The following is a 55523-nucleotide window of genomic DNA, read 5'->3' as shown; positions in this document are numbered from 1 at the left end:
GATACCGATGCAGGGGATCGCCAGTTCTTCGCTAAGGCGACGGGCCAGCGGCTCGCCTACGCCTTCGATGACCACCGCGAAGGCGCCGCCGCGCTGCATGGCGAGGCCGTCGCGGCGTACCCGTTCTGCGCTTTCCGGGTCACGCCCCTGGGCCTTGAAGCCGCCCATGGCGTTGACCTGCTGCGGCATCAGGCCGATATGGGCGAGCACCGGTATGCCACGGCGTACCAGGAAGTCCACGGTTTCTTCCATTTCCTCACCGCCTTCCAGCTTCACCGCCTGGGCGCCGCTGTCGGCCAGCAGGCGTGCGGCGTTGCGGAACGCCTGTCGGGGCGATTCCTGGTAGCTGGCGAACGGCAAGTCGGCCACCACGCAGGCGCGCCGACTGCCGCGCATCACCGCCAGGGTGTGGGCGACCATCATCTCCAGGCTCACTCCCAGGGTGCTGGGCATGCCATAGAGCACCATGCCCAGCGAATCGCCGACCAGCAGCAGGTCGGCATGCGGATCGAGGAGGCGGGCCATGGGCGTGCTGTAGGCGGTCAGCGCCACCAGGCTGCCGGCACCCTTGCGGCGCCGGATATCGGGAACGGACAGGCGATGTTGCGGGCGATGACTGCTCATGGCGTGGCTCCGGTTTGTCTATGGGGAGCCACACGCTACCATCGGCCGCGCACCGCTCACTCGACGGATGGGGACAACCGATGCCGCAAACGGGACAAGAACGCGACCTGCCGCGATTCCGCAGCCTGCCCTGCGCGGTGTACCTGCGCGCCTTCGAGATGCCCGCCGGGCACCGGGTGGAGATGCACGAGCACCCCTGGGGCCAACTGATGTACGCCGCCAGCGGCACCTTGCGCGCCAGCACCGAGCGGCACAGCTATCTGGTGCCGGCGCAGCGGGCGCTGTGGATTCCGCCGGGCGTCCGGCACGCCGCGGAGGCTTGCAACCCTGTGCTGTTCCGCAGTCTCTACCTGGATCGTTCGCTGCCCGGCGGTTGCCGGGTACTGGAGGTGTCCGGCCTGCTGCGCGAACTGTTGCTGCGGGCGGCGGAGTTTCCCCGTGAATATCCGCCGGGTGGCGAGGCCGAGCGTCTCATGCAGGTGGTCGCCGATGAGGTCGGGCGCCTTCGCGAGGCGCCGCTGAACCTGCCGTTGCCTGGCGACCCGCGCTTGCGCCGGATCACCGACGCGCTACAGGCGGATCCCGCCGATCCGCGCGGCATCTCGGATTGGGCGGGACTGGTGGGGGCGTCCCGACGGACCCTGGCGCGGTTGTTCCGCGAGCAGACCCAGTTGTCGTTTCGCGAGTGGCGCCAGCGCCTGCGTCTGCTCAACGCGGTCGCCGCGCTGGAGGAGGGCGCCAGCGTGACGCGGGTGGCCAGCGACCTTGGCTACGACTCCACCTCGGCGTTCATCAGCCTGTTCCAGCGTCATTTCGGCCAGACCCCCGGTTGCTTCGCCCGCTCCCTGCGCTTGCCCAACTGAGCCGCATGCTTCAGGGCGCCGCCTGTTGGCGCAGGCTTGCCGCCTTGGCCGCGAGGTCCGGCCAGGCGGGCTTGCCGGCGAAACGCTCGCGCAGGTAGTTGGCCAGGGCGGCGACTTGCCGGTCGTCGAGGCTATGGCGGAAGCCGGGCATATAGCCGAGGTCGCCGGTGGCCGGGCTGTGGATGCCGTCGAGGATGATCCGCAGCAGGTTGTCCGGGCTGTCCGCATGCACATTGCTGTTCAGCGCCAGGGATGGACGCACGCCGAAGAAGCGCGGTCCGTCGCCGTCATGGTGGCAGGCCAGGCAGGCCCCGGCGAACAGGCGCGCGCCGCTGCCGCTGGGCGGTTGCACGCGGCCGTAGCCCTGCCGGTCGAGGCGTTGCGCCTGTTGCTGATCGGTTTCCCCGGCCGGGGCAGCGGCGTAGGACGCAAGGTAATGGGCCAGGGCCCGCAGGTCCTCGTCCGACTGCTTGGCCAGGCCTTCGCCGACCACTGGCGCCATCGGCCCGCTGGCGACCCCGTGGTAGGCCGAATAGCCGTGGCGGAGGTAGGCGTAGAGGGCCTCCTCGCTCCAGGCGATGGGCGCCGGCGAACTGGCGTTCAAGGCTGGCGCGGTCCAGCCCTCCGCCTCGCCGCCGGCGAAGTGCGCGCTGCCGGACTTTTCCGCGCCGAGCGCATTGCGCGGCGAGTGGCAGGCGCTGCAATGGCCGAGGCCTTCGGCGAGATAGGCGCCGCGGTTCCATTGCTGGTTGCGCGTCGGCTCGTCGCGGTAGGCGCCGGGCTCCAGGAACAGCAGGTTCCAGCCGGCCATCAGCTGGCGTTGGTCGAAGGGGAACGGCAGCTGGTTGGCAGGCGTTTCGCTGTGCACCGCCGGCTGGCTCATCAGGTAGGCGTACAGGGCCTTCAGGTCTTCGTCGCGAGTCCTGGTGAAGGCGGTGTAAGGGAACGCCGGATACAGGTAGCTGCCGTCGCGGGCCACGCCATGCCGCATGGCCCGCTCGAAGGCGGGGTAGGACCAGCCACCGATGCCGCTCGCGCGATCCGGCGTGAGGTTGCTGCTGTAGATCGTCCCGAACGGCGTCGGCAAGGCCCGTCCGCCGGCGTTGCGCGGGCCGCCTTCGCGAGTGTGGCAGACCGCGCAGTCGCCGAGGGCGGCGAGGCGTTCGCCGCGGGCGATCTGCTCGGTGCTGAAGGGACCGGGTGTGCCTTCCAGTGGCCCGATGGCCGGTTGCCAGGCGTAGCCGAGGGCGATGGCGGCGAGCGCGACGAGGCTGCCGGAGGCCCAGAGGCCGATGCGTGTTGCCTTCTTCATCTGTCAGTCATCCACTGCGCGGGGCGCCGCGGCGCCCCGGGGAAAAGGATCAGGCCTGCGCGCTGCGCAGCGCCGCGAGTACGCGTTCCGGAGTGAACGGCACCTGTCGCAGGCGCGCTCCGGTAGCGTCGAAGATCGCATTGACGATGGCCGCGGCGCTGGGCACCGAGGCTGACTCGCCAGCGCCCATCGGTGGCTGCTCGGGGCGGTCGAGCAGCAGTACGTCGATCTCCGGCAGTTCGGGGAAGCCGAGGATCGGGTAGCCGCCCCATTCCAGGCTGGTGACGCCACGGCGGTCGAAGGTGGCGAACTCCTTGAGTACCCGGCTGGTGGACTGGATGACGTTGCCGTGGACCTGGTGCCTGACCCCATCGGGATTGACCATCTGCCCGCAGTCATGGGCGACCCAGACCTTGGCGACGCGCACCGCGCCGTTCTCCGGGTTCACCTCGACGTCGACGATCCAGGCGGCCCAGGCGGCGCCGAAACCGGGAAACTTGCTGTGGAAGTAGCGCGCATAGGCGAAGCCGCGTCCCTTCAGCACGCCGTCCCGGCGCGCCTCTGGGTTGGGGGAGGTGCGTGGCTGCCAGCCGGCGCGGGCGACCAGGGCGTCGATCAGCGCCAGGGCGCGCTGGTCGTCCAGGTAGCGGCGGCGGAAGGCGATGGGGTCGATGCCGGCCAGGTGCGCCAGTTCGTCGGCGTAGGACTCATGGGCGAACACGTTCGGCAGCGCCGAGACGCCGCGCATCCAGGACGCGCGGACGATGGGGGCGGCGTCGTTGGCCACCACCCGCATCCGCGGGTAGCGGTATTGCGGGATCGCGGTGCGGTCGCCCATGTCGGCCACCTGCGGGGTGGCCTGGATCCGCCCGGTGAGGAGCAGGGCCAGGGTCGGCGCACCGTTGGAGGGGTAGCAGGTGGCGAAGTCGTAGGCCGCCACCCGGCCTTGCTCGTCGAGGCCGCCGCGGACCTCGATCAGTTGCGCGGTGCCTTTCGGTTCCCAGCCATGTTCCTGTTCGCGCATCAGTTGTACCCGTACCGGTCGGCCCACTGCCTGCGCCAGGAGCACGGCGTCGGCGCTGACGTCGTCGGCGCCGTTGCGTCCGTAGCAGCCGGCGGCTTCCATGCGGATCACCTCGATGTCCCCGGTCTCGCGCTGCAGCAGCCTGGCCAGGTCGTTGCGCAGGTCGTGCGGGTTCTGCGTGCCGGACCAGACGCGAGCGCGCTGCGCATCGACCTCGGCGAGGGCGCAGGAAGGGCCGATGGAGGCGTGCAACTGGTAGGGCCAGACATAGGTGGCCGACAGCGGCCGGGCGATGCCCGCGAGGTGCTGCTCGAGACCGGGCGAGTCGTGCAGCGTGCGTGGCTTCTTCGGATGCCGGCGAAGCGTGTCCTCGAGCCGGTCGGGTTCCAGCGGCGGCAGGCCCTGCCAGTCCTTCCAGCGCACCTTGAGCTGGCGCGCGGCGCGGATCGCCTGCTCCTCGCGTTCGCAGACCACGCCGACGAAGTCGCCGATCACGACCACCTTGACCAGCCCCGGCAGCCCGGCGACCGAGCTTTCGTCCACCGCCAGCAGGCCGCTGCCGAGCGGGGCGCTGACATCCGCGCCGGTATAGGGCGGGCGTACCACTCGCCCATGCAGCATGCCGGGCAGGCGCATGTCATGGACATAGGTCAGTTGACCGGTCAGCTTCGCCGGGATGTCCACCCGACGCACCGGCTTGCCGACCAGACGGTACTCGCTGCGCGGCTTGAGCGGCGCCTTGCCGTCGATGTTCAGGTTGAAGCGCTGGCCTCGCAGCAACTCGCCGTAGCCGACCCGTCGCTGCGGATTGGCGGCGGCGAAGACCTGGCCGTTTTCGCTGCGCAGGCTGTCCGGATGCACCGGGAAATGGCTTCCGGCCTGGCGCAGGAGGAAGCGCCGGGCTTCGGCGGCGGCCTGGCGCAGCGGCACGGCGCTGACCTGGATGCTGGCGCTGGCGATGGTCGGCCCCTGGTCCGGTGTGCGACGGGTGTCGCCGAGGATCATCTCGACCTGCTCGAACGCGACGTCCAACTCTTCGGCGACGATCTGCGCCAGTGCCGTGCGGATGCCGGTACCAAGGTCGACGTGACCGCAGAAGGCGGTGACCTTGCCGTCCGCGGCGATGGCGATGAACGAGTCGACCTGGTCCAGCGGCAGGTCGGTGGCGCCCTGCTCGGCGAGGGCGAGTAGCGGGGCGGGCAGGTTGACGGTGACCAGCAGCAGGCCGCCGGCCTTGAGGAAGCCGCGTCGCGAGGGATTGGCCAGGCTCATGCCGGGTGCTCCTCCTGACGCTCCTTCAGGCTCTCGGCGGCACGCCGCACGGCCTTGAGAATCTCCACATGGGTGCCGCAGCGACACAGGTTGTAGGCCAATTCCTGGCGGATCTCGCCGTCGCTGGGGTTCGGGTTGCGATCCAGCAACGCCTTGGCGGTCATCACCATGCCGTTGATGCAGTAGCCGCATTGGGCGGCCTGTTCGTCGATGAAGGCCTGTTGCAGCGGATGGGGATGGGCGGCATCGCCGAGTCCTTCGAGGGTAACCACCTGGCGGCCCACGGCAGCCTCCACCGGGGTGATGCAGGAGCGGGTGGCGACGCCATCCATCAGCACGGTGCAGGCCCCGCACTCGCCGAGGCCGCAGCCGAACTTGGGACCGTTCAGTTGCAGGTCGTTGCGCAGGACATAGAGCAGGGGGGTATCGGGGGTGACATCGAGGCGCAGGGACTGACCGTTGACGGTCAGGGCAAGGGCATCGCTCATGGCGGTTTCTCCCCATGCCGGGGGCATGGCTGTTCATCAGGCGGATGTCCCGTCGGCCGTGCCTGGTAGCGTGCGGCTCTGCGGGAATTTGTTTGTATACAAACATGTTATGGATGCCTGCGGCGAACTGTCAATGGCAGGCCGCTACGACGAAAGGCGCAGCTCCGGACGACGTAACGCGGAAAAAAAGGATAGACCGCAATGGCCTCAGGTCAGGCGAGCGAGCAACCCGCGCAGGGTTTCCTGTTCTTGCGGGGAGAGGGGAGCCAAGGCCTGCCGGTTGATCTCGCGGGCGGCCGCCAGGCCGGCCTCGAGTTCGGCGCGTCCGGCAGGACTGAGGCTGACCAGCAGGCGCCGGCCGTCGTCCGGATCGGCGCTGCGCTGGATCAGTCCCCGTTTGTCCAGGCGCTCGACGACGCCCTTGATGGTCGCGGCGTCCATGGCGGTGAGCCGGCCGAGCTGGTTCTGCGGGCAGGGTCCGGTCTCGCCGAGGCGGACCAGGGCGGCCCACTGGGTGGGTGTCAGGCCGTTGCCGATGCCATTGGCGAACAACGCTGCATAGCGCTGGTTGGCCTGGCGCAGGATGAAGCCGATCTGGTCGTCGAGGCGGTACGGGGTGGTACGGGACATGCTGGGCATCGGTGGTGGCGTGAAGGCCTCATTCTAGCTCACGGCCGGTACCAGAGCGCCTCGCGCTGAAAAGGAGTTTTTCCTGGAAGATAGGGGTTTTTCAGCTCGATTATTCTCCGCTGCCGAAGGGCAAGCTTGCCCAGCCGCGTCTTGAAATGTCGCTCGAACAGCCGTTCGAAGCTACCGTCGGCAATCGCCTTCTCCAGGCCCTGGCGAATGGCCTCGGCCAGTTCCGGGCGTTGACGCGAAACGAAGAAATAGAAGGCCGCGGGGTAGTGCAGGGCCACGTGCTGGTCGATCGCCAGGTGCAGCCCGGCGCGGGAGGCGTCCTCCAGTTCTCCGTCGATCACTACGACCTCGCGGGGGAAGACCTCGAAGCGGCCGGCATCGAGCATGCGGAACAGGCTCTCGTAGTTCTGGCTGGTCTTCACCTCCAGGCCGTTGGCGCGCAGGATCGGTGTGTCGGCCCAGTCCTGGCGCTGGCCGAAGCGCAGGCGGCGGAGATCGTCGAGGGTCCGCGCCGAGGCCAGGATATCCTTGTTGGCGGCGCTGACCAGGGGAATGCGCCAGCCGATCAGGCCGCGATAGATCGGAATGCGGATCGGCAGCAGGGTCTCTTCCAGGTCGTCGCGGGACTGCGCCCACATCACCTGCAGGCCCGGATCGTCCTGCTCCAGGCGCAGTTGCGCACGGGACTGCGGCATGGGCTGCGCGCTGGGCTCCAGGCGGTAGTCGCCGCCGCTCCTGGCCAGCGCCAGTTGCAGCAGCTCGACGACGTAGGGTTCGGGGTTGCGCCCTTCGGAATGGCGCGGATAGATCACCCGTTCGCCAGCCCCGGCATGCCAGGCCAGCAGGCCGAACAGCAGGGCCAGCCAGCGGAGCGGCGAACCCTGGCCGAGCGGCAGCGGTCTATGTTCACTCAGGCCTATCAGGAGGAATGCCATGGCTGGCCCCCGTACGCGTGCCCTGTTTTCGACATTGTTCGCCCTGTCCCTGGTGACATCCTTGACCCATGCCAGGGATTATCGCTACAGCGACGCTCACGTGCACTATGTGGATTTCTTCCAGGAAAGCGAAGGCATGCCGCGGCTGCTGGAGGCGATGGACAAAGGCCGGGTCGACCATTTGATGCTCAGCGGCGTCGCGGTCGCCAAGAAATGGCACGAGGACGAGCCGAAGCGGCCGCGCTACTACGCTGGCGACGATGCCGGAGCCTATTGGTACAGCGCCACCGACGTGATCGTGGCGGCGGCGGTGAAATCCCTGCCAGCCGAGCAGCGGCGGCGCGTGCATCCGTTCCTGACCGGTTTCAACCCGACCGACAAGAACGCCGACGCGCACATCCGTCGCATGCTGGAGCTGGACCCGGGACTCTGGCAGGGCATCGGCGAGATCTTTACCCGGCACGACGACCTCACCGCGCTGACCTACGGCGACGTGCCGAGGGCCAACAACGAGGCGCTGGCGCGGGTCTATCACCTGGCCGCCGAATTCGACCTGCCGGTGTTGCTGCACGCCAACGTCACTTCCAAGCGCGAACGTAACCCGCTGTACCTGGCGGAAATCGAGGAGCCCCTGCGCAATCACCCGCATGTGCGGTTCATCTGGGCCCATGCCGGGACCAGCATGGAGATCCATCGCCACCAGAAGAAACTGGACTTCCTCCTGCCGACCCTTGGGCGTCTGCTGCAGCGTTACCCGAACCTCTACATCGACCTGTCCTGGTCGGTGTTGCGCCCGTACCTGCTGGACGAGCAGGGCAAGCCCGACCCGCAGTGGCTGGCACTGGTCGAGCGGTTTCCGCAACGCTTCATGCTCGGTTCCGATGTGGTCGGCCAGTTCGACAGCCTGCCCGAGTTGATGGCGAGCTTCGATCCGTTCCTCGACGCCTTGCCCGAGCAGGTCGCTCGCCAGGTGGCGCGGGACAACTTCCTGGCGGTGCTGCCGCGCCAGCCCGCCGATCCGCGAGGCGAATAACCCGGATTCGTCATCAGTCTGTCATGCCGGCGTCATAGGCTCGCGCCAGTCCCATCCAGGAGTGAGTCATGTCCTTCATCCGTTCTTGCATCAGTCGTTCCGTCTTCCTGCTCGGCGCCGGCGTCGCCGTGGCGGCGCAGGCCGAGGTGCGTATCGACGGCCCCATCGAATATGGCGTGTTCGAAAGCCGCTACCAGGATTTCCAGCCCGGCGAACGGGTATTGACCCGTAGCGAGCAGAACATCCAGCAGACCACCGAAGTCCCGGCCAAGCTCGGCACCAAGTTCGGCATGCGTTATCAACTCAGCGGCAAGCAGGAAGGCGATACGCCTTTGACGCTGCTCTACCTCACCCCGGGCGTGGTCACTCCGGATGGCCAGCGGCATGACAAGTTCGAAGTGGTGCAGAAGCTGGTGCCGGGCGCGCCGACCGATGTCATGGCCTACGAATTCACCGAGCCGCACGAAGTGGTGAAGGGCGAATGGCGGTTGATGGTGTTCCAGGGCGATCGCCTGCTGGCGGAGAAATCCTTCGACGTGCGCTGAGCGCGAGCCATGCAGAGCGCTGGTTTTCTTGTGTCGCGTGGATAACGCGGGGGCGCCATTCGCTCTACCGGGCAAGGGTTGCCTGCGTGCGGCAGGGCGAATAACCGCCCGCGGTTATCCGCCGTTTTGGCGGCGTACGCGCGGATGCCGATGGTAGCCTGTTCGTCCTTCGATCAGTCCCTGCTGACCCGGGTATCTTCCGCGGCGAGCGGACTGCCGTCGCCGGCGCGTACCTGCAGGCGCGGCACCGGCTGGCCGCTGTCGCGCTCGACCAGGCGGACATGGGATTCGTCCGGGGCGAAGAAATAGTCCTCGCCCCACTGCCGAATCGCCACCAGCAGGGGGAAGAGCGCGCGTCCCTTGTCAGTCAGGCGGTATTCCTGGTGACTGCCGCTTTCGGCCGGGACCGCCACCATCACGCCGTGCTCCACCAGGTTGCGCAGGCGCGCCGCCAGGATGTTCTTGGCCAGGCCGAGGCTCTTCTGGAATTCGCCGAAGCGCGTCAGTCCTTCGAAGGCATCGCGCACGATGAGCATCGACCAGCCGTCGCCGATCACGTCCAGCGGGCGGGCGACTGGACAACTGGCTTGCTTGTGGCTGGTGCGCTTGACCATCTGGGCGGCTCCGGAGGGGGAGAGGATCGGGTTTCATGGTAAAACCCGGGCTTCACGCTGGGCAACCGGAGGAAGTGCGCCGCCGTGAGACGGCGCACGGCATGGTCAGACGACGAAGCGGGTGACCATGTTGTTCAGGTCGATGGCCAGTTGCGACAGTTCCTGGCTGGCGGCGGCGGTCTGGTTGGAGCCGGCGGACGTCTGCAGCGAGATGTCGCGGATGTTCACCAGGTTGCGGTCGACCTCGCGGGCCACCTGGGCCTGCTGCTCGGAGGCGCTGGCGATCACCAGGGTACGCTCGTTGATCTGGCCGACCCGCTCCGCGATCTCGTTGAGCGCCAGGCCGGCGGCTTCGGCGATCTCCAGCATGTTGCGGGCGCGTACGCTGCTGCTGTCCATGGCGCCGACCGCGGCGCCGGTGCCTTCCTGGATGTTGGCGATCATCTGCTCGATCTCGCGGGTGGATTCCTGGGTGCGATGGGCGAGGGCGCGAACCTCGTCGGCGACCACGGCGAAACCGCGGCCCTGCTCGCCGGCGCGAGCCGCCTCGATGGCCGCGTTGAGCGCCAGGAGATTGGTCTGTTCGGCGATACCGCGGATCACGTCGAGGACCTTGGAAATGTCCTGGGCCTTTTCCGCCAGGCCGCCGACCAGCGCCGAGGTATTGTCCACTTCTTCGCTCATCAGGCGGATCGCCTGGACCGTCTCCAGTACCCGCTGGCGTCCGTTCTGCGCCGATTGCTCGGAGGCGGACGAGGCGTCCGAGGTGGAGCTGGCGTTGCGCGCCACTTCCTCGACGGCGGCGGTCATCTCGTTGACCGCGGTGGCGGCCATCTGGATTTCGTCGTTCTGCTGGGTCAGCGAGCGGTTGCCCTGCTCGGTGACGGCGCTGAGTTCCTCCGCGGCGGAGGCCAGTTGGGTCGCCGAGCTGCCGATCTGCTGGATGGTCTGGCGCAGTTGTGCCTGCATGCCCTGGAGGGCGACCAGCAGCTTGGCCGGTTCGTCGCGGCCAGAGGTGTCGATGCGGCTGGTGAGGTCGCCGGAAGCGATCACCTCGGCCACTCGCAGCGCCTCGCCGATCGGTTGGGTGATGCTGCGGGTGAACAGCCAGGCCAGTACCACGGTAGCGAGGCCGGCGACCAGCAGTACGCCGATCACTGCGGCGAAGGCGCTGTCATAGACCTCATCGGCCGTGTGGCTGGCCTGGCTGGCGCCCTTGACGTTGAAGTCGATCAGCGCCTGCAGTTGCTGCTGGGTGGCGCGGTACTGGTCGAGCAAGGTGCTTTCGGTGTACTGGCGGGTCTCTTCCAGCGGCTTGCTGCGCGACATCTGCACCAGGGTCTGCTGGCTTTGCAGGAGCGTCTGCCGGGTAGCCAGGTAGCGCTCGTAGATCGAGCGCTCGTCGGCACCACTGATCAGCCGTTGGTAGGCGCCCTCGCGATCGGTCAGTTCCTTGCCGATTTCTGTCATGCGGCTTTCCAGGAAGCGCTTGCTGCTATCGTCCGCCGCCAGCACATGGGCCAGTTGCACCTGCCGCAGTTCGGCGAGCAGAACGTTCAACTCGGCGCTTTCGCGGACGCTAGGCAGCCAGTTGTCGCTGATGTCCGAAGAGGCTTCGTTGAGCGAACCCATCCGGTTCAGGGAAAAGATGCCGGTGATGACCAGCAGAGCGGTGATCAGGGCGAAACTCAGGGCGGCACGGGTCGCGATGGGCATACTGCGCAAAGACATGATGGCGGATTCCAGGGGGCAGGAAGAGGGACGGGGCTGACCAGTACTATCGGCAGGCAGGGCGGGAGGTTTAGCCCGTTCATGCAGTCCGGGTAAAGAAACGCTGGGTACAAAAAAGCGCCCCGGAGGGCGCTTCATGCGGCGATGGAGGGAATCAACCCTGCCAGCGCTTGAGGACCAGGGTGGCGTTGGTGCCGCCGAAGCCGAAGCTGTTGCTCATGACGGTATCGAGCTTGGCGTTCTCGCGGGTCTCGCGGAGAATCGGTAGGTCGGCCACTTCCGGGTCGAGTTCGTCGATGTTGGCGGAGCCGGCGATGAAGCCGCCCTCCATCATCAGCAGGCAATAGATCGCCTCGTGCACGCCGGCGGCGCCCAGCGAGTGGCCGGACAGGCTCTTCGTCGAGCTGATGGCCGGCGCCTTGTCACCGAACACTTCGCGCACGCCTCGGATCTCGGCGACGTCGCCGACCGGGGTGGAGGTGCCGTGGGTGTTCAGGTAGTCGATCGGCGCGTCGACGGTGGCCAGCGCCTGCTGCATGCAGCGGATCGCGCCTTCGCCGCTCGGGGCGACCATGTCGTAGCCGTCGGAGGTGGCGCCGTAGCCGACGATCTCGGCGTAGATCTTGGCGCCGCGCTTGAGCGCATGCTCCAGCTCCTCGACCACCACCATGCCGCCGCCGCCGGCGATGACGAAGCCGTCACGCTTGGCGTCGTAGGCGCGGGAGGCCTTTTCCGGCGTGTCGTTGTACTGGGTGGAGAGGGCGCCCATGGCGTCGAACAGGCAGCTCTGGCTCCAGTGTTCCTCTTCGCCGCCGCCGGCGAAGACCACGTCCTGCTTGCCCAACTGGATCTGTTCCATGGCCTGGCCGATGCAATGGGCGCTGGTGGCGCAGGCGGAGGAGATCGAGTAGTTGACGCCCTTGATCTGGAACGGTGTGGCCAGGCAGGCCGATACGGTGCTGCCCATGGTGCGGGTCACGCGGTATGGGCCGATGCGCTTGACGCCTTTCTCGCGCAGGGTGTCGATGGCTTCCATCTGGTTCAGGGTGGAAGCGCCGCCGGAGCCGGCGATCAGGCCGGTGCGGGGGTTGGAAATCTGTTCCGGAGTCAGGCCGGAGTCCTTGATCGCCTGCTCCATCGCCAGGTAGGCGTAGGCGGCGGCATCGCCCATGAAGCGGAAGACCTTGCGATCGATCAGCTCTTCGAGGTTCAGGTCGACCGAACCGGAAACGTGGCTGCGCAGGCCCATCTCGGCGTAGGACGGATTGAAGCGAATGCCGGGCCGACCCGCACGGAGGTTGGCGGAAACGGTGTCTTTGTCATTGCCGAGGCAGGAAACGATGCCCAGACCGGTGATAACGACGCGACGCATGCGGATAACCCTTAGAAGCTGTCAGTGGAGGTGAACAGGCCGACGCGGAGGCCTTCGGCACTGTAGATTTCGCGGCCATCGACGCTGACGGTGCCGTCGGCGATGGCCAGGACCAGCGAACGATTGATCGTGCGCTTGATATGAATGTTATACGTGACCTTCTTCGCTGTCGGCAGAACCTGACCGAAGAACTTCACTTCGCCCGAACCCAGGGCGCGGCCGCGGCCGGGGTTGCCCTGCCAGCCGAGGTAGAAACCGACCAGCTGCCACATGGCATCCAGGCCCAGGCAACCGGGCATGACCGGATCGCCTTCGAAGTGACAGGCGAAGAACCACAGGTCCGGGTTGATATCCAGCTCGGCGACCAGCTCGCCCTTGCCATACTTGCCGCCGACATCGCTGATGTGAACGATGCGATCGATCATCAGCATGTTGGGGGCGGGAAGTTGCGCGTTACCCGGGCCGAACAGCTCGCCGCGACTGCAGCGCAGCAGGTCTTCTCGGGTGAAGGCGTGTTGTTTGGTCATGCGAGCTCCTCAAAAATCCCTGAACTGCAGGGTTGTGGCGGTTCGTCCAGCGGCCGTCGCGCCGGGTTATTGTATCGGCGTCGCAGCGGCAGCCTAGTCATAGACTGTTGCGTTGCGGTGAAAGTCACAGTGTCCGGCGAACAGATGTTCACTTTATTCCCGCGTCCGCTTGCCGCCCTTGTCGTAGATCACTCCGGCTCCCCTCGTCCGGTTTCGTTCGATGTCACGGGGAGTTCCGGCTGCGAGCCGATCCAGCGTTGCAGTATGCGTTGCAATTCCGCCCGTTTGAATGGCTTGGCCAGGTAATCGTTCATTCCCGCCTGCAGGCAGTTCTCCCGATCGCCCTGCAGGGCGTTGGCGGTCAGGGCGATGATCGGTACCTGCCGGCCGTTCTCCTGGGCCCTGATTTCCCGTGTCGCCGAGTAGCCGTCGAGCACCGGCAGGCGGCAGTCCATCAGGATCGCGTCGTAGCGCTGGCGCTCGGCGCTGCGTACCGCCTGGATACCGTCGGCGACCAGGGTGACGCGATAGCCGAGGCTGCGCAACATGGCTTCTATGACTGTCTGGTTCACCGGATTGTCCTCGACCAGGAGGATTTCCTGACCGGCGGCGACCGGGGCGGCGTCGCCGGCGGCCTGCTGCCGGTGCGCCGGCGACTGCTGGAAGGGCAGCGGAATCTCCAGGGTGAAGGTCGATCCCGAGCCTTCCTTGCTCTCTGCCTGCAGGGTGCCGCCCATCCGTTCCGCCAGGGTCCTGGCGATCGCCAGGCCGAGCCCGGTGCCGCCGTAGCGTCGGGAAATCGACGAATCCGCCTGCTGGAAGGCGTCGAACATATGTTCCAGGCGTTCCGGCGAGATGCCGATGCCGCTGTCGTGCACCGCGCAGGTCAGCCACAGTACGTCGTGATCGAGAGCCTGCCACTCCAGGCTGAGATGGATGGCGCCTTCCTCGGTGAACTTCAGCGCATTACCCAGCAGATTCACCAGGATCTGTCGGATCCGCGTCGGATCGCCGCAGACCTCGATATTCTCCAGGCCGGCCTGGATCTGCAATTCCAGCGCCAGTCCGCGTTGCTGGGCGCTGTGCTGGAACACCAGGGCGGAGCCTTGCACCAGTTCCAGCAGGTTGAAGGGGATGCACTCCAGTTCAAGCGCGCCGCGTTCGATCCTTGAGAAATCGAGAATGTCGTTGATGACCTTCAGCAGGTGTTCGGTGGACTCGGTGGCCAGCGCCGTGTACTCGGCCTGTTCGCGGGTCTGCTCGGTGGTTTCCAGCAGTTGCAGCATGCCCAGCACGCCATTCATCGGGGTGCGAAGCTCGTGGCTCATCATCGCCAGGAAGTCGGACTTCGCCCGGTTCGCCTGCTCCGCTTCCTCGCGGGCGCTGATCAATTGGCTGATCGCCTGTTCCTGTTCCCGGCTCGCGCGGTCCAGCCCGCTGGCGAGATTGTTGATGTGACGGGCCAGGTCGCCGATCTCGCCGTCGTCGAGGATCGGCAGGCTGGTCTTGTAGTCGCCGCTCTGGATCGCCTCGACCGCCTGGCCCATGGTACTGATCGGCGCCGACAGGCGCTGCGCCAGGCGGCGCGCGACGAGGAAGGTGAGGATCAGGGCGAAGGCGGCCAGCAGGGCGGCCTTCAGGAGGATTTCCTGTTGCCGCTGGCTGAAGGCGTCGTTGGACATGCCGACCACCACCCGGCCGAGGTAGTCCTCGCCGGACTGGCCGTCGCCTTCGCTGGCGCCATCCAGCAGCGGGTCGCTGGCCAGGGCGATACGCTGGCGCTGGATGGTGGAGTGGAAGATGTCGATCGGCGCGGCGTTCTGCAACGCGCCGGGCAACTGTTCGACGTACACCAGGATATTGTCGTTGCGGTCGCGTACCTCGATGAAGCGCACATGCGGGGTGTCGAGGGTGGCCTGCAGCAGCTTCTGCAGCACGGGCGTGTTGCCGGCGATCACGCCGTATTCGGCGGCCGGCGCCAGCTGGTCGGCGATCAACTGGCCGGTATGGGTCAGTTCCTGGCGCAGGTCCTGCAGGCGCGAGTAGGTGAAGTAGGCGGTGAGCAACAGGGTCAGCAGCAGCGCCGGGCCCAGGCTGATCGCCAGCATGCGGGTACGGATGTCCCAGCCGTGGCGCTGGCTCATGGTTCTTCTCCTTCGGCGAGGCGCCGGCCGAGGTCGGCGTCGCTGGCCAGGTCGATACCCAGGGAACGGGCTACCTGCCGATTGCCGAGCACCTTGAAATGCCCTGGATAGAGGCTGAGGGGCCAGTGCCTGGGCGCCTGGCCGAGCAATTCGTCGAGGGTGTCCAGCCAATCCTCCTGGTCGCTGTAGCTGCTCGCCAGGCTGCCGGCCTTGACGAAGGCTGCGGTGGGGCCGAGCAGCGCGCGGTTCTTGGCGTAGCTGCCGAGCAGCAGGCTCTTGATGCTCTGCGAGTTGTACAGCTGTTTGTCGTCGATGCCGAGCAGCAGGTCACTATTGCCGAGCAGGAACTGCAGCGGGCGCGGGTCGTCGTTGCCGCTGCTGCTGGCGACGAACAGCTGGAGCCCCTGGCTGCGGGCCTCGCGGCGAAGCTCGTCGAGGAGGAATTCGCTGTCCTTGCCGTAGAGCACGCCGATGCGCTGGATGCCCGGCAGGATCAGGCGCGCCAGGCGGAGCTGGCGGGACGCCGGCGGGTCGCTCCAGAGTACGCAGAGACCTCCGACGCCGTGTCCGCCATGTCCGTTGGCGCCTGGCAGCAGGCGCTGGCCATCGACCCGGTTGAGCAGCAGCGCCAGGGTCGGCGGCGCCCGGTGCTGGCGCAGGCGCCAGGCCAGGGCCTCGGGGCCGAGCAGGAGCAGGCGGGTGTCGTCGGCGAAGACCACCCCCTCCGCCAGGGCCGCGGGCGTGCGCAGTTCCACCTGGTCCTGCGGCCGTCGCTGCGCCAGGGCATCGCGAAAGGCGTTCACCGCGGCCCCCTGGTTGGCGCTGACCAGGACCAGTTGCGCGGCCTCGCCGACATGCGGGAGACAGCAGAAGACGAGCGCGAGCAGCGCCTGGAAAGCCCGGCGGGCGGGGCGCAAGCGACGCATCTAGAACGTCACCTCGGCGCTGAAGTAGAGCAGGTGGCGGCTGTCGTAGCGGTTGTCGGGAAACGTCAGCGGTTCGTCGTCGAGACGCTGCTGGAGCACGCCGGCCAGTTCCAGGGCGGCCTTGCCCAGGGGAATGCGCTTGGCCAGGCGCAGGTCGACGCGTTCGAAACGATGTCCATTGAGCGAGTCGTCGCCATAATAGAAGAGGGCGCTGGACCAGCCTTGGCCCCAGTCGTGCATCCAGCCGGCCGAGCCGCCGTGGCGGGCGGTCAGGCGCCGGTCGTAGCGACTGGTGGCGTCGTAGTCGAGATAGGCGTAGGTGGCGCGCAGGCGGTCGCGTAGGCCCAGGCGCCAGTCGAGCTGGCCTTCCGCGCCGGAGAAGCGGATGCGATCGCCGTTGTCCGGACTGAAGTCGACGACGCTGAGCGGATCGCTGATCAGTCCGGTGATTTCCTCGTGGAACAGGCGTACATCCACGGCCAGCCCGGTCTCGCGGAAAAAACCGTTGTAGCCGATCTCGCGCGAACGGGTGTGTTCCTTGCCCAGGTCGCCGGGGCCGTGGGCGCTGGCGAAGTAGTAGGCTTCGCTCTGCCCATAGGGCGCCGGTGTCAGGTGGCGGACCCGGTAGCGCCAGTCGACGTCGTTTTCGTACATGCCCGGTGACCGCACTGCCTCCGAATAGACCGCGCGCAGGCTGTGCTGGGGGTTGAACAGGTAGTTCACCGCCAGCCGCGGGCTGAACGAACTGCCGGAGCCCTCGACGTCTTCGAGCATCCCCCCGCCCTGCAGCAGCCAGTGTTCGCCGGCATGCCACTCCAATTGGCTGAACAGCCGCCAGATCTGGCTGCTGACCCTGCCGCCGTAGAAAGTCTCGGAGTTTGCCTGGTCGTAGCGGTAGCTCAGGCCGTTCAGCAGGCGCAGGTTGTCGCCCAGGCTGAGGGTGTCCTGCATCTCCAGGTCGTAGCGGCTTTCCCGGATGTTGCGGTCGACCCGTCCGCAGACCGGACGCAGTCCGCCATTGCGTAGCTGGTCGAGGACCTGGGTCGCCAGTTGCAACTCCTGGGCGCTGCCGGGCGGCAGCCGGGTCGGATCGTCGGCGAACCTGCGCAGGTAGTCCGGGTTCAGTTCCCAGAGCTGCGCCAGTTGCGGGCTGAAGGCAATGGCCGCCTCGCAGGCGTTCCATTCCTGCCGGCGCTCCCAGTGCTGTGCGTAGCCTTGTATATAGAAGCTGTGGCGCGGGTCGAGGTCGACATTCCAGCGCAGCGAACCGGCATAGTCGTGGGCGAGCGTATCGGAGTTGTCGATGTCGTCGGGAACCTGGGGAAACGGCGAGCGGTAGGCGTAGGGGTGCTGGTTCGAGCCTTCCTTGGCCGCCAGTTGCCACTCCAGGCTCTGGTTCGGCGCCAGGCTGTGGCTGGCGTTGAGGTTGAAGCGGCTGAGCCGGCGGCCGTCGCGCAGGGCGTGACCGTCGTGGTCGTGGTCGAAGCCGTCGTCTTCCTGGCCGGACAGCGACAGGCGGAAGTCGCTGTCTTCCAGGGCGATGCTCTGGCTGGCGTACCAGTCGCGGATGCCGCGCTGGCCTGCGGTGTACTTCAGACGCGTGCCGGGCGACTCGCCGGGGGCGCGGGTGATGATGTTGATCACCCCCATCAATGCGTTGGCGCCGTAGCTGACGGTATTCGGCCCACGGAACACTTCGATCCGCTCGACATCCTCGAGGGCCAGCGGCAGGTCGCTCCAGTCGACGCTGGCAAGGCCCGGGCGGTACACCGAGCGGCCGTCGATCAGCACCTGCAGGCGCCGCGCCCCCGACATGCTGGTGCCGTGGTAGTTGACCGTGGGCTGGTTGCCGGACAGGTAGCCGACCATCATGCCCGGGACCAGGCGCATCAGTTCGGGAATGTCGCGGGCGCCGCTGGCGACGATCAGCTCGCGGTCGAGCACGCTGATGCTGCCGGGAACTTCCGCCGGGGATTGTTTCAGGCGTGTCGCGGTCAATACTTCGGGAACGCCGCTGGGATCGTTGAACAGGTCGGCGGCCGCGAGCTTGCCGCCGAACAGCAGGGCCAGCAGGGTCAGGGAGGCGGGAGCACGTGAAGCGATGGGCACGGAACGACCTTGTTCTCGATAGGTATTGTCTGGCCCGGGCATGGTAAACGAGGCGCGGGCTTTTGCCAGCGCCGGCGTCAAGACTGGTCGGCCGGCTGGCCGACCGTATAATGGCGTGATTGCCGCGTGGCGGCCAGAAATGGATGAATCATGACAGAGCAGCAACCGATTGCCGTGCTCGGCGGCGGCAGTTTCGGCACCGCCATCGCCAACCTGCTGGCCGAGAACGGCCAGGCGGTCCGCCAGTGGATGCGCGACCCGGAGCAGGCCGAGGCGATCCGCACACGACGCGAGAACCCGCGCTACCTGAAAGGGGTCAAGGTGCATCCCGGGGTCGAGCCGGTCACCGACCTGGAGCGCACCCTGGCCGATTGCCAACTGATCTTCGTCGCCTTGCCCTCCAGCGCCCTGCGCAAGGTGCTGCAACCACACCAGGCGGCATTGACGGACAAGCTGCTGGTGAGCCTGACCAAGGGCATCGAGGCGCACACCTTCAAGCTGATGAGTGAGATCCTCGAGGAAATCGCCCCGCAAGCCCGCATCGGGGTGATTTCCGGCCCGAACCTGGCGCGCGAGATCGCAGAGCACGAGCTGACCGCCACGGTGGTCGCCAGCGAGGACGACGAGCTGTGCGCCCGCGTCCAGGCGGCCCTGCACGGCCGCACCTTCCGCGTCTACGCCAGCCGCGACCGCTTCGGAGTGGAACTCGGCGGTGCGCTGAAGAACGTCTACGCGATCATGGCCGGCCTGGCCGCGGCGATGGACATGGGCGAGAACACCCGCAGCATGCTGATTACCCGCGCGCTGGCGGAAATGACCCGGTTCGCCGTCAAGCTCGGTGCCAACCCGATGACCTTTCTCGGCCTCGCCGGCGTCGGCGACCTGATCGTCACCTGTTCCTCGCCGAAGAGCCGCAACTACCAGGTCGGCCACGCCCTCGGCGAGGGGCTCAGCCTGGAGGAGGCGGTATCGCGCATGGGCGAGACCGCGGAGGGTGTGAACACTCTCAAGGTACTCAAGGAAAAGTCCGACGAGATGCAGGTGTACATGCCGCTGGTCGCCGGTCTCCATGCGATCCTCTTCGAAGGCCGCACCCTGGCGCAGGTCATCCAGCTGCTGATGCGCGGCGAGCCGAAGACCGACGTCGATTTCATTCCCACCACCGGCTTCTGACGAGGAGACCGCCATGTCCGCAGACCCGCAAGCACGCGAATCGATCGCCATCCGCATCCTCTGGATGCTGCTGTTCGTCCTGGTCTGGCAGGTCGCCGAACTGCTCCTCGGGGCGGTGGTGGTGATCCAACTGGTCTACCGACTGATCTACGGCGCGCCGAACGGCAGCCTGATGGCTTTCGGCGACAGCCTCAGCCAGTACCTGGCGCAGATCGGCCGTTTCGGTACCTTCCACAGCGACGAGAAACCCTGGCCGTTCGCCGACTGGCCGAGCGCCCGCGCCGCCGAGGGCGAGGCCGCCCACAGCGTGCCGCCCGCCGCGCACCCGGCGCGCGACGAAGAGCCGAAGTTGTGAAACTCTGGCTGTTGCGCCACGGCGAGGCCGAACCGCACGCCAGCCGGGATTCCGAGCGGCGCCTGACCGCCCATGGACGCAAGGAGGTGCTGCAGAGCGCCGCGCGGCTGGCCGGGTTGCCGCTGGACGGGATTCTCGCCAGCCCCTACGTGCGCGCCCAGCAGACCGCCGAGCTGGTGCGCGAGGCACTGGGCCTGGTCGAGCCGGTCGGCACCGCGCCCTGGTTGACCCCCGACGACGATCCGCGCGAGGTGCTCGGTTTCCTCGACGAGCGCAGCGAGCGCAATCTCCTGCTGGTCAGCCACCAGCCCCTGGTCGGGGCGCTGGGCGGTCTGCTGGTGCATGGCAACCGGCGCGATCCGTTGCCGATGAGCACTGCCTCGCTGGCCGAGCTGGAAGGCGACTTCGCCGCCGCCGGGCTGATGACCCTGGTCTCGCTGCATCACCCGCGGCACGGCTAGGAAGCGCCTGGCACAACGACTACAAACCGAAACATTTCCCGGCTTGCCTGCGGTTGGCTGTGATGGAATATTCGACCAAGCAAGTGCTTGGTCGATCTCCCAGAACAACAACAACGGAGGCGGTACGTGGTCACTGCAAATCGTCTGCCGCTCGAAGTCTTCTTCGAGCGCGAAAAGCGTCATCCGCAACGGCGTTACCTGGTGCAGCCCATCGGTGGCGGCCGGGTCGAGGAGCTGAGCTGGGGCGAGGTGGGCGACCAGGCGCGGCGTGCAGCCGCCTGGTTGCGCAGCCTGGATCTCCCCGCCGGCAGCCGTATCGCGATCATCTCGAAGAACTGTGCGCACTGGATCGTCATTGACCTGGCGATCTGGATGGCCGGGCACGTTTCCGTCCCCCTCTATCCCAATCTCACCGCCGAGTCGGCGCGCCAGGTGCTGGAGCATTCCGAGTCGGCGGTGGTCTTCGTCGGCAAGCTCGACGACTGGCCGGCGATGGCGCCCGGAGTCCCCGAGGGCATACCGACCGTGGCCATGCCGTTGCACCCGGAAGGGCGTTTCGACCGCCAGTGGAGCGACCTACAGGCCTGCGCGCCGCTCGAAGGCGACACGCCGACCGCTGCCGAGCAACTCGCCACCCTGATCTACACCTCCGGAACCACCGGCGTGCCCAAGGGGGTGATGCACAACTTCAGCAGTTTCGCCTTCGCCGCCAGCCGCGGCGTGGAACTGTTCGGCACCCGCGAAGACGACCGGATGCTCTCCTACCTGCCGCTGTGCCACGTGGCGGAGCGGATGTTCGTCGAGATGGGGTCGCTCTACGGGGGAACCACGGTGTTCTTCGCCGAAAGCCTGGACACCTTCGTCGAGGACATGAAGCGTGCGCGGCCGACCCTGCTGTTCGGCGTGCCGCGCATCTGGACCAAGTTCCAGATGGGGGTGTATTCGAAGATGCCGGCGCAGAAGCTCGACCGCCTGCTGAAGCTGCCGATCCTCGGCCGCATCGTCGGTCGCAAGGTGCTCGCCGGGCTAGGCCTGGACGCGGTGCGCTACGCGCTCTGCGGCGCGGCGCCGGTACCCGAGGCGCTGCTGCTCTGGTATCGCCGCCTGGGCCTGGATGTGCTCGAGGTCTACGGGATGACCGAGAACAGCGGTTACTCCCACGTCTGCCGGCCCGGCAGGCAGAAGACCGGCTGGATCGGCCAGAACAGCCCCGGCGTCGAGGTACGCATCAGCGACGAGGGCGAGGTGCAGGTGCGTAGCGGCGCGACCATGGTCGGCTACTACAAGGAGCCGGAGAAGACCGCAGAGGTGCTCACCGCCGATGGTTTCCTGCGCACCGGCGACAAGGGCGAGCAGGACGCCGAAGGCAACCTGCGCCTGACCGGGCGGATGAAGGAAATCTTCAAGACCAGCAAGGGCAAGTACGTGGCGCCGGCGCCGATCGAGAACCGCCTGGCGGTGCACGATCGCATCGAGCAGGTCTGCGTGGTCGGCGAGGGCCTCAGCGCGCCGCTGGGGCTCTGCGTGCTCTCCGAGGTCGGTCGCCGGGAGGCCCTCAACGGTACCCGCGGGGCGCTGGAAAGCAGCCTGCGGGCGCACCTGGAACAGGTCAACGGTGCGCTCGACAAGCACGAGCGCCTGGTCGGCCTGGTCCTGGTGCAGGAAACCTGGGCGGTGGACAACGGTTTCCTCACGCCGACCTTGAAGATCAAGCGCAATATGGTGGAAGGTGCCTATGGCTCGCGCTTCCACGAATGGGTGGAACGCCGCGAGGCCGTGCTCTGGCACGAATGACTCCCACCGACGGGAAGCCCTTGGCTTCCCCCTTGCGCAAGGAATTCCCATGAGCCTCTGGCGACAAACGCCCGACCTGGAGCAACTGAACGCCTCGCAGAAGAACAGCATCGGCGACCTGCTTGGCATCCGCTTCGAAGCCTTCGACGACGAGTCGCTGACCGCGAGCATGCCGGTCGACTCGCGTACCCACCAGCCGTTCGGCCTGCTGCATGGCGGCGCCTCGGTGGTCCTCGCGGAAAGCCTGGGCTCGATGGCCAGCTACCTGTGCGTCGATACCAGCCAGTACTACTGCGTCGGCCTGGAAGTGAACGCCAACCACCTGCGTGGCCTGCGCAGCGGCCGGGTCACCGCGGTGGCCAGGGCGATCCACCTGGGGCGCACCACCCATGTCTGGGACATCCGCCTCAGTGGCGACGACGGCAAGCCGAGCTGCATCGCCCGCCTGACCATGGCGGTGGTGCCATTGGCGGGCAGGGCGGGCTGAGCGCGGTCCGCAATTTTGTCCAAGATCGTTCCGTCCCGCGGGCGGTAGAGTAGCGGGATGGAACAGATCACCCATCTCAGCAGCGGGATTCCCGGCGTACGCCTGATAGACGCCGAGCACAACCGCTTTTCCTTTCCCCGGCACTTCCACCTGGAGTACCACATCGGCTTGCTGTTGCAGGGCCGGCATCGCTATGCCGCCGGCGGCGAACGGCGCCTGGCCGGGGCCGGCGACGCGTTGCTGATGGCGCCGGAAAGCATCCACGACGGCAGCAGCGCCGGCGAGGAGGGCTACCGTATCCGCGTCCTGGCGCTCGATGCCGACTGGCTGGAGCGCGCCAGCCGTGACTTCAGCGACGGCCGTCGGGGGGCGCCGCGTCTGACCAGTAGCCTGGTCCGCGACGAGCGTCTGCAGCAGCGCCTGCGTCAGTTGCACCTGGGCATGCTCGGCGGAGCGGCGGCGCTGGAGAACCGTCTGGCCCTGGAAGAGCACCTCTGGCAGGCGCTGGCCTGCCTGCTCAGCCTGGGCAGCAGCCTGCGCCTGGAGGAGGGCGACCGGGAAGGCTTCGGCCAGCGCGACTGGACGCGGCTGCGCGACTGGCTGGAGTCGCGCCTGGAGTACCCGCCGAACCTGGAGGAACTGGCCGCCTTCTGCGGCCTGAGCCCCTGGCAGGTGCTGCGGCGCTTCCGCCGTCACTGCGGCCTGCCGCCCCACCAGTGGCTGACCCAACTGCGCCTGGAGCGCGCCTTGCCGCTGGTTCTGCGCGGCGAGCAGCCATTGAGCCAGGTGGCACAGCAGTTCGGTTTCTACGACCAGGCGCACTTCAGCCGTCTGTTCCGGCGCACCTATGGGTTACCGCCGGCGCGCCTGCGCCAGCGCTGATTCGCGTTTTCCTTTCCGATCCCTTTTTCGTGGAGTAGCCATGCAGGAATTGTCTGTCTTGCTGACCCTGGCGGCGGTGTTCGCCATAGCCCTGGTCAGCCCCGGTCCCGATGTCGCCCTGGTGGTGCGCACGACCCTGCACCAGGGGCGGCGGGCCGGCCTGGCCAGCGCGCTGGGGCTGGCCTGCGGGATTCTCCTGCATACCACCCTGGTGCTGACCGGCGTGTCGCTGCTGCTCAGCCGTACGCCTGTGCTGTTCGCCATCCTGCAGGCGCTCGGCGCGCTGTACCTGGCCTGGCTCGGCGTCGGCGCGCTGCGCGCCTGGCTGCGGCGCGGCGACGGCCAGCCGGGCCGGCTCGACGGGGCACTGCCGCCGTCGCCCCTGGGGCCCTGGCTGCGCGGAGTGGCGACCAATCTGTTCAATCCCAAGGCGCTGGTGTTCTTCATCGCCTTGCTCGGCAGCCTGATTCCCGCGCAGATGTCGCTCGGCGGCAAACTGGCGGTGGCGGCGCTGCTGTTCGGCATGGGCGCCTGCTGGTTCGGCCTGCTCAGCCTGACCCTTACCCGCCCGGCCCTGCAGGCACGCCTGTTGCGCGCGGTGCCCTGGCTGGACGCGGCCTGCGGGGTGGTGTTCCTGCTGGTGGCGGCGGCGATCCTCGAGCATCTCGTCCGCTCTGCCTGAGGTTTTGGCCGCTTCGCCGTGCAAGGCAGCCGGCAAAGCCATTGCCGCCTCGGCGAGGCTGCCGGAGAATCCCTGGCATCAGCCCTGTCGAGACGTCGCGCATGTCGCAATCGGTTTTCTTCGCCCACGCCAACGGCTTCCCGTCGGCTACCTACGCCAAGCTGTTCGAGGCGTTGGCGCCGGAGTACCGGGTGGATCACCTGGAAATGCACGGGCACGACCCGCGTTTCCCGGTGAACGACAACTGGGACAACCTGGTGGACGAACTGCTGCACCACCTCGCCAGCCTGGAACAGCCGGTCTGGGGCGTCGGCCATTCCCTCGGCGGCGTGCTGCACTACCACGCGGCGCTGCGCCGGCCGGAACTCTACCGCGGCGTGGTGATGCTCGATTCGCCGGTGCTGACCCTCGCCGACCGCCTGGTGATCCGTGCCGCCAAGCGCTTCGGCTTCATCGACCGGATCACTCCGGCCGGGCGCACCCTGGGGCGTCGCGAGGCGTTCCCCGACCTGGAAGAGGCGCGGGCGTACTTCTCCGGCAAGGCGCTGTTCCGCCGCTTCGACCCCGATTGCCTGGAGGCCTACGTACGCCACGGGCTGGCCGACAGCGGCGGCGGTTCCGGCCTGCGCCTGCGCTTCGATCCGGCCACCGAGATCAGCATCTACCGTAGCGTGCCGCACAGCAGTCCGGGGCGTCCACGACAGTTGCAGGTGCCGCTGGCGATGGTGCGCGGGCGGCACAGCAAGGTGGTGTTGCCGCACCACACCCGGCTGATCCGGGCGATGCCGCGCGGCGAGTTCATGTCGCTGCCCGGCGGCCACATGTTCCCGCTGGAGCGCCCGCGGGAAACCGCCGAACTGCTGAAAGGCGTGTTCGATCGCTGGTCGCGGGCGACCGAGGAGCGTTCGGCATGAGCCTGCAGGTCGAGGAAGTACGCATCAGCCTGCCGCACATCGAACTGGCCGCGCATCTGTTCGGTCCGCCGGACGGCAAGCCGGTGATCGCCCTGCATGGCTGGCTGGACAACGCCATGAGCTTCTCGCGCCTGGCGCCGAAGCTCGCCGGGCTGCGTATCGTCGCCCTTGACTTCGCCGGCCACGGGCATTCCGCGCATCGTGCCGAGGGTGCCAGCTACCTGCTCTGGGACTACGCGCTGGACGTGCTGATGGTGGCCGAGCAACTGGGCTGGGAGCGGTTTTCCCTGTTGGGGCACTCGATGGGCGCCATCGTCTCGGTGCTGCTCGCCGGGGCCTTGCCCGAGCGCATCGAGCGGCTGGCGTTGATCGATGGCCTGATTCCCTACACTGGCGAAGCCGACAAGGCGCCGCAGAAGCTCGGCGAAGCGCTGAAGGCGCAACTGGCGCTACGCCACAAGCGCAAGCCGGTCTATGCCGAGCTGGAAAAAGCCGTGGAAGCGCGGATGCGCGGGGTCGGCGAGATCTCCCGGGAGGCCGCCGAACTGCTCGCCCAGCGCGGCCTGGAACCGGTGCCCGGCGGCTATACCTGGCGCACCGACGCGCGCCTGACCCTACCGTCGCCGCTGCGCCTGACCCAGGCCCACGCGCTGAACTTCGTGCGCAGCGTGGAGTGCCCGGTCAGCCTGGTACTGGCCGAGCAGGGCATGCTGGCGGTGGAGCCGCGCATGCGGGCGCTGCTGGAGACCCTGCCGTTCGAGCGGCACCACCTGCCGGGCGGGCATCACCTGCATCTGGACGACGAGGCCGGGGCGCAGGCGGTGGCCAGGGTCTTCGCGGCCTTCTTCGCGCGCTGAAACACCGGCTTGCCGTTGTTTCCTTGACTATTCCGGGTCCAGCCGTAAGGCTGGACGGATCGTTACGGAGAGTCACCGCATGATCGATCTCTACACCGCCGCCACGCCGAACGGCCACAAGGTTTCCATCGCCCTCGAGGAAATGGGCCTGCCCTACAGGGTGCACGCGCTGTCGTTCGACAAGAAGGAGCAGAAGGCTCCGGAATTCCTCAGGATCAATCCCAACGGCCGCATCCCGGCCATCGTCGACCGCGACAACGACGACTTCGCCGTCTTCGAGTCGGGCGCGATCCTCATCTACCTCGCCGAGAAGACCGGGCAACTGATGCCCGCCGACGTCAAGGGCCGCTCGCGGGTGATCCAGTGGCTGATGTTCCAGATGGGCGGGGTCGGCCCGATGCAGGGGCAGGCCAACGTGTTCTTCCGTTATTTCCCGGAGAAGTTGCAGGGCGCCATCGACCGCTACCAGCATGAGACCCGGCGCCTCTACGAAGTTCTCGACGGTCGCCTGGGCGAGGCCGAGTACCTCGCCGGCGACTACAGCATTGCCGATATCGCCACCTATCCCTGGGTGCGCATCCACGACTGGTCCGGTGTCGCCGTCGACGGGCTGGACAACCTGCAGCGCTGGATCGCCGCCATCGAGGCGCGTCCCGCGGTGCAGCGCGGACTGCTGGTGCCGCGGCGGGAGAAGGAGGGCGACGACGCCATCCGTACCGTCCAGTCGATGCTGACCCGTTGAGGGCCGGTATGCGAGGGTTCCTGTTGCTATCCCTGGGCGTTTTCAGCTTTTCGGCGCTGGCCGCCGACCTTCCCGGCAGCCATGACCTGGACATCCTGCCGCGCTTCCCGCGCGCCGAGATCGTCGACTTCCGTCAGGCGCCGAGTGAGGAACGGATCTACCCGCTAGGGGCGATCAGTCGCATCAGCGGTCGCCTGCGCATGGAGGGCGAGGTGCGCGCCGAAGGCGAGCTGACCGCACTGACCTACCGCTTGCCGCCCGAGCACAGCAGCCAGGAGGCGTTCGCCGCGGCGCGCACCGCGCTGCTCAAGGCCGACGCCACGCCGCTGTTCTGGTGCGAGCGACGCGACTGCGGCTCCAGCAGCCTGCTGGCCAACGCCGTGTTCGGCAATGCCAAGCTGTACGGCCCGGACGAGCAGCAGGCCTACCTGCTGGTGCGTCTGGCGGCGCCGCAGGAGAACAGCCTGGTGGCGGTCTACTCGATCACCCGTGGCAATCGCCGCGCCTACCTGCAGGCCGAGGAACTCAAGGCCGATGCGCCGCTGGCGGAACTGCTGCCGAGCCCGGCGACCCTGCTGCGCCTGCTCAAGGCCAACGGCGAACTGACCCTCAGCCATGTGCCGGCGGAGCCGGCCGGCTCCTGGTTGGAGCTGCTGGTGCGGACCCTGCGCCTGGATACCGGGGTGCGGGTCGAGCTGTCCGGCAAGCACGCCCAGGAGTGGCGCGACGCCCTGCGCGGGCAGGGCGTGCTGAACAGCCGCATGGAGCTGGGCCAGTCGGAGGTCGAGGGCCTGCACCTCAACTGGCTGCGTTGAACGCGTTCGCCCGGGCCTGCGGGCCCGGGCGATGGCGAAAATGCCTTCGGCAAGGCCGCCCGCCAGAGTAGACTGCCTTTCCCCCGCGCCCCACGCTCCGGCTGGAAACGGCGCACGCCGAGCGCTGTCTATCGGTGTATCCCCCTTTGAGGAAGGCCTGCCTTGATGTTCGATAACGATCGGCTGTTGCTTCGCGTGCTGCTGTTCGGTCTGCTCGGTGCCAGTCTCTGGGTGCTGGCGCCATTCTGGTCGGCGCTGTTCTGGGCCGCGGTGCTGGCTTTCGCCAGTTGGCCGCTGATGCGCATGCTCACGCGCCTGCTCGGTGGCCGCGAGTCGCTGGCGGCGGGCCTGCTGACCCTGGGCTGGATCGTCCTGGTGGCATTGCCGCTGATCTGGCTCGGCTTCGGCCTGGCGGACAACGTTCGCTCGCTGATGGAGCTGCTGAAGAATCTCCAGGTCGAGGGCCTGCCGCCGCCGCCTTCGTGGATGGCCGGCGTACCGCTGATCGGCGACCGCCTGATCGGCTGGTGGGACTCCATCGACCAACAGGGCGTGGCGTTCTTCTACGTGCTCAAGCCCTATGTCGGCGAGGTCGGCAACTGGCTGCTGGCGCGCAGCGCGAAGATCGGCGGAGGGATCCTTGAACTGGTCCTCAGCCTGATCCTGATCTTCTTCTTCTACCGCGACGGGCCGCGCCTGGAGTCCATCGTCCACCGTGCCCTGGAACGCCTGATCGGCAACCGCGCGGAGCACTATCGCGACCTTGTCGCCGGCACCGTACAGCGGGTGGTCAACGGGGTGATCGGTACCGCCGCGGCGCAAGCCCTGCTGGCCTGGATCGGCTTCATGATCGCCGGCGTACCGGGAGCCATGCTGCTCGGCCTGCTGACCTTCGCCTGCAGCCTACTGATGGTCCCGCCGCTGGTCTGGGGTCCGGCCACCGCCTGGCTGTTCTTCAAGGGCGACTATGGCCACGGGGTGTTCCTCGGCCTGTGGGGCTTCTTCATCATCAGCGGGGTGGACAACATCCTCAAACCCTACCTGATCAGCCGTGGCGGCAACCTGCCGCTGGTGGTGGTGCTGCTCGGGGTATTCGGCGGCCTGCTGGCGTTCGGCTTCATGGGCCTGTTCCTCGGCCCGATCCTGCTGGCAGTGGCCTACAACCTGCTCAGCGACTGGATCGCCAGCACGCCGCGGACGCCGCCCGCGGAAGGGCGCGGCCCGGATGCCTGAGTGACGAAGGAGAAAAAGCCCCGCGATGCGGGGCTTTTTGCGTCTGCGGGCTACAGGTGTTCGCTGCGGGCCCCCACGTACTGGCTGCGCCCGGCGCCGAGGCCGAACAGGGTGGCGGCGATGGCGACGCCGATGAAGATATAGCCGACCGCGTTCCAGCCGCCGGTCAGGTCGTGGACCACGCCGACCATGAACGGCCCCATGGCCGCCAGGGTGTAGCCGACGCCCTGGGCCATGCCCGACAGATGCGAGGCGACGTGGGCGTCGCGCGAGCGCAGGACGATCAGCGCCAGGGCGATGCTGAAGGTACCGCCCTGGCCGAGGCCGAGCAGGACCGCCCAGCCCCAGATGGTCTGCAGCGGCGCATAGAGGAAGCCGAGCAGGCCGGCGAGGGTGGTAGCCATCACCAGCACCACCGCCAGGCGCTGGTCCCTGGCGCGAGCGGCGAGCCAGGGCGCGAGCAGGGCGGTGATCAGTTGCAGCATCACCGAGCCGGACAGCACCAGGCCGGCTTCCACCGCAGTCATGCCGCGGTCGATCAGGATCGACGGCAGCCAACCGAAGACGATGTAGGCCAGGGACGATTGCAGGCCCATGTACAGCGTGACCTGCCAGGCCAGCGGGTCGCGCCACAGGCCGACGACACGGAAGGCCTGGCGATGGGCGTGCTGGCCCTGGCGGGTCTGCGGCAGCCAGAAGGCGGCGGCGAGGATCGCCGGCAGCGACCAGAACGCCAGCGCCAGTTCCCAGTTGCCGAAGAGCTTCTCCAGCGGCGCGGTGGCGCCGGCGGCGAGCGCTGCGCCCAGGCACAGGGCCATGGTGTAGACCCCGGTCATCACCCCGGCCTGGCGCGGGAAGTCGCGTTTGACGATGCCCGGCAGGAGCACGCCGATGATGCCGATGCTGGCGCCGGCCAGGACGCTGCCGGCGAACAGGCCGAACACCGGGAACAGGCTGCGCAGGACGATGCCGCCGGCCAGGCAGAAGAGGATCAGCAGCACGCTGCGTTCGGCGCCGATACGCCGGGCCAGGCGCGGCGCGAGCGGCGCGAACAACCCCAGGCAGAGTACCGGCGCGGTGGTCAGCAGGCCGGCGGCGGCGGCCGAGAGGCCGGTATCGTCGCGTACCTGGTTGAGCAGGGGGGCGAGGCTGGACAGCGCCGGGCGCAGGTTCAGCGCCACCAGCACCAGGCCCAGCAGGAGCAGCCAGGGGCGTAGCGGCGGCGCCGGCGGGGCTGGTTCGTCGTCGACTTCGGCATCGATCAGCAGTTCTTCCGGAGGATGGCCGGGGTGCGCTCCCGGCCGGGCATTCAAGGCGTGAGTCATGGGTCTGTCCCGGGTTCAGATCAGCAGTGCGCGGTTGGCCGCGGCGGCAGCGTCCGGGTCTCCGCGTTCTATGGCATCGAGCAGTTGCTGGTGCAGCTCGAAGCAGGGCTGGGCCCTTTGTGGGTCGGCCATGGTGCGTTCCAGCGAGGTCCGGATGACCTGCGAGAAGTAGCGGTAGAGTTCGCTGAGCACCGGATTGTGGGCGGCATCGACCATCCGTTGGTGGAAGCGGACGTCGTGCTCGATGTAGTCCTGCAGGTCGTCGCTGCCGTAGCGCTGGCGCGAAGCGTCGAGATGCTCGCGCAATGCGCTCAGGTCGCTGTCGTCGCGGCGAACGGCAGCCAGGCGCGCCGCCTCGATCTCGATCATCCCGCGTGCCTCCAGGGAGTGCTGCACCGCGCTGCGCGCCAGCACCAGCATGGTTTCCAGCGGATCGGCGCAGGCGCGCACGTAGGTGCCGTCGCCCTGGCGGACTTCCAGCACGCCGGAGAAGGTCAGCACGCGCACCGCTTCGCGCACGGTGTTGCGGCTCATGCCGAGCAGCTCGGCGAGTTCCGGCTCCGGCGGCAGGCGCTGGCCGAGCGGCCAATGGCCGGCGTCGATGCGCTGGCGGATCTGCTCCAGGGCGATGTCCACCAGGGAGCGCTTGAGGGGAATGGTCACGGAAGAAACATCCAATCATCGGATGAATTTGCGCGCAGGATACCTCGGCAGCTGCAAGCCCGGAAAGCGTCGCTCGGGGAAAAAGCGTTGGCCTGGCGGCGAGACGCATGGCGCTGCGTCGCCAGGTCGCCGATGCGTCAGCCTACGGCGGCGGTTTCGCCGGCGCGCAGGGACATGCCCAGTTGCGCTCGTCGGCGCAGCCAGGGACTGGGCCGGTAGCGCGGGTCACCGGTAAGCGCCTGCAGGCGCTGGAGAATGCTCAGCAGGCGCCGCGGGCCGAGGCGGTCGCCCCATTCCAGCGGGCCGTGGGGATAGCCGAGGCCGAGGTGCACCGCCTGGTCGATATCCTCGACGCTGGCAATGCCCTGCTGGGCGATGTCGCAGGCGAGGTTGACGATCATCGCCAGTACCCGCTGGACGACGAAGCCGGGACTGTCGCGCAGCACCGTGACCCCGGCGCCGTCGCCAGCCAGTAGCGCGTGGGCGGCGTCGCGCATGGCCGGGGTAGTCAGCGGCGAGAGCATCAGGCAGCGCCGGCGCTCGAGGTCGCAGAGCAGGTCGATGCCGACGCTGCGCTCGGCGGGACAGGCGAAGCGCTGCACGGCGCTGCTCAGGTCCTCGCCCCAGGCGGCCAGCAGGCAGAGCGCTGCGGCGGAAGGGCGTTCGCCGGTTTCCGGCTCGACGCCGAGGCGATGCAGCAGTTCGGCGAGCGTGCGGCGGTCGTCCTCGTTTTCGCAGCCCAGCCACACCGGTGGTCGGGCGGCGGCCTGCGGCACCGGTTGCGGACCGGGCTTGTCCTGCGGCTGGCCGTCGACGTAGCGATAGAAGCCCTGGCCGCTCTTGCGCCCGAGACGGCCGGCGGCGAGCAACTGGCGGGTCAGCGGGTGCGGGCGGTAGCGCGGTTCCTGGTAGTACTGCTGGTAGATCGATTCCATCACCGGGTGCGACACGTCGAGGCCGGTAAGATCGAGCAGTTCGAACGGCCCCATGCGGAAGCCGGCGCACTCGCGCAGCACACGGTCGATCTCGGCGCATTCGGCGACGCCTTCGCCGAGGATGCGCAGGGCCTCGGTGCCATAGGCGCGGCCGGCATGGTTGACGATGAAGCCGGGGCTGTCCTTGGTCCGTACACCGCGGTGGCCTAGGCGCGCGGCGAGGGCGAGCAGGGCGTCGCCGACTTCCGGAGCGCTGGCCAGGCCGTCGACCACCTCGACCACGCGCATCAGCGGCACCGGGTTGAAGAAGTGAAAGCCGGCGACCCGCTGCGGCCGCTCGCAGGCGGCGGCGATGGCGGTGATCGACAACGACGAGGTATTGCTGGCGAGGATGGTCTCCGGCGCGACTATGGCTTCCAGCCGGCGCAGCAATTCCTGCTTGGCTTCCAGGCGCTCGACGATGGCCTCCACCACCAGTTCGCAGTCGCCGAGTTGTTCCAGGCGTTCCGCCACCCGCAGCCGGTTTTGCGCGGCCTCGGCGTCGGCGGCGCTCAGCTTGCCTTTGCCGCACAGGCTCTCGAAGGTCTGCCGCAGGCGCTGGCGTGCCTCGGCGGCGGCCTCGGCGCGGCTGTCGAACAGCCACACAGTCAGGCCGGCCTGGGCGGCGATCTGGGCGATCCCGGTGCCCATCGCACCGGTACCGACCACGGCGATACAACGAATATCGGGCATCGTCTATTTCCCCTGGTAGTTCGGCGGGCGTTTCTCCAGGAAGGCGTGCATGCCTTCCTTCTGGTCCTGCGAGTCGAACAGCAACTGGAACGCCTTGCGTTCCAGGGCCAGGGCACTGTCCAGCGGCAGGTCGGCACCGGCCAGGACCACCTCCTTGATCTGCGCCAGCGCCAGAGGGGGCAGGCGGGCGATCTCCGTGGCCAGTTCCAGGGCGCGCGCCAGCGTCGACTCGTCCGCCACCACTTCGCTGACCAGGCCCATGGCCAGCGCTTGCGGAGCCTTCACCAGGCAGCCGGTGAACAGCATGCGCAGCGCCTGGAACTTGCCCACCGCCCGTACCAGGCGCTGGGTGCCGCCGGCACCCGGCATCACCCCGACCTTGATCTCCGGCTGGGCGAACTGTGCCGACTCGCCGGCGACGATCAGGTCGCAATGCATCGCCAGTTCGCAGCCGCCGCCCAGGGCGAAGCCGTTGACCGCGGCGATCACCGGCTTCGGGCAGCGCGCGATGGCTTCCCAGTAGCGCTCGCTGTGGCGGCCGTACAGGCCGATCGCCGTGCTCGTCGAGAGATCGCGGAGATCGGCGCCAGCTGCAAAGCAGCGCGAGTCGCCGGTGAGCACGATGACGCGGATCGCCGGATCCGCGCCGAGCGTCTGGAAGTGGCTGGCGAGGCGCTGGCGCACTTCGTCGTTCAGCGCGTTCCTGGCTTGCGGACGATTGAGGCGAAGCAGGGCGACATCGGCTGCGGGAAATTCGAGCAGAACCACGGGCGAAGGATCGGCGGACATGGAAGCTCCGATGAATTGATATTTCGCTATGCGAAATATAGTTTCATGATTTATCGAAAATAATCAGCGCCAGCCGGGGCGTTGTAAATACTCGCGTCGGATTTCGGACGATCTACTTATACAATTTACTGTTTTAAAAGGATTTTATTTTCGTTGTTGAAAGTGCATGGGTTCTTCTATTAGTTTCGCTATGCGAAATATGATTTTGTTTTATTGATTTTTTGAAAAAGAGGTCCCTACTATGCGCGGCAACGACGAGCGCCGGAGTCCGGCGGAAGGTGCCAGTACGGAAGCGGAAGTGTCCGCCTTCGAAGCTGTGCTGATCGACCCGATGCAGGAGAAAGACGAGGAACTCAAGGACCGCCAGTTCGTCACCGCGCTGGCCCGCGGGTTGGAATTGCTGCGCTGTTTCACACCACGGGAAAGCCTGCTGGGCAACCAGGAACTGGCGAAGAAGACCGGCCTGCCGAAGCCGACGGTGTCGCGTCTGACCCACACCCTGACCCGGCTGGGCTATCTGCGTCACCTGCCGCATAGCGGCAAGTACCAGTTGGAAGTGGGCGTGATGTCGTTCGGCTACGCGATGCTCTCGAACCTGTCGATTCGCGCGCTCGCCCGCCCTTTGATGGAAGAGATGGCCGGCTACGCCAAGGCCGCGGTGGCCATGGCGGCCCGCGACCGGCTGAGCATGGTCTACCTCGACGTGGTGCATGGCGAGGCCAACCTGACCATGCGTCGCCAGGTCGGCAGCCACCTCTCGCTGCACCGCAGCGCGATCGGCCGGGCCTGCCTGGCGGCGATGCCGGAGGACGAGCGGGAGTTCATCCTCGGGCACATCCGCAAGCGCCACCCGGAAGACTGGCCGGAAGTGCGCAAGGGGCTGGAGCGGGCCTTCCGCGACTATGCCGACTACGGCTTCTGCCTGTCGCTCGGCGAGTGGCAACGCGACGTCAACGCGGTGGGCGTGGCCTTGCACCACGAGAGCCATGGGCTGCTGGCGTTCAACTGCGGCGGGCCGAGTTTCCACCTCAAGCGCGAGAAACTGGAGGACGACATCGGCCCGCGCCTGCTGCACATGGTCCACAACATCGAGGCCGCCACCCGCTGACCGAGGCCGGTGACGGAATCATGGCAACCGGCCTAAGGGCCTATTGGAGTGAGCATGATTCGTGATCCGGAAACCCTGAACCTGCTGCTGGACAGCATCCGCCAGTTCGTCCGCGAAAGCCTGGTGCCTCATGAGCAGGAGGTGGCGGAAACCGACCGCATCCCCGAGGCGATCATCGCCCGCATGCGCGAGATGGGCCTGTTCGGCCTGTCGATCCCGGAGGCCTACGGCGGCCTCGGGGTGACCATGGAGGAAGAGGTGAGCATCGCCTTCGAACTGGGGCGGACCTCGCCGGCGTTCCGTTCGCTGCTGGGCACCAACAATGGCATCGGCTCCCAGGGCATCGTCATCGACGGCACCGAAGAACAGAAGCGGCGCTACCTGCCGCGCCTGGCGTCGGGCGAACTGCTCAGTTCGTTCTGCCTCACCGAACCGGACTCCGGTTCCGACGCCGCCTCGCTGAAGACCACGGCGGTGCGTGACGGCCAGCACTACGTGCTCAACGGTACCAAGCGCTTCATCACCAACGCCCCGCAGGCCGGCATCTACACCGTGATGGCACGCACCAACCCGGCGATCCGTGGCGCCGGCGGAATCTCCGCTTTCGTCGTCGAGCGCGGTACGCCCGGGCTGTCCCTGGGCAAGCCGGATCGCAAGATGGGACAGAAGGGCGCGCATACCTGTGACGTGATCTTCGACGACTGCCGGGTGCCTGCCAGCCAGTTGATCGGCGGGGTCGAGGGCGTCGGCTTCAAGACCGCGATGAAGGTGCTCGACAAGGGCCGCCTGCACATCGCCGCGGTCTGCGTGGGGGTCGCCGAGCGGATGCTCGAGGATGCGTTGCGCTATGCCCTGGAACGCAAGCAGTTCGGCCAGCCGATCGCCGAGTTCCAGTTGATCCAGGCAATGCTCGCCGACAGCAAGGCCGAAGCCTACGCGGCGCGCTGCATGGTCATCGACGCCGCGCGGCAGCGCGACGAAGGCCGCGATGTCGGTACCGAGGCGTCCTGCGCCAAGCTGTTCGCCTCGGAAATGTGCGGCCGCGTCGCCGACCGCGCGGTGCAGATCTTCGGCGGCGCCGGCTATATCGGCGACTATGGGATCGAGCGCTTCTATCGCGACGTGCGACTGTTCCGCATCTACGAGGGCACCACGCAGATCCAGCAACTGCTGATCGCCCGCAACATGATCCGCGCCGCCCAGGGCTAGCGTCGATCCTTCGCCTTGTCACCGGCCGTGGCGCAGTCCCCGGCCGGTTGCTCTCCCAGGCGCTGTCCGCGCCACTCTTTACGCTTTCTTTATGCCGTCCGACGCGGCCCGGAATCGCTTCTTTACGCCCCCTTTGCGGAGACTTTCCCTCAAGCGGCAGAGGCCGTTCGAAGGAGAGATCGCACACATGACCGTTCTGGATTGGTTGTCCCTGGCCCTGGCCACGGGACTGTTCGTCTATTTGCTGGTGGCGCTGCTACGCGCCGACCGTGCCTAGGGGAGGGCACATGAACAGCCACGAGATTCTCTTGATCCTGGCCTTTTTCGCCCTGGTCCTGGTGCCTGCACCGTTCCTCGGGCGCTACTGCTTCAAGGTGATGGAAGGCCAACGCAATCTCCTCAGCGCGCCGCTGGCGCCACTGGAGCGCGTCTGCTATCGCCTGTTCGGCGTCGATCCGGCGAGCGAGCAGGACTGGAAGACCTACACCCTGGCGCTGCTGGCATTCAACCTGGCCGGCCTGGTCCTGCTGTTCTCGATCCTCATGCTGCAGGGCAGCCTGCCGCTGAACCCGCAGCACCTGCCGGGCCTGGAATGGACCCTGGCGTTCAACACCGCGGTCAGTTTCGTCACCAACACCAACTGGCAGGCCTACAGCGGCGAGGCCTCGCTGAGCTACTTCAGCCAGATGGTCGGCCTTACGGTGCAGAACTTCGTCAGCGCGGCGGTCGGCCTCTGCGTGCTGGTGGCCCTGGCGCGCGGCATCAGCCGCCGCTCCACACGACAGCTGGGCAACTTCTGGGTCGACCTGACCCGCGGCACCCTCTACGTGCTGCTGCCGCTGTGCCTGCTGCTGGCGTTGCTGCTGGTCTGGCAGGGCGTGCCGCAGACCTTCTTCGACTACGTCCATGCCACCACCTTGCAAGGCGCCGAGCAGACCATCCCGCTCGGCCCGGCGGCCAGCCAGATCGCCATCAAGCAACTGGGCACCAACGGCGGCGGCTTCTTCGGCGTCAACTCGACTCATCCGTTCGAGAACCCGAGTGCCTGGAGCAACCTGTTCGAAGTGGCCTCGATCATCCTGATCCCGGCGGCGCTGGTATTCACCTTCGGCCATTACGTGAAGGACCTGCGCCAGAGCCGCGCGATCCTCGGCTGCATGCTGCTGCTGTTCTGCCTCGGCCTGGGCTTGTCGCTGTGGGCCGAATACCAGCCGAACCCGGCGCTGGCGCAGTTGCCGGTCGAGCAGGGCGCACCGATGGAGGGCAAGGAGAGTCGCTTCGGCACCGCCGCCAGCATGCTCTGGGCGATCACCACCACCGCCGCCTCGAACGGCTCGGTGAACGCCATGCACGATAGCCTGAGCCCCCTGGGCGGCATGCTGCCGCTGCTGAACATGATGCTCGGCGAGGTGATCTTCGGCGGCGTCGGCGCCGGCCTCTACGGCATGCTGCTGTTCGTCCTGATCGCGGTGTTCCTCGCCGGCCTGATGGTCGGGCGGACGCCGGAGTACCTGGGCAAGAAGCTCGAGGCGAAGGAGGTCCGCCTGCTGGTCTTCACCCTGCTGGTGATGCCTGTCGGCGTGCTGGTGCTCGGCGCCATTGCCGCCAGCCTGCCGGGACCGGCCTCGGCGGTGACCAACCCCGGCCCGCACGGTTTCAGCCAACTGCTCTACGCCTACACCTCGGGGAGCGCCAACAACGGCTCGGCGTTTGCCGGTTTCGGTGCCAACACGCCGTTCCACAACCTGATGATCGGCCTGGCCATGCTCATCGGCCGCTTCGGCTACATCCTGCCGATCCTCGCCATCGCCGGCAGCCTGGCGGCGAAGAAGGCCAGCCCGGTGGGGCCGAACAGTTTCCCGACCCATGGTCCGCTGTTCGTCAGCCTGCTCACCGTGACCATCCTGCTGGTCGGCGGCCTGACCTTCCTGCCGACCCTGGCCCTCGGCCCGATCGCTGAACAACTGAGCCTCGGCTTCTGAAGGAATCGCACATGAACGCTCAGACCCAGGCGTCCAAGAACGCCTTGCACAAATCGCTCGAACGTCGCCACAACGCGTCCACCAGCCTCGCCGCCTTGTGGCGGCCGGCGCTGCTGCAAGCCTTCGTCAAGCTCGACCCGCGCCAGTTGCTGCGCTCGCCGGTGATGCTGGTGGTCGAACTGACCGCCGTGCTCACCACCTTGCTGTGCTTCGTCCCCGACCAGGCGGTGCCGACCTCGGTGGCGCTGCAGATCGCCCTCTGGCTGTGGTTCACCGTGCTCTTCGCCAACTTCGCCGAAGCGCTAGCCGAGGGGCGTGGCAAGGCCCGCGCGGACAGTCTCAAGGCCGGCAGCCAGGGCCTCTCCGCCAATAAGCGGCGCGCCGACGGCAGTTTCGAGAGCGTCGCTGCCAGCAGCCTGCGCAAGGGCGACGTGGTACGGGTCCAGGCCGGCGAGATGATTCCCGGCGACGGCGAAGTCATCGAAGGCGTGGCGGCGGTCAACGAGGCCGCCATCACCGGTGAATCGGCGCCGGTGATCCGCGAGTCCGGCGGCGACCGCTCAGCGGTGACCGGCAACACCCAGGTGGTGTCCGACTGGCTGCTGGTGCGGATCGGCGCCAACCCGGGCGAGTCGACCCTGGACCGGATGATCGCCCTGGTGGAAGGCGCCAAGCGGCAGAAGACCCCCAACGAAGTGGCGCTGGACATCCTGCTGATCGGCCTGACCCTGATCTTCCTGCTGGTGGTGGTAACCCTCAAGCCGTTCGCCCTGTTCGCCGGCGGCAACCTGCCGCTGGTGTTCCTGGTGGCGCTGCTGGTGACGCTGATCCCGACCACCATCGGCGGCCTGCTCTCGGCCATCGGCATCGCCGGCATGGACCGCCTGGTGCGCCTGAACGTGATCGCCAAGTCCGGTCGCGCGGTGGAGGCGGCCGGCGACGTCCACGTGCTGCTGCTCGACAAGACCGGCACCATCACCTTCGGCAACCGCCGCTGCAGCGCGCTGTACGCCGCGCCGGGGGTGAGCGGCAAGGAACTGGCCGAGGGCGCGTTGCTGGCCTCGCTGGCCGACGACACCCCGGAAGGCAAGTCGATCGTCGAATACCTGCGCATCCTGCATCCGATCGAGGAGCCGCGCCGCGAGGAGCTGACGCCGATCGCCTTCAGCGCGGAAACCCGCCTGTCCGGGGTCGACTGGAACGGCCAGGTGTACCGCAAGGGGGCGGTGGATGCGGCGCTGCGCTTCATCGACCTGCCGCGGGAGAAGATGCCCGAGGTGCTTTCGCGGGAGGTGGACAAGATCGCCCAGAGCGGCGGCACCCCGCTGCTGGTGGTAGCCAACGGCCGGCTGCTCGGCGCCATTCACCTGAAGGACGTGGTCAAGCCGGGCATTCGCGAGCGCTTCGCCGAACTGCGCCGGCTGGGCATCCGCACCGTGATGGTGACCGGCGACAACCCGCTGACCGCCGCTGCCATCGCCGCCGAGGCTGGGGTCGACGACGTGATCGCCGAGGCTACCCCGGAGAAGAAACTGGCGCGGATTCGCCAGGAGCAGGGCGAAGGTCGCCTGGTGGCGATGTGCGGCGACGGTGCCAACGACGCCCCGGCGCTGGCCCAGGCCGACGTCGGCATGGCCATGAACGACGGCACCCAGGCCGCCCGCGAGGCGGCCAACCTGGTCGACCTGGACAGCGACCCGACCAAGCTGCTCGACGTGGTCCAGGTGGGCAAGGAGTTGCTGGTCACCCGCGGCGCGCTGACCACCTTTTCCATCGCCAACGACGTGGCCAAGTACTTCGCCATCCTGCCGGCGCTGTTCGTCGGCATCTACCCGCAGCTCGACGTGCTCAACGTGATGCGCCTGCAAAGCCCGCAGAGCGCGATCCTGTCGGCCATCGTGTTCAACGCGCTGATCATCGTCGCGTTGATCCCATTGGCCTTGCGCGGCGTGCGGGTTCAGGCGGCGGACGCTTCGCAACTGCTGCAGCGCAACCTGCTGATCTATGGCGTCGGCGGCCTGGTGGCGCCGTTCCTCGGGATCAAGGCGATCGACCTGCTGCTGACCGCCGTCGGCCTGGCATGAACAACGGCCCTCGCCGTCGGGCGAGGGCCTGGGACTGAAGAGAGGATCTGCACATGTTCAAGCAACTCCGTCCGGCACTGGCGTCACTGCTGGTGCTCAGCATGGTCACCGGCGTGGCCTATCCGCTGCTGGTCACCGGTATCGCCCAACTGGCGTTCCCCGAGCAGGCCAATGGCAGCCTGCTGCGCGACGCCGAGGGCAAGGTGCTCGGCTCGCGGCTGATCGCGCAGAAGTTCGACGGCGAGGAGTGGTTCCATTCGCGGCCTTCGGCGGGCGACTACGCCACCGTTTCCAGTGCCGCGAGCAACCTGGCGCCGAGCAACCCGGCACTGGCCGAGCGCATCGCCAGGGACGCCGCCCAGGAGCGTATCGCCGACCAGGGGCCGGTGCCGCTGGCGCTGGTCACTACCTCCGGTAGCGGACTCGATCCGCAGCTGCCGCCGCAGGCCGCGCGTTACCAGGCGCTGCGGGTGGCCACGGCGCGCGGGCTGCCGCTGCGGCTGGTGGAAGACCTGGTGGAAAGCCACACCGAGCGGCCGCTGGTGGGGCCGGCGGTGGTCAACGTGCTGGCGCTGAACATGGCGCTGGCGGGGTTGAAGCGCTAGGTTTCCCCAGAGACCCACGCAAGGGCTTGCAATATCGCCGCATCGGCGGATGATCGCCGGCGATCGTCCGCCCTGCGCGGCGCAGAGCAACGGAGTACGACCGATCCATGACCGACACCGCACGCGCCGACGCGCTGCTGGCCGACCTGCCCGCTGACGGGCGCGGCCGCCTGAAAGTCTTTCTCGGCGCGGCGCCGGGGGTGGGCAAGACCTTCGCCATGCTGCAGGCCGCCCAGGCCCAGTTGCGCCAGGGCGTGAAACTGCGCGCCGGGGTGGTCGAGACCCACTCGCGGGCGGAAACCGAGTCCCTCCTCGCAGGCGTGCCGCAGCAGCCGCTGCGCAGCCTCGAGTATCGAGGGATGAAACTGCAGGAAATGGACCTCGACGGTCTCCTCGCCGACCCGCCGGCGCTGGCCCTGGTCGACGAACTGGCCCACAGCAACGTTCCCGGCAGCCGCCACGCCAAGCGCTGGCAGGACATCCAGGAGTTGCTGGCGGCGGGAATCGACGTCTACACAACGGTCAACGTCCAGCACCTGGAGAGCCTCAACGACCAGGTCCGCGACATCACCGGCGTGCAGGTCCGCGAGACGGTGCCGGACTGGGTGTTGCAGGAGGCCTACGAGATCGTCCTCATCGACCTGCCGCCGCGCGAGCTGCTGGAGCGCCTGCGCGAGGGCAAGGTCTACGTGCCGGAACAGGCGCGGGCGGCGATCGATGCGTTCTTCTCGCAGACCAACCTCACCGCGCTGCGTGAACTGGCGATGCAGACCGCCGCCGCGCGGGTCGACGCCGACCTCAACCACCGCTACCGCCAGCGCGGCGAGGAAGCGCCGGCGTTGCGCGGGCGGCTGCTGGTGGGCATCGACGGTGACGAACAGGCCGAACGCCTGGTGCGCCACGCCTGCCGGGTCGCCGAACGTCGGCACCTGCCCTGGAGCGTGGTACACGTCGATACCGGCGGCTTGCGCGGCGAGCAGGCGCGGATGCGCCTGCAGGGTGCGCAGCAACTGGCCGAGCGGCTCGGCGGCGAGATCGTCGTGCTGCGCGCCGGCGAGGTGGCGCGGACCCTCCTGCAACATGCCCGCGAGCGCCGCGCCAGCCTGGTCCTGGTTGGCCAGTCGCGGCGCCGCTGGTACCGCCGGGCCTTCGGCGGTGGTCTCGCCGGGCGTCTGCTGCGCGACGGCCAGGGCCTGGAGATCAGTGCCCTGGACAGCGAGGCCGACCTGCGCCCGGCGGAACCGCGGCCACGCTATCCGGTGGTGTGGAACGACTATCTGCTGGCGCTGCTGGCGACCGCCCTGGCCAGCGGCCTGGCCTGGATCGTGGCGCACCTGCTGGAGCTGCCGAACATCTCCCTGGTGTTCCTGATGGCGGTGCTGCTGGTGGCAGTGCGCAGCAGCCTGATGCCGGCACTGCTGTGCGCGGTGGCGTCGTTCCTGGCCTATGACTTCCTGTTCATCCCGCCGCATTTTTCCTTCGCCATCCATCGCCACGAAGACCTGCTGAGCCTGGCGTTCTTCCTGTTCATGGCCGGCCTCACCGGCAACCTGGCGGCACGCCAGCGGCGCCAGCTGGAGGCGCTGCGCGATACCCAGGAGGAAACCAGCCTGCTGCTGGAGCTGTCGCGCAAGCTCACCGCCGCCACCGACCGCCAGGCGGTGCTGGCCGCCGCCGCCCAGCAGTTCGACGACTGGAAGGACGTCGAGGTCTGCCTGCTCGGTCAGGTCAATGGCGAGTGGAAGACCGAGGCCGGCGTGCAGCGGCAACTCGCCGACCAGGAACGGGTCGCCGCGGACTGGGCCTGGGCCCACGACCAGCCGGCCGGCCTCGGTACTGGCACGCTGCCCGGAGGACGCTGGTGGTGGTGGCCGCTGTCGGCGGAAGAGGGACCGCTGGCACTGCTCGGTGTCGCGCCGCTGGACGGCCAGCCGCTGAGCCCGCAGCGCCGGCGCCTGCTCGCCGCCCTCGGCCAGCCTCTGGCCCAGGCCCTGGCGCGGGCTCGCCTGGCCGAGGACCTGGAGGCCGCGCGCCTGCACGGCGAGACCGAGCAACTGCGCAGCGCCTTGCTCGCCTCGGTCTCCCACGACCTGCGCACGCCGCTGACGGCCATGCGCGGCTCCATCGACAGCCTGCTGGCGCTGGGTGAGGCGATCCCGCCGGCGGATCGTCGCGAACTGCTGGAAAGCACCCGCGACGAGGCCGAGCGACTGGACCGCTATATCCAGAACCTGCTCGACATGACCCGTCTCGGCCACGGTGGCCTGAAGCTGGCGCGCGACTGGGTGGCGCCGGGCGACATCGTCGGCAGCGCGCTGAACCGCCTGCGCGCGGTGCTGGCGCCGTACCGGGTGCAGGCGATCGTGGCCAACGACCTGCCGTTGCTCTACGTGCATGCGGCGCTGATCGAGCAGGCGCTGATCAACGTGCTGGAAAATGCCGCGCGCTTCTCGCCGAACCACGGCCGGTTGCGCATCGAGGTCAGCCAGGATGCCGCCGAGCTGCGTTTCGCGGTGAGCGACGAGGGGCCGGGGATTCCCGAGGCCGAGCGGGAGAAGATCTTCGACATGTTCTACACCGCTGCCCGTGGCGACCGCGGTGGCCAGGGCACCGGCCTGGGCCTGGCGATCTGCCAGGGCATGATCGGCGCCCACGGCGGGCGCATCAGCGTCGGCGAAGGCCTCGACGGTCGCGGCACCACGCTGGTCCTGCACCTGCCGCTGCATCCGCAGCCGGACCTCGGGCAACTGGAGGGCGACGAATGAGCCCGGCGCACTTGCCTGGCGCCTGCGCTCGCGCTATTCCTGCCGTTTCCGCGACGCCGCCGCTGGCCTGTCGCCGTGTTCACCTGCCGTGCCGAGTGCCATGACCCAATTGCAGAACAGCATCCTGCTGATCGACGACGAACCGCAGATCCGCAAGTTCCTCCGTATCAGTCTCAATGCCCAGGGCTACCGGGTGCTCGAGGCCGGCACCGGCGAAGAGGGGCTGGCCCAGGCCGCGCTGAACCGACCGGACCTGGTGGTGCTCGACCTCGGCCTGCCGGACCGCGACGGCCAGGACATCCTTCGCGACCTGCGCGAATGGTCGCAGGTGCCGGTGCTGGTGCTGTCGGTGCGCGCCAGCGAGGGCGAGAAGGTACTGGCCCTGGACGGCGGCGCCAACGACTACGTGACCAAGCCGTTCGGCATCCAGGAGTTCCTCGCCCGCGTGCGCGTCCTGCTGCGCCAGGCGGCGCAGGGCGAAAGCCCGGAGGCGTCGGTAGCGGTCGGCCCGTTGCAGGTGGACTTCGCCTATCGCCGAGTCACCCTGGAGGGTGCGGAAGTGGCGCTGACGCGCAAGGAGTATGCAGTGCTCGCCGCGCTGGCACGCCATCTCGGACGGGTAGTGACCCAGCAGCAACTGCTCAAGGATATCTGGGGTCCGACCCATGTCGAAGACACCCATTACCTGCGGGTCGTGGTCGGCCACCTGCGCCAGAAGCTCGGCGACGATCCGGCCAGCCCGCGCTTCCTGGTGACCGAGGCGGGTGTCGGTTATCGCCTGCGCGACAGCTGACGCGCAGCGCAATTCTGCGCGAGGGGCATGCCTCCCGCGCGTTCATCGCCTATGATGCCGCGCATTCGCGCTGGCCCGGATGCGCCGGGTCGGCGCCCCGGTGTCACGACGAAGGTCATCATGCAGCAACTGTTGAACGAGATTCTCGATGAAGTCCGCCCGCTGATCGGGCGCGGCAAGGTCGCCGACTACATTCCCGCGCTCGCCGGCGTCGAGCCGAACCAACTGGGGATCGCCGTGTACAGCCGCGACGGCGAGCTGTTCCATGCCGGCGACGCCCTGCGGCCGTTTTCCATCCAGAGCATTTCCAAGGTGTTCAGCCTGGTCCAGGCGATCCAGCATTCCGGCGAGGACATCTGGCAACGCCTCGGCCACGAGCCCTCCGGCCAGCCTTTCAACTCCCTGGTGCAGCTGGAGTTCGAGCGCGGTAAGCCGCGCAACCCGTTCATCAATGCCGGCGCCCTGGTGATCTGCGACATCAACCAGTCGCGTTTCGCCGCGCCGGCGCAATCGATGCGCGATTTCGTCCGGCGCCTGTGCGGCAACCCGGAAGTGGTGTCGGACTCGGTGGTGGCGCGCTCGGAGTACCAGCACCGCTCGCGCAACGCGGCGGCGGCCTACCTGATGAAATCGTTCGGTAACTTCCACAACGACGTCGAGGCGGTGCTGCTCAGCTATTTCCATCATTGCGCGCTGCGCATGAGCTGCGTCGACCTGGCGCGGGCGTTCTGCTTCCTCGCCGACAAGGGCTTCTGCAAGCACAGCGGCGAGCAGGTACTCAACGAGCGGCAGACCAAGCAGGTCAACGCGATCATGGCCACCAGCGGGCTCTACGACGAGGCCGGCAACTTTGCCTATCGGGTCGGCCTGCCGGGCAAGAGCGGTGTCGGCGGCGGCATCATCGCGGTAGTGCCGGGGCGCTTCACGGTCTGTGTCTGGTCGCCGGAACTGAACGCCGCGGGCAATTCGCTGGCGGGTATCGCCGCGCTGGAGAAACTCAGCGAGCGGATCGGCTGGTCGATCTTCTGAAACCGCCGCCCGTCGTGGCGGCGCTCGAATTCCCGGCGCCGCTGCGCTATGTTCTGCGGCTACCGCTTGCCGGCGCCGGATGCGCCGGTCCACTCGCCAGGAAGGTCGCCATGTCCCGTCCGATCCCCGTTTCCCGTGTCTTCGCCTGCCTCACCGTTCTCGCCGCCTGCGCGCATGTCGGCGCCGCCGAACCGGACTGGCGTGGCTACACCAGCGAACAGCAGCAGCGCAGCGTGCTGGCCGTCGAGCAGGACGCCGAGGCCATCAACAAGCGCTACTACGACAGTGCCTTCGAGGAATTCCTGCCGGAACTGGAGCAACTGGAACTCAGCCTGGCGCAGCCCGTCGTCGCCGTCGACGAGAAAGGCCTGCTGGGCGACTGGAAGTGCCGCTCGACCCAGGCCGACCAGTACGGCATCTATCGCTATCCGAACTTCCAGTGCCGCATCCGGCGTACCGACCGCGGCCTGTTCCTGGAGAAGACCAGCGGTTCGCAGCGGGTCAGCGGCTACCTGTTCCGCGAAGGCACGCAGCGCTACGTGTTCCTCGGCGGCGCCACGGTCAACGACGAGCCCCAGGTGGCCTTCAGTGGCCTGGCCCACGGCGCGCCGGCTGAGTCCGACGTGGTCGCGCTGCTGCGCCCGCACGCCGGTGGCTTCCTCCTGCTGTTCCCGGAACGGCGCGGCGGCTACGAGGTCCTCGAGTTCAGCCGCTGAGGCTCAGGCGTTGTCTTCCTCGTAGCGGTCCAGGGTGTCGCTGGCGATCTGCCGGCCGAGGGCGATCAATTCCGGCGCCTTGTAGAACTCGAAGAAGCGGCAGACCCGCTTCGGCACGTTGATCAGGATGTCCGGCGGGTAGCCGGCGATCTTGTACTGCGCCAGCGAGGTCTGCATCACCTCGAAGCTCTGGTTGACCAGTTCCAGCAGCGATGCCGGACCGCTGCTTTCCACCACCGTGGTGCCGCTGGCCGACTTCGGCGAGTCCTTGCCTTGCGGCGCCGCGGCCGGCTGTTGCAGTTGCGGCTCGGCGGGCTCCTCGGATTCCGCCGGAACCGGATGGAGCAGGGCGTCGGCGCTCAGCTCCGGCGGGGTATTGTCGTCGCCGTGGCGGCGGAAGAACGAGAGTTTGTGACCGAGGCTCTCGATCATGCTGTCGAAGCGCCCCTTGAGCGCGGCCGGACGCTCGATCACCGGCAGGTGGTACTGCTTCTGGTTGGTGGCGTTGAGATTGACCGCGATGATCAGGTCGCTGTGGGCCGACACCACCGGCACGATCGGCAACGGGTTGAGCAGGCCGCCGTCGACCAGCATGCGGCTGCCCTGCATGACCGGTGTGAACAGGCTGGGGATTGCCGCCGAGGCGCGCATGGCCTGGTGCAGGCAGCCTTCCTGGAACCAGATTTCCTGCTGGTTGGTGAGGTCGGTGGCAACCGCCGTGTAGGGAATCGACAGGTCCTCGATGTTTACCTCGCCGAGGATCTCGTGGATCTTGCCGAACACCCGCTCGCCGCGGATCGCGCCGAGGCGGAAGCTGACGTCGAGCAGGCGCAGCACGTCGAGGTAATCCAGGCTTTCCACCCACTCGCGGTACTCGCGCAGCTTGCCGGCGGCGTAGATGCCGCCGATCACCGAGCCCATGGAACAACCGGCGATGCAGGTGATCTCATAGCCGCGTGCCTCGAGTTCCTCGATCACGCCGATGTGCGCGTAGCCGCGCGCACCGCCGGAGCCCAATACCAGGGCGACCTGTTTGCTCATCTGCAACCCCTTGCCAATACTGCGTGACGAAGCGAAAACGATACGCGTGTCGCCCGGCCGCCGCCAAGTGCGTCGCGGCGATGCGCGGCCCTTTCCCTGTCCGGAGATCGTTCGATGAAAACCTGGATCGTTCTGCCCGTCCTTGCCCTGACCCTGGCCGGCTGCGCCGGCAAGACCGCCTACCGGGAGAACTGCGCCGACCAGTTGGACGCGGCCTGGAAGGAACTCGACCTGGCCAAGGCCGAAGGCTTCGCCGGCACCGTCAGCTACTCGAAGGCCCTGACCCTGCTCACCGGGGCCAAGACCCAGCAGCAGTTCGAGGCCTACGAGGGCTGCACCAGCAAGGCCGAGAAGGCGCGCTTCTATATCCGCGAGTCGCGCGCCGGGCGCTGAGCCGGGCGCGGCGATCGGTCCTCTGGCGGCGGCGCCGGCTTTGCTAGAATGGGCACTTTTCCGACATCCACGGGAGTACACCGATGAGCGAGGCGATCCGCCTGACCCAGTACAGCCACGGCGCCGGCTGCGGCTGCAAGATTTCGCCCAAGGTACTGGAGGTGATCCTCGCCGGCAGCGGCGCGCAGAACCTCGATCCGAAGCTCTGGGTCGGCAACGCCTCGCGCGACGACGCGGCTGTCTACGCCCTCGACGAGGAGCGCGGGGTGGTCTCCACCACCGATTTCTTCATGCCGATCGTCGACGACCCCTTCGATTTCGGCCGTATCGCCGCGACCAACGCCATCAGCGATATCTACGCCATGGGCGGCGACCCGCTGATGGCCATCGCCATCCTCGGCTGGCCGGTCAACGTGCTGGCCGCGGAAGTCGCCCGCGAGGTGATCGCCGGCGGCCGCAAGGTCTGCGAGGAAGCCGGCATCCCGCTGGCCGGCGGACACTCCATCGACGCCCCCGAGCCGATCTTCGGCCTGGCCGTGACCGGCGTGGTGGAGAAGCGCTTCATGAAACGCAACGACACCGCCGAGGCCGGCTGCAGGCTGTACCTGACCAAGCCGCTGGGCATCGGCATCCTCACCACTGCCGAGAAGAAGGCCAGGCTGCGCGCCGAGGACGTCGGCGTGGCGCGTGACTGGATGTGCACCCTGAACAGGCCCGGCGCGCGCTTCGGCCGGTTGGCGGGGGTCAAGGCGATGACCGACGTCACCGGTTTCGGCCTGCTCGGCCACCTGGTGGAAATGGCCGACGGCAGCAAGCTCACCGCACGCGTGGAGTACGCCGCGGTACCGCGCCTGGCCAGTGCCGAATATTACCTGGAGCAGGGCTGCGTGCCTGGCGGCACACTGCGCAACTTCGACAGCTATGGCGAGCGCATCGCGCCACTGCCGGAAGTGCAGAAGCTGTTGCTTTGCGATCCGCAGACCAGCGGCGGCCTGCTGGTGGCGGTGGCTCCGGAAGGCGAGGCGGAGTTCCTCGCCGTGGCGGCGGAACTCGGCCTGCAACTGGCGCCGATCGGCGAGCTGGTCGAGCGACAGAGTCTCGCGGTACAGGTGCTGTAATGCGCGACAACACCCAGCACTACCGCGAACTGTTTCTCGACGATATCCCCCTGATGGATGTGCGCGCCCCGGTGGAGTACCACAAGGGCGCCTTTCCCAACACTGTCAACCGGCCGCTGATGAACGACATCGAGCGGCAGAAGGTCGGCACCAGCTACAAGCAGCACGGCCAGCAGGCCGCCATCGCCCTTGGCCACGAACTGGTCTGCGGGGCGCTCAAGGCCGAACGGCTGGCGGCCTGGAAAGCCTTCGCCGAAGCCAACCCGAACGGCTACCTGTATTGCTTCCGCGGCGGCCTGCGCTCGCAGATCGTCCAGCAGTGGCTGAAGCAGGACGCCGGCATCGACTACCCACGGGTGATCGGCGGCTACAAGGCGTTGCGCAACTTCCTTTTCGAAACCACCCGCGCGGCGGTCGACGAGTGCGATTTCGTGCTGGTCGGCGGCCTTACTGGTTGCGGCAAGACCGAGGTGATCGCGGCGCTGGACAACAGCCTCGATCTCGAAGGCCACGCCAACCATCGCGGCTCCAGCTTTGGCCGGCGAGCCACGCCGCAGCCGGCGCAGATAGACTTCGAGAACCGCCTGGCCATCGACATCCTGAAGAAGCGTCATCGTGGCGTCGGCCAGTTCGTCCTCGAGGACGAGGGGCGGATCGTCGGCAGCTGCTCCTTGCCGCTGGAGCTGTACCAGGGTATGCAGGGCTACCCGCTGGTCTGGCTGGAGGATGCCTTCGAGCAGCGTGTCGAGCGTATCCTCAGGGACTACGTGATCGATCTGCGCAGCGAGTTCGAGCGCGTGGTGGGCGTGGAGGAGGGCTTCGCCGCCTTCTCCGCCTACCTGCAGAAGAGCCTCGCCGGCATCGTCAAGCGCCTCGGCGGCGAGCGCTACCAGCGGCTGGCGGCGATCCTCGTGCAGGCGCTGGAAGAGCAGGGCCGCGACGGCTCGGTGGATACCCATCGCGGCTGGATCGAGGGGCTGCTCAAGGAGTACTACGACCCGATGTACGCCTTCCAGCGGCAGAGCAAGGAAGACCGCGTCGAGTTCCGCGGCAACCAGGCCGAGGTGATCGGCTACCTGCGCCAGCGTCAGGCGTTGCGGCCATCGTAGTGCTGTACCGGGAGCGCGTTGGCGTCGATGTCCTCCAGGCAGCGCGCGTTGACCGCGGCCATCGCCTGGCCGTCCGGACCTATGCCTTCGCTGAACGGCGCGCAGCCGCAGGTGGGGCAGAAGTGATGCTGCAGGCGGTGGGTGTTGAAGGTGTAGGTGTGCATCGCGCTGGCCGGCGTCTTCAGCGCCAGACGGTCGCGCGGGACGAACCACAGCAGCCAGCCGCGCCGGCTGCACAGTGAACAGTTGCACTGGATCACCTGGTCGAGGTCGCCTTCGACTTCGTAGGCGATGGTTCCGCAGTGGCAGCTTCCTCGATAGTTCATGGCAGGGCTCCTGGGTGAGGGTAGGGCAAGTCTAGCCGTTGCCTCCAGGTGGCGCAGGGCTGCGGCGCAGACGGTCGCGAGAGCTGCGGGGCTGCGGCATAATCGGCGTCCCCTCCGTCGATTTCCGCGAGACCGCCATGCAACTGGACTTCACCACCATCGCTCCCGCCGAGGCCTATCGCTGGTTGGCTTCCACCGTCACCCCGCGACCGATTGCCTGGGTCTCGACCCTGTCCGCCGAGGGCGCCAGCAACCTGGCCCCGTTCAGCTTCTTCCAGGTGATCAGCGACGAGCCGCCGACCCTGATGGTTAACGTCAGCCTGCGCGACGACGGCAGCCTCAAGGACACCCTGCGCAACGTCCAGGCCACCGGGCAGTTGGTGATCCACCTGGTCGGCGCCGCCCAGGCCGAGACCATGAACGCCACCTCCGCCTGGCTGCCCCATGGTGTGAGCGAGATCGAGACGGTCGGCATCCCTACCGTGTCCAGCGTACGCGTGGCGCCGCCGCGGATCGCCGCGGCGGCGGTGGCCTTCGAGTGCGAGGTGGCGGAGATCAAGCCGTATCCGGCGGAGAACCCCAATTGCCACCTGATCTTCGCCCGCGTGCTGCTGGCCCATGTCGATGATGCCGTGCTGGCCGACGAGCGCCATGTGGATAGCGCCCGGCTCGACCTGGTCGGTCGCCTGGGCGGCAGCCACTACAGCCATACCCGCGACACGTTCAGCATGATCCGGCCCAGGTAGCCGGGCTCAGTCCGGCGCCCGCAGGCACTCGTCGACCGTGCGCCGGCACACCGGCGCCTGGCCCGCGGCCTGGCGTTCCTGCCACTGGCGATAGGCGAACTGGTAGCTTTCCGGATATACCCCGCCGCGCTTCAGCGGCGCCACGATACTCGCGCGCAGCGCCTGTTCGGTCAGCGCCAGGTGCGCGGCCAGGCGCTGGAACTGCCAGGGCTGCTGGCCCTGGCGGCGCTCCAGGACCTCGACGTGGTACAGGCCGTCGGCCGCCGCGCTCGACAGGTTGTGCACGATCAGCCAGCGCGACAGGCCCGGCGCCGCCGGCAACGACCAGAGCGGCTGCTCGATCGGGCCGCTCCAGTCGGCCAGGGTGGGGGCGCACAGACTCAGCGACAGCAACAGCGGCAATACGGGACGCATGGCAAGCTCCTTTTTCCATGGGGCGCCCAGTATGGCTCCGCGCTCGACCGACGTCAGCCCGGATATCCTGGAAACGACCTGCGCATATCTCTCCTGGCCATTATCGTGCCACTACCTTGCCCGGCCGCTCAGGTTCGGCGAAAAACGCGCGACACAGCGGGAAATGCGCACGCAGACGGCGCGTCACGGGGGAGGGGAGTCATGCTGGGGTTGCTGCGCAGGCGTCTGGCCGATCTCGGCACGGCGAAGAAACTGGCCATCGGTTTTACCCTGGTCCTGCTATTGACCGCGCTGGTGGCCGCGCTCGCGGTGCTCTCGCTGCATGCGCTGGGGCAGCGCTTCGCGCGCCTGCAGGAGATGAGCGCGATCAATCGCGACGTGCTGGAGGTTCGCCAGGCCGAGAAGGAATTTGCCCTGCACGGGGAAAAGAGCGACGCCGAGCGCTTGCGCCAGCGCCTGGCCGCGACCCTTGAACGGGTGGGCCGGCTCAAGGCCGACGGCGACGCCGATCAGGCGCTTGGCATGGCCGAGGTGGAGCAGGTGCTGGCGGCATACCTAGAAGCGTTCGGCCGCTTCGAGCAGTCCATCCAGGGACGCCAATTGGCTTGGGAAAGCGCCAGTTGGTCGCTGAACGGCGCCGCCAACAGCCTCGATATCCTCCAGTCCAGCCTGGCCGAGGATGGCGCCTATGCGCTGAAGGAGAGCCAGGGGCACGACGGCGAGCCGCTGTTGCAGCAGGCGGCCCAGGTCGCCCAGGTCAATCGCCTGGTCCTTCAGGGGCTGGACGAGGCCCGCTCGCGTCTCGAAGCGCGCGCCGCGGATGCGCAGGAGGGGCCGCCGAAATCGCTGCGCGAGGCGCTGGAGCTGGCAGCCCGGCTGGAGCAGGCGATCACCGACGATGCCTACGTGTCGGTGGTCAAGGACGTGCTGACCAATATCCGCGGTTTCGCCGACAAGCTCGCCGAGTACCGCGCCAGTCAGCTCCAGGAGCGGCAGATGTACGCCGCCATGGGCGAGCGCGCCGGGCAGGTGATGGCGCGTGTCGACCGTAGCTGGGAGGCGCAGCAGCAGGCCATGCTCCACAGCCTGCGGACAAACTCCCTGCTGATCGTCGGCGCCGCCGTGCTGGCGCTGCTGGTGGGCCTGGGCGCGGCCTTCGGCATCAGCCTGCTGATCGTCCGTCCGCTGCGCCAGGCGATGGGTGTGGCGCAGCGGATCGCCGAAGGCGACCTTGCGGTACGGGTCGACAGCGAGCGGCGCGACGAGGTTGGCCAACTGATGGCCGCGATGCGCGCCATGACCGGCAGCCTGCGCGGTATCGTCAGCCAGTTGCAGGACGGCGTCGGGCGGATTGCCGGCGCTTCCGAGGCGCTGTCCGGCGTTACCACGCGCACCCGCCTGGGAATCGACAGCCAGCGGGCGGAAACCGAACAGGTGGCCACGGCGATGAACCAGATGGCCGCCACCGTCCATGAAGTGGCGCACAACGCCGAGGAAGCCGCGGGGGCGGCGGAAAGCGCCGACGGCAAGGTCAGCGTCGGCCAGGAGGTGGTACGCCAGACCCTGGAGCGGATCGAGCGACTGGCCGAGGCGGTGCGCGCGGCCACCGCCAGCGTCGAGGCGCTGAGCGCCGACAGCCAGCGCATCGGCAGCGTGCTGGACGTGATCAAGAGCGTGGCCGAGCAGACCAACCTGCTGGCGCTGAACGCCGCCATCGAGGCGGCGCGGGCCGGCGACCAGGGTCGAGGCTTCGCCGTGGTCGCCGACGAGGTGCGGGCGCTGGCGCGGCGCACCCAACAGTCCACGGCCGAGATCGAGACCCTGATCGGTGCCTTGCAGAATGGCACGCAGCAGGCGGTGCAGCGTATGCAGCGCAGCCACCAGTTGGTGGACCAGAGCGTCGACGACGCGTTGCAGACCGAGGCGGCGCTGGGCAACATCGCCACGGCGGTGGCGCTGATCCAGCAGATGAACCAGCAGATCGCCGCGGCCTCCGAGCAGCAGAGCGCGGTCGCCGAGGAGATCAACCGCAGTGTCACGGCGATCCGCGAGGTGGCCGATCAGTCGGCCCAAGCCATGCAGTCGACGGCTTCGTCCAGCGAACAACTGGCGGAGCTGGGCCGCGAACTACAGGGCATGGTCAGGCATTTCCGCTTGTAGCCGCGGCCTGGGCGGCGAGTCTTTCCTGCTGGCGCAGCCAGTAGCGATAGGCACTGACCCCGGAGCGCACCGAGCTGAACACCAGCGGCGGCTTGATCTCGCCGAGCATGCTCGAGCGTTGCAGCAGGTCCAGCGTCTGCCCGGTCACCCGCGCCAGCGACAGGTGCACGCCCTGGGCCTTGAGGATCTGTTGCACCTCGTGGAGGGTGGCCAGGCCGCTGATGTCGAGGTTGGTCATGGCTTCGGCGTTGAGCAGCACCGCATTCGGCCGCTCGCTGCCGTCCACCACGGCAAGCACCCGCTGCTTGAAGTAGTCGGCGTTGAAGAACAGCAGGGGGGCGTCGAAGCGGTAGATCACCAGGCCGGGAAGAGTGGTGGCCTGCGGGTACTTGGCCAGCTCGACCTGGCCGTCGATGCCGTGCATCCAGCCGAGCACCGCGTCGCTCGGGCGATAGGTGTAGTAGAGCAGGCGCAGTACGGCGATGCTGACGGCGACGAAGATTCCCGGCAGCACGCCGACGCTGAGCACGCCGACGGTGGTCAGCAGGCAGAGGCTGAACTCGAAGCGGCTGAGCTTCCAGAAGCCCTTCAGCGCCTGCACGTCGATCAGGCCCCAGCCGGCCAGCAACAGGACCGCACCGAGCGCCGGCATCGGCACCCAGCCCAGGGGCTTGTTCAGCAGCAACAGGGTGGCGGCGATCACCAGCGCGGCGACCACGCCGACCAGTTGGGTCTTGCCGCCGACCATGTCGTTCACCGCGGTGCGTGAGTCGGCGCCGCTGATGGCGAAGCCCTGGGAGACCCCGGCGCCGATGTTGGCCAGGCCGAGGGCGACGAATTCGTGGTTGGCGTTGATGCTGTAGCCGTGACGGGCGGCGAAGCTGCGCGCGGTGAGCATGGCGCTGCAGAAGCTGACCACCGTGATGCCGGTGGCGTCGCGCAGCAGGCTTTTCAGTTCCTCCAGGCTGGTCTGCGGCCAGCTCAGTTGCGGCAGCCCGGCCGGTACCTCGCCAAGCAGTTCCACGCCGTAGCGATCCAGGCCCAGCAGCGCCGCGGCGAGGCTGGCCAGGAGGACGCCGCAGAGCGCCCCGGGCAACTGCGGGAAGCGCCGCGGCAGCAGCACCATCAGCAAGAGCGAGAGGCTGCCGAGGATCAGCGTCGGCCAATGGATGTGCAGCAGGTTCTCCAGCAGCGCGAGGATGCCGGCGACGAAGCCGCTGGTCGCCGCCTCGTAGCCGAACAGCTTGCCCAGTTGCCCGACCAGCAGGCTAAGGCCGATGCCGTTGAGGTAGCCGACCAGGATCGGTCGCGAGAGGAAGCTGGCGATGAACCCGGCGCGGGCCAGGCCGGCGACGATGGAGAACAGCCCGACCATGATCGCGACGATCATCGACAGGTCCACCAGGCGCTGCGGATCGCCCGCCGCCAGCGGGGTGATGGCGGCGGCGACCATCGCCGCGGTCGCCGCGTCGGGGCCTACCATCAACTGCCGCGAGCTGCCGATCAGGGCGTAGATCAGCATCGGCAGGATGCACGCATAGAGGCCTGCCTGGGGCGGGAAGCCGGCGATCTGGGCGTAGGCGATGGCGGTGGGGATCTGGATCGCCGCTACCGACAGCCCGGCCTGGACATCCGGACGGAACCAGGCGCGGCGGTAGTGGAGCAGGCTATCGAGTCCGGGTACCCAGCGGGCGAGTGGCATGCGGCTGATTCCTTGCAGGCGCGGATGCCGCAGCTTAGCCCGAAGGACAGGCTGCAGGATTGCCGGGAATCATTATTTCTTCAGTGCACACGCTCTTCGAGGCGAGGCGCTATCCGCCGCTTCTTCGCGCCGGCGGCGGACCTCAGACCTTCAACACCAACTTGCCGAAGTTTTCCCCGCTGAACAGCTTGAGCAGCGTTTCGGGGAAGGTCTCCAGGCCTTCGACGATGTCCTCGCGCGATTGCAGCTTGCCTTCCGCCAGCCAGGTGGCCATCTCCTTCAGGCCTTCTGGGAAGCGCTGGGCATAGTCCATCACCACCATGCCTTCCATGCGCGCCCGATTGACCAGCAGCGACAGGTAGTTGGCCGGGCCGCGCACCGCTTCCTTGTTGTTGTACTGGCTGATCGCCCCGCAGAGGACGATGCGTGCCTTGAAGGCGATGCGGGTGAGCACTGTGTCGAGGATTTCGCCGCCGACGTTGTCGAAGAACACATCGATACCCTTCGGGCATTCGCGCTTGAGTCCGGCGGCGAGGTCTTCGTTCTTGTAGTCGATGGCGCCGTCGAAGCCCAGTTCTTCGACCAGGAAGCGACATTTCTCGGCGCCGCCGGCGATGCCCACCACCCGGCAGCCCCTGAGCCTGGCGATCTGCCCGGCAACGCTGCCCACCGCACCGGCGGCGCCGGAGATCACCACGGTCTCGCCGTTCTTCGGCTGGCCGACGTCGAGCAACGCGAAGTAGGCGGTCATGCCGGTCATGCCCAGCGCCGAGAGATAGCGTGGCAGCGGCGCGCGGGACGGGTCGACCTTGTAGAAACCCTTGGGCTCGCCGATGAAATAGTCCTGCACGCCGAGGGCGCCGTTGACGTAGTCGCCGGCCTGGAAGCCGGGGTGCTTCGAAACCAGCACCTTGCCGACGCCGAGCGCACGCATCACCTCGCCGATCCCCACCGGCGGGATGTAGGAGCGGGCGTCGTTCATCCAGCCGCGCATCGCCGGGTCCAGCGACAGGTACTCGTTCTTCACCAGGATCTGGCCCTCGGCCGGTTCGCCGAGCGGGGTTTCGACGAAACTGAAGGTGTCGCGGCCGGGCAGCCCGCTGGGACGCTGGGCCAACTGGTATTGCCGATTGATCTGGGAGGTCATGGCAGGGCACTCGAATGTCGGGAAACAGGCCCCTAGGGATAGCTGGCGCCGGCGCCGGCGGCAAGCGAAGGCGAGTGCG

52 protein-coding genes (1 of these 52 running past the window's edge) are annotated in these 55523 nt (G+C 67.8%); 30 read left to right on the top strand and 22 right to left on the bottom strand.

Annotated elements, in window-relative coordinates:
• A protein-coding gene (gene panB, locus LE197_RS14005) for a 3-methyl-2-oxobutanoate hydroxymethyltransferase (RefSeq protein ID WP_016561746.1) crosses the window boundary here: on the bottom strand, nt 1-624 show its 5' portion. Its footprint begins 198 nt before the window's first position; the window shows 624 of its 822 coding nt (coding positions 1-624); the start codon lies at nt 622-624; its stop codon lies beyond the left edge, outside the window.
• 80 nt (nt 625-704) lie between these two features.
• On the opposite strand from panB, the gene LE197_RS14000 reads away from it, so the two are divergent.
• The gene (locus LE197_RS14000) at nt 705-1487 is read left to right on the top strand and encodes an AraC family transcriptional regulator (RefSeq protein ID WP_003117756.1); all 783 of its coding nucleotides are present in this window, start codon (nt 705-707) and stop codon (nt 1485-1487) included.
• Nucleotides 1488-1497: 10 nt separating this feature from the next.
• Here the strand turns inward: LE197_RS14000 and LE197_RS13995 are convergent, their stop codons facing one another.
• The 5 genes from LE197_RS13995 to LE197_RS13975 form a co-directional block, all read right to left on the bottom strand.
• Entirely contained in the window at nt 1498-2799 is a 1302-nt protein-coding gene (locus LE197_RS13995) for a cytochrome c (protein WP_023108993.1), read from the bottom strand.
• 49 nt (nt 2800-2848) lie between these two features.
• Nucleotides 2849-5095 (bottom strand): xanthine dehydrogenase family protein molybdopterin-binding subunit, encoded by a 2247-nt coding sequence (locus LE197_RS13990; protein WP_023108992.1) that lies wholly within the window; start codon nt 5093-5095, stop codon nt 2849-2851.
• On the bottom strand, nt 5092-5583 hold the full coding sequence (locus tag LE197_RS13985; RefSeq protein WP_023108991.1) for a (2Fe-2S)-binding protein: 492 nt from the start codon (nt 5581-5583) through the stop codon (nt 5092-5094). Before LE197_RS13985 ends, LE197_RS13990 begins: the two co-directional genes overlap by 4 nt.
• A gap of 207 nt (nt 5584-5790) precedes the next feature.
• Nucleotides 5791-6213, bottom strand: coding sequence for a MarR family winged helix-turn-helix transcriptional regulator (locus LE197_RS13980; RefSeq protein ID WP_003087460.1), 423 nt, complete (start codon nt 6211-6213; stop codon nt 5791-5793).
• A 38-nt stretch (nt 6214-6251) separates the two neighbouring features.
• Entirely contained in the window at nt 6252-7157 is a 906-nt protein-coding gene (locus LE197_RS13975; protein ID WP_003097899.1) for a substrate-binding periplasmic protein, read from the bottom strand.
• Here LE197_RS13975 and LE197_RS13970 point away from each other — a divergent pair.
• Both LE197_RS13970 and LE197_RS13965 read left to right on the top strand, forming a co-directional pair.
• Complete coding sequence (locus tag LE197_RS13970; RefSeq protein ID WP_028681474.1) at nt 7156-8190, top strand: amidohydrolase family protein; 1035 nt, start codon at nt 7156-7158, stop codon at nt 8188-8190. The genes LE197_RS13975 and LE197_RS13970 overlap by 2 nt on opposite strands.
• 68 nt (nt 8191-8258) lie before the next feature.
• Complete coding sequence (locus tag LE197_RS13965) at nt 8259-8735, top strand: DUF3859 domain-containing protein (RefSeq protein WP_003087466.1); 477 nt, start codon at nt 8259-8261, stop codon at nt 8733-8735.
• 173 nt (nt 8736-8908) lie between these two features.
• Here the strand turns inward: LE197_RS13965 and LE197_RS13960 are convergent, their stop codons facing one another.
• The 7 genes from LE197_RS13960 to LE197_RS13930 all read right to left on the bottom strand — a co-directional run bounded on the left by LE197_RS13960 (nt 8909) and on the right by LE197_RS13930 (nt 18158).
• Nucleotides 8909-9349, bottom strand: coding sequence for a winged helix-turn-helix transcriptional regulator (locus LE197_RS13960; protein WP_003087468.1), 441 nt, complete (start codon nt 9347-9349; stop codon nt 8909-8911).
• Between the two features lie 105 nt (nt 9350-9454).
• Nucleotides 9455-11080: a methyl-accepting chemotaxis protein gene (locus LE197_RS13955; RefSeq protein ID WP_003097894.1), complete on the bottom strand. Its 1626-nt coding sequence runs from the start codon at nt 11078-11080 to the stop codon at nt 9455-9457.
• A gap of 154 nt (nt 11081-11234) precedes the next feature.
• Nucleotides 11235-12452, bottom strand: coding sequence for a beta-ketoacyl-ACP synthase I (fabB, locus tag LE197_RS13950; RefSeq protein ID WP_003097892.1), 1218 nt, complete (start codon nt 12450-12452; stop codon nt 11235-11237).
• A gap of 11 nt (nt 12453-12463) precedes the next feature.
• Nucleotides 12464-12979 carry a 3-hydroxyacyl-[acyl-carrier-protein] dehydratase FabA gene (gene fabA, locus LE197_RS13945; RefSeq protein ID WP_003087475.1) on the bottom strand — a complete coding sequence of 172 codons (516 nt, stop codon included), beginning with the start codon at nt 12977-12979 and terminating at the stop codon, nt 12464-12466.
• Between the two features lie 188 nt (nt 12980-13167).
• A complete protein-coding gene (locus tag LE197_RS13940) occupies nt 13168-15123 on the bottom strand; it encodes an ATP-binding protein (protein ID WP_003097889.1) in 1956 nt (651 codons plus the stop codon).
• On the bottom strand, nt 15120-15878 hold the full coding sequence (locus LE197_RS13935) for an ABC transporter substrate-binding protein (RefSeq protein WP_012614313.1): 759 nt from the start codon (nt 15876-15878) through the stop codon (nt 15120-15122). The genes LE197_RS13940 and LE197_RS13935 overlap by 4 nt, the downstream gene beginning before the upstream one ends.
• A 171-nt stretch (nt 15879-16049) precedes the next feature.
• Complete coding sequence (locus LE197_RS13930; RefSeq protein ID WP_012614312.1) at nt 16050-18158, bottom strand: TonB-dependent receptor plug domain-containing protein; 2109 nt, start codon at nt 18156-18158, stop codon at nt 16050-16052.
• Between the two features lie 150 nt (nt 18159-18308).
• Here LE197_RS13930 and LE197_RS13925 point away from each other — a divergent pair, with 150 nt between their 5' ends.
• From LE197_RS13925 to LE197_RS13870, 12 genes are all read left to right on the top strand, one after another.
• Nucleotides 18309-19331, top strand: coding sequence for an NAD(P)H-dependent glycerol-3-phosphate dehydrogenase (locus LE197_RS13925; RefSeq protein WP_003087482.1), 1023 nt, complete (start codon nt 18309-18311; stop codon nt 19329-19331).
• Between the two features lie 13 nt (nt 19332-19344).
• Entirely contained in the window at nt 19345-19686 is a 342-nt protein-coding gene (locus LE197_RS13920; protein WP_003097882.1) for a DUF4389 domain-containing protein, read from the top strand.
• Complete coding sequence (gene sixA / locus LE197_RS13915; RefSeq protein WP_003117751.1) at nt 19683-20147, top strand: phosphohistidine phosphatase SixA; 465 nt, start codon at nt 19683-19685, stop codon at nt 20145-20147. The genes LE197_RS13920 and sixA overlap by 4 nt, the downstream gene beginning before the upstream one ends.
• A gap of 126 nt (nt 20148-20273) precedes the next feature.
• Nucleotides 20274-21941 (top strand): AMP-binding protein, encoded by a 1668-nt coding sequence (locus LE197_RS13910; protein ID WP_003122891.1) that lies wholly within the window; start codon nt 20274-20276, stop codon nt 21939-21941.
• A gap of 49 nt (nt 21942-21990) precedes the next feature.
• Complete coding sequence (locus LE197_RS13905) at nt 21991-22428, top strand: hotdog fold thioesterase (protein ID WP_003087490.1); 438 nt, start codon at nt 21991-21993, stop codon at nt 22426-22428.
• A 57-nt stretch (nt 22429-22485) separates the two neighbouring features.
• Nucleotides 22486-23310: an AraC family transcriptional regulator gene (locus LE197_RS13900; RefSeq protein WP_003097872.1), complete on the top strand. Its 825-nt coding sequence runs from the start codon at nt 22486-22488 to the stop codon at nt 23308-23310.
• A 40-nt stretch (nt 23311-23350) separates the two neighbouring features.
• Nucleotides 23351-23992 carry a LysE family translocator gene (locus LE197_RS13895; protein WP_012614311.1) on the top strand — a complete coding sequence of 214 codons (642 nt, stop codon included), beginning with the start codon at nt 23351-23353 and terminating at the stop codon, nt 23990-23992.
• Nucleotides 23993-24093: 101 nt separating this feature from the next.
• Nucleotides 24094-24906 (top strand): alpha/beta fold hydrolase, encoded by an 813-nt coding sequence (locus tag LE197_RS13890; RefSeq protein WP_003097869.1) that lies wholly within the window; start codon nt 24094-24096, stop codon nt 24904-24906.
• Nucleotides 24903-25763, top strand: a complete 861-nt coding sequence (locus LE197_RS13885) for an alpha/beta fold hydrolase (RefSeq protein ID WP_003097867.1) — start codon at nt 24903-24905, stop codon at nt 25761-25763. Before LE197_RS13890 ends, LE197_RS13885 begins: the two co-directional genes overlap by 4 nt.
• A 79-nt stretch (nt 25764-25842) precedes the next feature.
• Nucleotides 25843-26505 (top strand): glutathione S-transferase family protein, encoded by a 663-nt coding sequence (locus LE197_RS13880; RefSeq protein ID WP_023108988.1) that lies wholly within the window; start codon nt 25843-25845, stop codon nt 26503-26505.
• Nucleotides 26506-26513: 8 nt separating this feature from the next.
• Complete coding sequence (locus LE197_RS13875) at nt 26514-27320, top strand: DUF4892 domain-containing protein (RefSeq protein ID WP_003097863.1); 807 nt, start codon at nt 26514-26516, stop codon at nt 27318-27320.
• A 165-nt stretch (nt 27321-27485) separates the two neighbouring features.
• Nucleotides 27486-28553 (top strand): AI-2E family transporter, encoded by a 1068-nt coding sequence (locus LE197_RS13870; RefSeq protein WP_003097861.1) that lies wholly within the window; start codon nt 27486-27488, stop codon nt 28551-28553.
• 50 nt (nt 28554-28603) lie between these two features.
• On the opposite strand, the gene LE197_RS13865 is transcribed toward LE197_RS13870, so the two are convergent.
• From LE197_RS13865 to LE197_RS13850, 4 genes are all read right to left on the bottom strand, one after another.
• Nucleotides 28604-29878, bottom strand: a complete 1275-nt coding sequence (locus LE197_RS13865) for a CynX/NimT family MFS transporter (RefSeq protein WP_003122889.1) — start codon at nt 29876-29878, stop codon at nt 28604-28606.
• 15 nt (nt 29879-29893) lie between these two features.
• Nucleotides 29894-30541 carry a FadR/GntR family transcriptional regulator gene (locus tag LE197_RS13860; protein ID WP_003122888.1) on the bottom strand — a complete coding sequence of 216 codons (648 nt, stop codon included), beginning with the start codon at nt 30539-30541 and terminating at the stop codon, nt 29894-29896.
• A gap of 137 nt (nt 30542-30678) precedes the next feature.
• Nucleotides 30679-32208 carry a 3-hydroxyacyl-CoA dehydrogenase gene (locus LE197_RS13855; protein WP_023096832.1) on the bottom strand — a complete coding sequence of 510 codons (1530 nt, stop codon included), beginning with the start codon at nt 32206-32208 and terminating at the stop codon, nt 30679-30681.
• 3 nt (nt 32209-32211) lie between these two features.
• Entirely contained in the window at nt 32212-32997 is a 786-nt protein-coding gene (locus tag LE197_RS13850) for an enoyl-CoA hydratase (protein WP_003144826.1), read from the bottom strand.
• 241 nt (nt 32998-33238) lie between these two features.
• On the opposite strand from LE197_RS13850, the gene LE197_RS13845 reads away from it, so the two are divergent.
• From LE197_RS13845 to LE197_RS13800, 10 genes are all read left to right on the top strand, one after another.
• Nucleotides 33239-34105, top strand: a complete 867-nt coding sequence (locus LE197_RS13845; protein WP_003097851.1) for an IclR family transcriptional regulator — start codon at nt 33239-33241, stop codon at nt 34103-34105.
• A gap of 54 nt (nt 34106-34159) precedes the next feature.
• Nucleotides 34160-35314 (top strand): acyl-CoA dehydrogenase family protein, encoded by a 1155-nt coding sequence (locus LE197_RS13840; protein ID WP_003144825.1) that lies wholly within the window; start codon nt 34160-34162, stop codon nt 35312-35314.
• A gap of 187 nt (nt 35315-35501) precedes the next feature.
• Nucleotides 35502-35591: a K(+)-transporting ATPase subunit F gene (locus tag LE197_RS13835; protein WP_003097848.1), complete on the top strand. Its 90-nt coding sequence runs from the start codon at nt 35502-35504 to the stop codon at nt 35589-35591.
• 10 nt (nt 35592-35601) lie between these two features.
• Nucleotides 35602-37296: a potassium-transporting ATPase subunit KdpA gene (gene kdpA, locus LE197_RS13830; protein WP_003087524.1), complete on the top strand. Its 1695-nt coding sequence runs from the start codon at nt 35602-35604 to the stop codon at nt 37294-37296.
• Between the two features lie 11 nt (nt 37297-37307).
• Entirely contained in the window at nt 37308-39380 is a 2073-nt protein-coding gene (gene kdpB / locus LE197_RS13825; RefSeq protein ID WP_003087527.1) for a potassium-transporting ATPase subunit KdpB, read from the top strand.
• Nucleotides 39381-39433: 53 nt separating this feature from the next.
• On the top strand, nt 39434-39985 hold the full coding sequence (gene kdpC, locus LE197_RS13820) for a potassium-transporting ATPase subunit KdpC (RefSeq protein ID WP_003120424.1): 552 nt from the start codon (nt 39434-39436) through the stop codon (nt 39983-39985).
• 107 nt (nt 39986-40092) lie between these two features.
• Nucleotides 40093-42750 (top strand): sensor histidine kinase, encoded by a 2658-nt coding sequence (locus tag LE197_RS13815; RefSeq protein WP_003114597.1) that lies wholly within the window; start codon nt 40093-40095, stop codon nt 42748-42750.
• Between the two features lie 100 nt (nt 42751-42850).
• Nucleotides 42851-43543, top strand: coding sequence for a response regulator (locus LE197_RS13810; protein WP_003114598.1), 693 nt, complete (start codon nt 42851-42853; stop codon nt 43541-43543).
• Nucleotides 43544-43663: 120 nt separating this feature from the next.
• The gene (glsB, locus tag LE197_RS13805; RefSeq protein ID WP_003087537.1) at nt 43664-44572 is read left to right on the top strand and encodes a glutaminase B; all 909 of its coding nucleotides are present in this window, start codon (nt 43664-43666) and stop codon (nt 44570-44572) included.
• A 110-nt stretch (nt 44573-44682) separates the two neighbouring features.
• A complete protein-coding gene (locus tag LE197_RS13800) occupies nt 44683-45288 on the top strand; it encodes a DUF4893 domain-containing protein (RefSeq protein WP_012614309.1) in 606 nt (201 codons plus the stop codon).
• A 3-nt stretch (nt 45289-45291) separates the two neighbouring features.
• Here the strand turns inward: LE197_RS13800 and LE197_RS13795 are convergent, their stop codons facing one another.
• Nucleotides 45292-46329, bottom strand: a complete 1038-nt coding sequence (locus LE197_RS13795) for a patatin-like phospholipase family protein (RefSeq protein WP_003087542.1) — start codon at nt 46327-46329, stop codon at nt 45292-45294.
• A gap of 114 nt (nt 46330-46443) precedes the next feature.
• Between LE197_RS13795 and LE197_RS13790 the strand changes: the two genes are divergently transcribed.
• From LE197_RS13790 to mnmH, 3 genes are all read left to right on the top strand, one after another.
• Nucleotides 46444-46722 carry a hypothetical protein gene (locus LE197_RS13790; RefSeq protein WP_003097836.1) on the top strand — a complete coding sequence of 93 codons (279 nt, stop codon included), beginning with the start codon at nt 46444-46446 and terminating at the stop codon, nt 46720-46722.
• A gap of 83 nt (nt 46723-46805) precedes the next feature.
• Nucleotides 46806-47840 carry a selenide, water dikinase SelD gene (selD, locus tag LE197_RS13785; RefSeq protein WP_003087546.1) on the top strand — a complete coding sequence of 345 codons (1035 nt, stop codon included), beginning with the start codon at nt 46806-46808 and terminating at the stop codon, nt 47838-47840.
• On the top strand, nt 47840-48949 hold the full coding sequence (gene mnmH / locus LE197_RS13780) for a tRNA 2-selenouridine(34) synthase MnmH (protein ID WP_003087548.1): 1110 nt from the start codon (nt 47840-47842) through the stop codon (nt 48947-48949). The genes selD and mnmH overlap by 1 nt, the downstream gene beginning before the upstream one ends.
• On the opposite strand, the gene LE197_RS13775 is transcribed toward mnmH, so the two are convergent.
• The gene (locus tag LE197_RS13775) at nt 48928-49275 is read right to left on the bottom strand and encodes a GFA family protein (RefSeq protein WP_003114600.1); all 348 of its coding nucleotides are present in this window, start codon (nt 49273-49275) and stop codon (nt 48928-48930) included. The two genes, mnmH and LE197_RS13775, sit on opposite strands and share 22 nt — an antisense overlap.
• 137 nt (nt 49276-49412) lie before the next feature.
• Between LE197_RS13775 and LE197_RS13770 the strand changes: the two genes are divergently transcribed.
• Complete coding sequence (locus LE197_RS13770; RefSeq protein ID WP_003097831.1) at nt 49413-50021, top strand: flavin reductase family protein; 609 nt, start codon at nt 49413-49415, stop codon at nt 50019-50021.
• Between the two features lie 6 nt (nt 50022-50027).
• Here LE197_RS13770 and LE197_RS13765 read toward each other — a convergent pair whose 3' ends face one another.
• The gene (locus tag LE197_RS13765; RefSeq protein ID WP_003117744.1) at nt 50028-50435 is read right to left on the bottom strand and encodes a DUF5086 domain-containing protein; all 408 of its coding nucleotides are present in this window, start codon (nt 50433-50435) and stop codon (nt 50028-50030) included.
• A 201-nt stretch (nt 50436-50636) separates the two neighbouring features.
• Between LE197_RS13765 and LE197_RS13760 the strand changes: the two genes are divergently transcribed.
• Nucleotides 50637-52595, top strand: a complete 1959-nt coding sequence (locus LE197_RS13760; RefSeq protein WP_003144814.1) for a methyl-accepting chemotaxis protein — start codon at nt 50637-50639, stop codon at nt 52593-52595.
• On the opposite strand, the gene LE197_RS13755 is transcribed toward LE197_RS13760, so the two are convergent.
• Both LE197_RS13755 and LE197_RS13750 read right to left on the bottom strand, forming a co-directional pair.
• Nucleotides 52576-54297: a SulP family inorganic anion transporter gene (locus LE197_RS13755; RefSeq protein WP_016253582.1), complete on the bottom strand. Its 1722-nt coding sequence runs from the start codon at nt 54295-54297 to the stop codon at nt 52576-52578. The two genes, LE197_RS13760 and LE197_RS13755, sit on opposite strands and share 20 nt — an antisense overlap.
• Nucleotides 54298-54439: 142 nt before the next feature.
• Complete coding sequence (locus LE197_RS13750; RefSeq protein ID WP_003117743.1) at nt 54440-55444, bottom strand: NADP-dependent oxidoreductase; 1005 nt, start codon at nt 55442-55444, stop codon at nt 54440-54442.
• Between the last annotated feature and the right edge of the window lie 79 nt (nt 55445-55523).

It is taken from the genome of Pseudomonas sp. PS1(2021), from assembly GCF_020405165.1.
Classification (GTDB): Bacteria; Pseudomonadota; Gammaproteobacteria; order Pseudomonadales; family Pseudomonadaceae; genus Pseudomonas; species Pseudomonas aeruginosa.
The sequence above is the reverse complement of the archived record's forward strand: the minus strand, read 5'-3'. Positions and strand labels throughout refer to the sequence as shown.

Excerpts from the sequence above, each read along its gene's own strand:
- LE197_RS13870 (WP_003097861.1), top strand. The coding sequence starts at position 27,486 with ATGTTCGATAACGATCGGCTGTTGCTTCGCGTGCTGCTGTTCGGTCTG.
- LE197_RS13815 (WP_003114597.1), top strand. The coding sequence starts at position 40,093 with ATGACCGACACCGCACGCGCCGACGCGCTGCTGGCCGACCTGCCCGCT.
- LE197_RS13790 (WP_003097836.1), top strand. The coding sequence starts at position 46,444 with ATGAAAACCTGGATCGTTCTGCCCGTCCTTGCCCTGACCCTGGCCGGC.
- LE197_RS13880 (WP_023108988.1), top strand. The coding sequence starts at position 25,843 with ATGATCGATCTCTACACCGCCGCCACGCCGAACGGCCACAAGGTTTCC.
- LE197_RS13855 (WP_023096832.1), bottom strand. The coding sequence starts at position 32,208 with ATGCCCGATATTCGTTGTATCGCCGTGGTCGGTACCGGTGCGATGGGC.
- LE197_RS13960 (WP_003087468.1), bottom strand. The coding sequence starts at position 9,349 with ATGGTCAAGCGCACCAGCCACAAGCAAGCCAGTTGTCCAGTCGCCCGC.
- LE197_RS13770 (WP_003097831.1), top strand. The coding sequence starts at position 49,413 with ATGCAACTGGACTTCACCACCATCGCTCCCGCCGAGGCCTATCGCTGG.
- LE197_RS14000 (WP_003117756.1), top strand. The coding sequence starts at position 705 with ATGCCGCAAACGGGACAAGAACGCGACCTGCCGCGATTCCGCAGCCTG.
- LE197_RS13995 (WP_023108993.1), bottom strand. The coding sequence starts at position 2,799 with ATGAAGAAGGCAACACGCATCGGCCTCTGGGCCTCCGGCAGCCTCGTC.
- LE197_RS13840 (WP_003144825.1), top strand. The coding sequence starts at position 34,160 with ATGATTCGTGATCCGGAAACCCTGAACCTGCTGCTGGACAGCATCCGC.
- LE197_RS13845 (WP_003097851.1), top strand. The coding sequence starts at position 33,239 with ATGCGCGGCAACGACGAGCGCCGGAGTCCGGCGGAAGGTGCCAGTACG.
- LE197_RS13955 (WP_003097894.1), bottom strand. The coding sequence starts at position 11,080 with ATGTCTTTGCGCAGTATGCCCATCGCGACCCGTGCCGCCCTGAGTTTC.
- LE197_RS13985 (WP_023108991.1), bottom strand. The coding sequence starts at position 5,583 with ATGAGCGATGCCCTTGCCCTGACCGTCAACGGTCAGTCCCTGCGCCTC.
- LE197_RS13795 (WP_003087542.1), bottom strand. The coding sequence starts at position 46,329 with ATGAGCAAACAGGTCGCCCTGGTATTGGGCTCCGGCGGTGCGCGCGGC.
- LE197_RS13765 (WP_003117744.1), bottom strand. The coding sequence starts at position 50,435 with ATGCGTCCCGTATTGCCGCTGTTGCTGTCGCTGAGTCTGTGCGCCCCC.
- LE197_RS13760 (WP_003144814.1), top strand. The coding sequence starts at position 50,637 with ATGCTGGGGTTGCTGCGCAGGCGTCTGGCCGATCTCGGCACGGCGAAG.
- LE197_RS13940 (WP_003097889.1), bottom strand. The coding sequence starts at position 15,123 with ATGAGCCAGCGCCACGGCTGGGACATCCGTACCCGCATGCTGGCGATC.
- mnmH (WP_003087548.1), top strand. The coding sequence starts at position 47,840 with ATGCGCGACAACACCCAGCACTACCGCGAACTGTTTCTCGACGATATC.
- LE197_RS13965 (WP_003087466.1), top strand. The coding sequence starts at position 8,259 with ATGTCCTTCATCCGTTCTTGCATCAGTCGTTCCGTCTTCCTGCTCGGC.
- LE197_RS13980 (WP_003087460.1), bottom strand. The coding sequence starts at position 6,213 with ATGTCCCGTACCACCCCGTACCGCCTCGACGACCAGATCGGCTTCATC.
- LE197_RS13775 (WP_003114600.1), bottom strand. The coding sequence starts at position 49,275 with ATGAACTATCGAGGAAGCTGCCACTGCGGAACCATCGCCTACGAAGTC.
- LE197_RS13750 (WP_003117743.1), bottom strand. The coding sequence starts at position 55,444 with ATGACCTCCCAGATCAATCGGCAATACCAGTTGGCCCAGCGTCCCAGC.
- LE197_RS13890 (WP_003097869.1), top strand. The coding sequence starts at position 24,094 with ATGTCGCAATCGGTTTTCTTCGCCCACGCCAACGGCTTCCCGTCGGCT.
- LE197_RS13920 (WP_003097882.1), top strand. The coding sequence starts at position 19,345 with ATGTCCGCAGACCCGCAAGCACGCGAATCGATCGCCATCCGCATCCTC.
- LE197_RS13925 (WP_003087482.1), top strand. The coding sequence starts at position 18,309 with ATGACAGAGCAGCAACCGATTGCCGTGCTCGGCGGCGGCAGTTTCGGC.
- LE197_RS13755 (WP_016253582.1), bottom strand. The coding sequence starts at position 54,297 with ATGCCACTCGCCCGCTGGGTACCCGGACTCGATAGCCTGCTCCACTAC.
- LE197_RS13990 (WP_023108992.1), bottom strand. The coding sequence starts at position 5,095 with ATGAGCCTGGCCAATCCCTCGCGACGCGGCTTCCTCAAGGCCGGCGGC.
- LE197_RS13900 (WP_003097872.1), top strand. The coding sequence starts at position 22,486 with ATGGAACAGATCACCCATCTCAGCAGCGGGATTCCCGGCGTACGCCTG.
- kdpA (WP_003087524.1), top strand. The coding sequence starts at position 35,602 with ATGAACAGCCACGAGATTCTCTTGATCCTGGCCTTTTTCGCCCTGGTC.
- LE197_RS13875 (WP_003097863.1), top strand. The coding sequence starts at position 26,514 with ATGCGAGGGTTCCTGTTGCTATCCCTGGGCGTTTTCAGCTTTTCGGCG.
- fabB (WP_003097892.1), bottom strand. The coding sequence starts at position 12,452 with ATGCGTCGCGTCGTTATCACCGGTCTGGGCATCGTTTCCTGCCTCGGC.
- LE197_RS13895 (WP_012614311.1), top strand. The coding sequence starts at position 23,351 with ATGCAGGAATTGTCTGTCTTGCTGACCCTGGCGGCGGTGTTCGCCATA.
- LE197_RS13810 (WP_003114598.1), top strand. The coding sequence starts at position 42,851 with ATGACCCAATTGCAGAACAGCATCCTGCTGATCGACGACGAACCGCAG.
- LE197_RS13905 (WP_003087490.1), top strand. The coding sequence starts at position 21,991 with ATGAGCCTCTGGCGACAAACGCCCGACCTGGAGCAACTGAACGCCTCG.
- LE197_RS13975 (WP_003097899.1), bottom strand. The coding sequence starts at position 7,157 with ATGGCATTCCTCCTGATAGGCCTGAGTGAACATAGACCGCTGCCGCTC.
- LE197_RS13800 (WP_012614309.1), top strand. The coding sequence starts at position 44,683 with ATGTCCCGTCCGATCCCCGTTTCCCGTGTCTTCGCCTGCCTCACCGTT.
- LE197_RS13865 (WP_003122889.1), bottom strand. The coding sequence starts at position 29,878 with ATGACTCACGCCTTGAATGCCCGGCCGGGAGCGCACCCCGGCCATCCT.
- LE197_RS13970 (WP_028681474.1), top strand. The coding sequence starts at position 7,156 with ATGGCTGGCCCCCGTACGCGTGCCCTGTTTTCGACATTGTTCGCCCTG.
- selD (WP_003087546.1), top strand. The coding sequence starts at position 46,806 with ATGAGCGAGGCGATCCGCCTGACCCAGTACAGCCACGGCGCCGGCTGC.
- LE197_RS13850 (WP_003144826.1), bottom strand. The coding sequence starts at position 32,997 with ATGTCCGCCGATCCTTCGCCCGTGGTTCTGCTCGAATTTCCCGCAGCC.
- kdpB (WP_003087527.1), top strand. The coding sequence starts at position 37,308 with ATGAACGCTCAGACCCAGGCGTCCAAGAACGCCTTGCACAAATCGCTC.
- fabA (WP_003087475.1), bottom strand. The coding sequence starts at position 12,979 with ATGACCAAACAACACGCCTTCACCCGAGAAGACCTGCTGCGCTGCAGT.
- glsB (WP_003087537.1), top strand. The coding sequence starts at position 43,664 with ATGCAGCAACTGTTGAACGAGATTCTCGATGAAGTCCGCCCGCTGATC.
- LE197_RS13885 (WP_003097867.1), top strand. The coding sequence starts at position 24,903 with ATGAGCCTGCAGGTCGAGGAAGTACGCATCAGCCTGCCGCACATCGAA.
- LE197_RS13835 (WP_003097848.1), top strand. The coding sequence starts at position 35,502 with ATGACCGTTCTGGATTGGTTGTCCCTGGCCCTGGCCACGGGACTGTTC.
- kdpC (WP_003120424.1), top strand. The coding sequence starts at position 39,434 with ATGTTCAAGCAACTCCGTCCGGCACTGGCGTCACTGCTGGTGCTCAGC.